This is a genomic window from Xinfangfangia pollutisoli (assembly GCF_020179405.1).
Taxonomy (GTDB): Bacteria; Pseudomonadota; Alphaproteobacteria; order Rhodobacterales; family Rhodobacteraceae; genus Pseudogemmobacter; species Pseudogemmobacter pollutisoli.
In genome coordinates this window covers 1-42,132 of the sequence record NZ_JAICBZ010000030.1, presented here as the reverse complement: position 1 = coordinate 42,132, position 42,132 = coordinate 1, and the positions used below count along the sequence as shown (strand labels likewise).

Annotated in this window: 42 protein-coding genes, 2 tRNA genes, 1 pseudogene and 1 riboswitch; of the genes and pseudogenes, 27 read left to right on the top strand and 18 right to left on the bottom strand. The window is 65.6% G+C overall.

Annotated elements, in window-relative coordinates; all coding sequences use genetic code 11:
• The coding region (locus K1Y73_RS10900) for a hypothetical protein (RefSeq protein WP_225028325.1) at positions 1–272 on the bottom strand (272 nt) is incomplete at its 3' end.
• A gap of 179 nt (positions 273–451) precedes the next feature.
• A tRNA-Lys gene (locus tag K1Y73_RS10895) sits at positions 452–527 on the bottom strand.
• A gap of 96 nt (positions 528–623) precedes the next feature.
• Here K1Y73_RS10895 and dapF point away from each other — a divergent pair.
• A complete protein-coding gene (dapF, locus tag K1Y73_RS10890) occupies positions 624–1,466 on the top strand; it encodes a diaminopimelate epimerase (RefSeq protein WP_225028324.1) in 843 nt (280 codons plus the stop codon).
• The gene (gene mtaB, locus K1Y73_RS10885) at positions 1,463–2,734 is read left to right on the top strand and encodes a tRNA (N(6)-L-threonylcarbamoyladenosine(37)-C(2))-methylthiotransferase MtaB (RefSeq protein ID WP_225028323.1); all 1,272 of its coding nucleotides are present in this window, start codon (positions 1,463–1,465) and stop codon (positions 2,732–2,734) included. The genes dapF and mtaB overlap by 4 nt, the downstream gene beginning before the upstream one ends.
• 24 nt (positions 2,735–2,758) lie before the next feature.
• Here mtaB and K1Y73_RS10880 read toward each other — a convergent pair whose 3' ends face one another.
• Positions 2,759–3,784 (bottom strand): LacI family DNA-binding transcriptional regulator, encoded by a 1,026-nt coding sequence (locus tag K1Y73_RS10880; protein WP_225028326.1) that lies wholly within the window; start codon positions 3,782–3,784, stop codon positions 2,759–2,761.
• Between the two features lie 336 nt (positions 3,785–4,120).
• Between K1Y73_RS10880 and K1Y73_RS10875 the strand changes: the two genes are divergently transcribed.
• Positions 4,121–4,196: transfer RNA gene (locus K1Y73_RS10875), tRNA-Arg, on the top strand.
• A 179-nt stretch (positions 4,197–4,375) separates the two neighbouring features.
• Positions 4,376–5,281, top strand: a complete 906-nt coding sequence (locus K1Y73_RS10870; protein WP_225028322.1) for a helix-turn-helix domain-containing protein — start codon at positions 4,376–4,378, stop codon at positions 5,279–5,281.
• A 666-nt stretch (positions 5,282–5,947) separates the two neighbouring features.
• Here the strand turns inward: K1Y73_RS10870 and K1Y73_RS10865 are convergent.
• The 3 genes from K1Y73_RS10865 to K1Y73_RS10855 all read right to left on the bottom strand — a co-directional run bounded on the left by K1Y73_RS10865 (position 5,948) and on the right by K1Y73_RS10855 (position 7,508).
• The gene (locus K1Y73_RS10865) at positions 5,948–6,487 is read right to left on the bottom strand and encodes an ImmA/IrrE family metallo-endopeptidase (protein ID WP_225028321.1); all 540 of its coding nucleotides are present in this window, start codon (positions 6,485–6,487) and stop codon (positions 5,948–5,950) included.
• Positions 6,471–6,845 (bottom strand): helix-turn-helix domain-containing protein, encoded by a 375-nt coding sequence (locus K1Y73_RS10860; protein ID WP_225028320.1) that lies wholly within the window; start codon positions 6,843–6,845, stop codon positions 6,471–6,473. The genes K1Y73_RS10865 and K1Y73_RS10860 overlap by 17 nt, the downstream gene beginning before the upstream one ends.
• Before the next feature lie 204 nt (positions 6,846–7,049).
• The gene (locus tag K1Y73_RS10855) at positions 7,050–7,508 is read right to left on the bottom strand and encodes an Arc family DNA-binding protein (protein WP_225028319.1); all 459 of its coding nucleotides are present in this window, start codon (positions 7,506–7,508) and stop codon (positions 7,050–7,052) included.
• Between the two features lie 31 nt (positions 7,509–7,539).
• On the opposite strand from K1Y73_RS10855, the gene K1Y73_RS10850 reads away from it, so the two are divergent.
• From K1Y73_RS10850 to K1Y73_RS10815, 8 genes are all read left to right on the top strand, one after another.
• Positions 7,540–7,695: an Arc family DNA-binding protein gene (locus K1Y73_RS10850; RefSeq protein WP_225028318.1), complete on the top strand. Its 156-nt coding sequence runs from the start codon at positions 7,540–7,542 to the stop codon at positions 7,693–7,695.
• Between the two features lie 68 nt (positions 7,696–7,763).
• Positions 7,764–7,973 (top strand): hypothetical protein, encoded by a 210-nt coding sequence (locus K1Y73_RS10845; protein WP_225028317.1) that lies wholly within the window; start codon positions 7,764–7,766, stop codon positions 7,971–7,973.
• Complete coding sequence (locus K1Y73_RS10840) at positions 7,960–8,310, top strand: hypothetical protein (protein ID WP_225028316.1); 351 nt, start codon at positions 7,960–7,962, stop codon at positions 8,308–8,310. Before K1Y73_RS10845 ends, K1Y73_RS10840 begins: the two co-directional genes overlap by 14 nt.
• A gap of 181 nt (positions 8,311–8,491) precedes the next feature.
• The gene (locus K1Y73_RS10835; RefSeq protein ID WP_225028315.1) at positions 8,492–9,079 is read left to right on the top strand and encodes a hypothetical protein; all 588 of its coding nucleotides are present in this window, start codon (positions 8,492–8,494) and stop codon (positions 9,077–9,079) included.
• 4 nt (positions 9,080–9,083) lie between these two features.
• The gene (locus K1Y73_RS10830) at positions 9,084–9,305 is read left to right on the top strand and encodes a hypothetical protein (RefSeq protein WP_225028314.1); all 222 of its coding nucleotides are present in this window, start codon (positions 9,084–9,086) and stop codon (positions 9,303–9,305) included.
• Between the two features lies 1 nt (position 9,306).
• Positions 9,307–9,924, top strand: coding sequence for a head maturation protease, ClpP-related (locus K1Y73_RS10825; RefSeq protein ID WP_225028313.1), 618 nt, complete (start codon positions 9,307–9,309; stop codon positions 9,922–9,924).
• The gene (locus tag K1Y73_RS10820; RefSeq protein WP_225028312.1) at positions 9,914–11,386 is read left to right on the top strand and encodes a phage major capsid protein; all 1,473 of its coding nucleotides are present in this window, start codon (positions 9,914–9,916) and stop codon (positions 11,384–11,386) included. The genes K1Y73_RS10825 and K1Y73_RS10820 overlap by 11 nt, the downstream gene beginning before the upstream one ends.
• Before the next feature lie 423 nt (positions 11,387–11,809).
• Positions 11,810–12,910 carry a tyrosine-type recombinase/integrase gene (locus K1Y73_RS10815; protein ID WP_225028311.1) on the top strand — a complete coding sequence of 367 codons (1,101 nt, stop codon included), beginning with the start codon at positions 11,810–11,812 and terminating at the stop codon, positions 12,908–12,910.
• Between the two features lie 312 nt (positions 12,911–13,222).
• Here the strand turns inward: K1Y73_RS10815 and K1Y73_RS10810 are convergent, their stop codons facing one another.
• Positions 13,223–13,498, bottom strand: coding sequence for a hypothetical protein (locus K1Y73_RS10810; protein WP_225028310.1), 276 nt, complete (start codon positions 13,496–13,498; stop codon positions 13,223–13,225).
• Positions 13,499–14,409: 911 nt separating this feature from the next.
• Between K1Y73_RS10810 and K1Y73_RS10805 the strand changes: the two genes are divergently transcribed.
• Positions 14,410–16,230 (top strand): adenine nucleotide alpha hydrolase family protein, encoded by a 1,821-nt coding sequence (locus K1Y73_RS10805; RefSeq protein WP_225028309.1) that lies wholly within the window; start codon positions 14,410–14,412, stop codon positions 16,228–16,230.
• Positions 16,231–16,302: 72 nt separating this feature from the next.
• On the opposite strand, the gene gyrB is transcribed toward K1Y73_RS10805, so the two are convergent.
• The 6 genes from gyrB to K1Y73_RS10775 form a co-directional block, all read right to left on the bottom strand.
• On the bottom strand, positions 16,303–18,753 hold the full coding sequence (gene gyrB / locus K1Y73_RS10800) for a DNA topoisomerase (ATP-hydrolyzing) subunit B (protein WP_225028308.1): 2,451 nt from the start codon (positions 18,751–18,753) through the stop codon (positions 16,303–16,305).
• 81 nt (positions 18,754–18,834) lie between these two features.
• Complete coding sequence (locus K1Y73_RS10795; protein WP_225028307.1) at positions 18,835–19,455, bottom strand: LysE family translocator; 621 nt, start codon at positions 19,453–19,455, stop codon at positions 18,835–18,837.
• Positions 19,452–19,880 carry a VOC family protein gene (locus K1Y73_RS10790; protein WP_225028306.1) on the bottom strand — a complete coding sequence of 143 codons (429 nt, stop codon included), beginning with the start codon at positions 19,878–19,880 and terminating at the stop codon, positions 19,452–19,454. Before K1Y73_RS10790 ends, K1Y73_RS10795 begins: the two co-directional genes overlap by 4 nt.
• Positions 19,877–20,980, bottom strand: a complete 1,104-nt coding sequence (gene recF / locus K1Y73_RS10785; RefSeq protein ID WP_404819082.1) for a DNA replication/repair protein RecF — start codon at positions 20,978–20,980, stop codon at positions 19,877–19,879. The genes K1Y73_RS10790 and recF overlap by 4 nt, the downstream gene beginning before the upstream one ends.
• Before the next feature lie 49 nt (positions 20,981–21,029).
• Positions 21,030–22,148, bottom strand: a complete 1,119-nt coding sequence (gene dnaN, locus K1Y73_RS10780; RefSeq protein ID WP_225028304.1) for a DNA polymerase III subunit beta — start codon at positions 22,146–22,148, stop codon at positions 21,030–21,032.
• Positions 22,149–22,299: 151 nt separating this feature from the next.
• A complete protein-coding gene (locus K1Y73_RS10775; protein WP_225028303.1) occupies positions 22,300–23,058 on the bottom strand; it encodes an IclR family transcriptional regulator domain-containing protein in 759 nt (252 codons plus the stop codon).
• A 121-nt stretch (positions 23,059–23,179) separates the two neighbouring features.
• Between K1Y73_RS10775 and K1Y73_RS10770 the strand changes: the two genes are divergently transcribed.
• The 3 genes from K1Y73_RS10770 to pcaF are packed head-to-tail and all read left to right on the top strand — an operon-like array spanning position 23,180 to position 25,797.
• Positions 23,180–23,914, top strand: a complete 735-nt coding sequence (locus K1Y73_RS10770; RefSeq protein ID WP_225028302.1) for a 3-oxoacid CoA-transferase subunit A — start codon at positions 23,180–23,182, stop codon at positions 23,912–23,914.
• Positions 23,911–24,582: a 3-oxoacid CoA-transferase subunit B gene (locus tag K1Y73_RS10765; RefSeq protein ID WP_225028301.1), complete on the top strand. Its 672-nt coding sequence runs from the start codon at positions 23,911–23,913 to the stop codon at positions 24,580–24,582. The genes K1Y73_RS10770 and K1Y73_RS10765 overlap by 4 nt, the downstream gene beginning before the upstream one ends.
• 15 nt (positions 24,583–24,597) lie before the next feature.
• Positions 24,598–25,797 carry a 3-oxoadipyl-CoA thiolase gene (pcaF, locus tag K1Y73_RS10760; protein WP_225028300.1) on the top strand — a complete coding sequence of 400 codons (1,200 nt, stop codon included), beginning with the start codon at positions 24,598–24,600 and terminating at the stop codon, positions 25,795–25,797.
• A gap of 68 nt (positions 25,798–25,865) precedes the next feature.
• On the opposite strand, the gene aroC is transcribed toward pcaF, so the two are convergent.
• Positions 25,866–26,966, bottom strand: a complete 1,101-nt coding sequence (gene aroC / locus K1Y73_RS10755; RefSeq protein ID WP_225028299.1) for a chorismate synthase — start codon at positions 26,964–26,966, stop codon at positions 25,866–25,868.
• A 153-nt stretch (positions 26,967–27,119) separates the two neighbouring features.
• Here aroC and K1Y73_RS10750 point away from each other — a divergent pair, with 153 nt between their 5' ends.
• From K1Y73_RS10750 to K1Y73_RS10720, 7 genes are read left to right on the top strand one after another with little or no spacing between them, the layout of a single operon-like run.
• Positions 27,120–28,238: a M14 family metallopeptidase gene (locus K1Y73_RS10750; protein ID WP_225028298.1), complete on the top strand. Its 1,119-nt coding sequence runs from the start codon at positions 27,120–27,122 to the stop codon at positions 28,236–28,238.
• A 49-nt stretch (positions 28,239–28,287) separates the two neighbouring features.
• A complete protein-coding gene (locus tag K1Y73_RS10745; protein WP_225028297.1) occupies positions 28,288–29,898 on the top strand; it encodes a peptide ABC transporter substrate-binding protein in 1,611 nt (536 codons plus the stop codon).
• 9 nt (positions 29,899–29,907) lie between these two features.
• On the top strand, positions 29,908–30,831 hold the full coding sequence (locus K1Y73_RS10740; RefSeq protein ID WP_225028296.1) for an ABC transporter permease: 924 nt from the start codon (positions 29,908–29,910) through the stop codon (positions 30,829–30,831).
• Complete coding sequence (locus tag K1Y73_RS10735; RefSeq protein ID WP_225028295.1) at positions 30,824–31,696, top strand: ABC transporter permease; 873 nt, start codon at positions 30,824–30,826, stop codon at positions 31,694–31,696. The genes K1Y73_RS10740 and K1Y73_RS10735 overlap by 8 nt, the downstream gene beginning before the upstream one ends.
• Entirely contained in the window at positions 31,686–32,660 is a 975-nt protein-coding gene (locus K1Y73_RS10730) for an ABC transporter ATP-binding protein (protein WP_225028294.1), read from the top strand. Before K1Y73_RS10735 ends, K1Y73_RS10730 begins: the two co-directional genes overlap by 11 nt.
• A complete protein-coding gene (locus K1Y73_RS10725) occupies positions 32,657–33,628 on the top strand; it encodes an ABC transporter ATP-binding protein (RefSeq protein ID WP_225028293.1) in 972 nt (323 codons plus the stop codon). The genes K1Y73_RS10730 and K1Y73_RS10725 overlap by 4 nt, the downstream gene beginning before the upstream one ends.
• Before the next feature lies 1 nt (position 33,629).
• Positions 33,630–35,450, top strand: a complete 1,821-nt coding sequence (locus tag K1Y73_RS10720) for a S9 family peptidase (RefSeq protein WP_225028292.1) — start codon at positions 33,630–33,632, stop codon at positions 35,448–35,450.
• A gap of 35 nt (positions 35,451–35,485) precedes the next feature.
• On the opposite strand, the gene K1Y73_RS10715 is transcribed toward K1Y73_RS10720, so the two are convergent.
• From K1Y73_RS10715 to K1Y73_RS10700, 4 genes are read right to left on the bottom strand one after another with little or no spacing between them, the layout of a single operon-like run.
• On the bottom strand, positions 35,486–36,502 hold the full coding sequence (locus tag K1Y73_RS10715; RefSeq protein ID WP_225028291.1) for a histone deacetylase family protein: 1,017 nt from the start codon (positions 36,500–36,502) through the stop codon (positions 35,486–35,488).
• Positions 36,499–36,972 (bottom strand): GNAT family N-acetyltransferase, encoded by a 474-nt coding sequence (locus K1Y73_RS10710; RefSeq protein WP_225028290.1) that lies wholly within the window; start codon positions 36,970–36,972, stop codon positions 36,499–36,501. Before K1Y73_RS10710 ends, K1Y73_RS10715 begins: the two co-directional genes overlap by 4 nt.
• Positions 36,969–37,895 carry a BKACE family enzyme gene (locus tag K1Y73_RS10705; protein WP_225028289.1) on the bottom strand — a complete coding sequence of 309 codons (927 nt, stop codon included), beginning with the start codon at positions 37,893–37,895 and terminating at the stop codon, positions 36,969–36,971. Before K1Y73_RS10705 ends, K1Y73_RS10710 begins: the two co-directional genes overlap by 4 nt.
• 5 nt (positions 37,896–37,900) lie before the next feature.
• On the bottom strand, positions 37,901–39,250 hold the full coding sequence (locus K1Y73_RS10700; RefSeq protein WP_225028288.1) for an aminotransferase family protein: 1,350 nt from the start codon (positions 39,248–39,250) through the stop codon (positions 37,901–37,903).
• Between the two features lie 149 nt (positions 39,251–39,399).
• Here K1Y73_RS10700 and K1Y73_RS10695 point away from each other — a divergent pair, with 149 nt between their 5' ends.
• The 4 genes and pseudogenes from K1Y73_RS10695 to K1Y73_RS10680 form a co-directional block, all read left to right on the top strand.
• Positions 39,400–39,786: a MerR family transcriptional regulator gene (locus tag K1Y73_RS10695; protein WP_225028287.1), complete on the top strand. Its 387-nt coding sequence runs from the start codon at positions 39,400–39,402 to the stop codon at positions 39,784–39,786.
• Entirely contained in the window at positions 39,764–40,165 is a 402-nt protein-coding gene (locus tag K1Y73_RS10690; protein ID WP_225028286.1) for a carboxymuconolactone decarboxylase family protein, read from the top strand. Before K1Y73_RS10695 ends, K1Y73_RS10690 begins: the two co-directional genes overlap by 23 nt.
• 59 nt (positions 40,166–40,224) lie before the next feature.
• Positions 40,225–40,329, top strand: a riboswitch (TPP riboswitch).
• Positions 40,330–40,367: 38 nt separating this feature from the next.
• Positions 40,368–41,348: a thiamine ABC transporter substrate binding subunit gene (gene thiB, locus K1Y73_RS10685; protein WP_225028285.1), complete on the top strand. Its 981-nt coding sequence runs from the start codon at positions 40,368–40,370 to the stop codon at positions 41,346–41,348.
• Positions 41,324–42,132, top strand: a pseudogene (locus K1Y73_RS10680) (thiamine/thiamine pyrophosphate ABC transporter permease ThiP); the annotation flags it as partial. The gene thiB and the pseudogene K1Y73_RS10680, both read left to right, overlap by 25 nt.

Genomic DNA, 42,132 nt, shown 5'->3' with positions numbered 1-42,132 from the left:
GGCGCCGCCCCCGACTGCAACCCGCGCGGATGGCCCCAGGCCCAGACCCGTTCCATCCCGGCGCGGTCCAGCCGGGCGGCCAGGGCCGCGGTCAGCGCGCGGTCGCCCACCGGCAGGAAACAGCTTTCCAAGGAAACCGCCCGCACCCCCAACTCGACCGAAAGGTCGATGAAATCCCAGACCGTCATCGGCTGATCGGGGGCGGTTTCCAGGCCCGGATAAAGCTCGCCGAAATAGCGGTGGAAGCTGTAGGCGTCGATGCCAAGCTGCATTGGGGCGGTCCTGCGATACATGCGTCTGCGGCAGGCCCAAGACCATGCGCCACGGCCTGATAGCGGCTTTCGCGGTACCGGGCCAGAGCGGCGCTGGCAAGCTGCGTCAGATCGGCGGAGGGGATGGGGGACCAAGCAGTCTCCGGTCCGGCATGGCCGAGGCCACGGGCGGAGATGCTTGGTGAGCCGTGAAGGATTCGAACCTTCGACAAGCTGATTAAGAGTCAGCTGCTCTACCAACTGAGCTAACGGCCCATCCGGCCGCCCGCTTAATCCCCTAACGCGGCGGGTGCAAGCAGGAATCTGCACCGGGCACTGGATTGCCCCCTCATGCAGGCGTATATGCGCGCCATGAACAACGCATCGCGCCCAGAGGGCCTGGCCTTCCTGAAGATGCACGGGGCCGGCAACGACTTCGTGGTGATCGACTCGCGCAGCCGCGCGGGGGCGGTGGTGACGCCTGCGCTGGCGCGGGCCCTGGGCGACCGCAACCGGGGCGTGGGCTTTGACCAGCTGGCCGAGATCCGCCCCGCGACCGGCGCCGATTTCACCCTGGATTTCTGGAACAGCGATGGCAGCCGGGCCGGCGCCTGCGGCAATGCCACGCGCTGCGTGTCCGATTACGTCATGCGCGATCTGGGCAAGACGGCGGTGACGCTGGTCACCGCGCGCGGCGGCCTGTCGGCGCAGCGGCTGGAAGACGGGCGGGTCAGCGTGAACATGGGTCCGCCGCAGCTGGACTGGCGCGACCTGCCGCTCGCGCGCGAGGTCGACCTGCTGCATCTGCCGCTTGACGGCGATCCCGCGGCCGTGGGCATGGGCAATCCGCATTGCGTCTTCTTCGTCGCCGATGCCGGCACGACCGACCCGGCCCTGCGCGGCCCCGCGGTCGAGACCGACCCCTTGTTCCCACAGAAGACCAATGTGGAATTCGCCAGCCTGATCGGCCCCGACCGGCTGCGGATGCGGGTCTGGGAACGCGGCGCGGGGGTGACCCTGGCCTGCGGCTCGGGCGCCTGCGCCACCGCCGTTGCGGCGCATCTGCGCGGGCTCACGGGCCGCCAAGTCGCGCTGGAACTGGATGGCGGCGTCCTGGAAATCGACTGGCGCGCGGATGGCGTCTGGATGACCGGGCCGGTGGCGCATGTGTTCGACGGCTGGCTGTCGCCCGACTTCCTGGCGGCAATGGCATGAACGCGACCCCACCGATCTTTGCGACCCTGGGCTGCCGGCTGAACGCCTATGAGACCGAGGCGATGAAGGAACTGGCCGCGTCGGCGGGGCTGGAGGGTGCCGTGGTGGTGAACACCTGCGCCGTGACGGCCGAGGCCGTGCGCAAGGCCAAGCAGGAAATCCGCCGGCTTGCCCGCGAAAACCCCGGCGCGCCGGTGATCGTGACGGGCTGTGCCGCCCAGACCGAACCCGAAACCTTCGCCGCCATGGCCGAGGTGACCCGCGTCGTCGGAAATCATGAAAAGATGCAGGCCGAAACCTGGTCGGGCTTGCGCGGCGATCTGGCGGTGCCCGACCTGATCGGCGCAACCGAGAAGGTGCAGGTCAATGACATCATGTCGGTCAAGGAAACCGCCGGTCACCTGATCGACGGTTTCGGCCGGGTGCGCGCCTATGTGCAGGTTCAGAACGGCTGCGACCACCGCTGCACCTTCTGCATCATCCCCTATGGTCGCGGCAATTCCCGGTCTGTCCCCGCCGGCGTGGTGGTGGAACAGATCAAGCGGCTGGTCGACAAGGGCTTTCAGGAAGTGGTGCTGACCGGGGTCGACCTGACCTCATGGGGCGCCGATCTGCCGGCCCAGCCGCGGCTGGGCGATCTGGTGATGCGGATCCTGAAACTGGTGCCCGATCTGGCGCGGCTGCGGATCTCGTCGATCGATTCAATCGAGGCGGACCCGATGCTGATGCAGGCGATTGCCACCGAGCCCCGGCTGATGCCGCATCTGCACCTGTCCCTGCAGGCGGGCGATGACATGATCCTGAAGCGGATGAAGCGGCGCCATCTGCGCGACGATGCGATCCGCTTCTGCGAGGAAGCCCGCCAGCTGCGCCCTGACATGGTCTTCGGCGCCGATCTGATCGCCGGTTTCCCCACCGAAACCGACGAGATGTTCGCCAATTCGCTGAAGTTGGTCGAAGACTGCGGCCTGACCTTCCTGCATGTCTTCCCCTTCAGCCCGCGCAAGGGCACCCCCGCCGCCCGCATGCCGCAGGTCAGGGGCCCGACAATCAAGGACCGTGCCGCACGGCTGCGGGCGGCCGGAGAGGCGGCGCTGGCCCGGCATCTGGCGGCGCAGCAGGGCCGCGTCCATCGGGTGCTGACCGAAACCCCGCGCCTGGGCCGCACCGAGCAATTCACCGAAGTGCAATTCGCCGCGGATCAGCCCGAAGGGGTGATCCTGACCGCCGCGATCACCGGCCAGGCCGGCGGCCGGCTGACCGCCTAGGTTCTGCGGCCCAGGCTTTGCGACCTAGACTTTGCGAATCGTGTCGCCCGGCTGCAGCGTCGGCGACAGCTCGATCACCTCGCCGCCGATCACCCCCGCCGGCCGCTTGCCCGCGATGATCTCGGCCGCGCAGCGGCCGATTTCCAGCCGGCAGGCATCCATCGTCGCCAGACGCCGCGGCAGGCCTTCCAGCAGCTCGACGCCGTTGAACCCGGCAAGCCCGATCTTGCCCGGCACGTCCAGCCCCTTGTCCAGACAGTACAGAAGCCCACCCGCCCCGATCATGTCGTTGGAATAATACAGGAAATCCACATCGGGGCTGCGCGTCAGCACCGCTTCGGTCATCTCGCGCCCCTTCAGCAGCGCCGACCCGCCCGAGTAATATTCCCGTTCGACCAGCGCCAGCCCGGCCCGCGCCAGACCTTCCTCAAAGCCTTCCATCCGCTTGCGGGCGCGGTGGTCATTCGTGGGCATATGCGTGCCCAGAAAGGCGATGCGCCGATAACCCGCCGCCACGATCGCCGCCGCCATCTGCAGCCCGGCCCGGCGATGCGAGATGCCCACCGCCGAATCCACCGGCTCGCCGTCGATATCCATGATCTCGACGATCGGAATGCCCGCCTGGGCCAGCATCGCGCGCGAGGCATCGGAATGTTCCAGCCCCGCCACGATCATCCCCGAGGGCCGCCAGGACAGCATCTCGTAGATCACCTGCTCTTCCCGCTCGGGCTGGTAATTCGACACGCCCACCACGGGTTGCAGCCCGGTGTCTTCCAGCACTTCGGAAATGCCGGTCATCACTTCGGGAAAGACCATGTTCGACAGCGAGGGGATGATCACCCCCACCAGGTTCACCCGCTGGCTGGCCAGGGCGCCGGCGATCTTGTTCGGCACATAGCCCAGCCGCCGCGCGGCTTCGAGAACGCGTTCGCGCGTCGAGTCGGACACGTCGCCGCGGTTGCGCAACACGCGGCTGACGGTCATTTCAGACACGCCCGACGCCTCCGAGACATCGCGAAGCGTCAGGGTCCGGCGCGGATCAGGGGGCATCTTGGTCACATCTCGCGCTCCGTTGAGCAACTTTCTTTCTTGTTAGCGCCAAAGGTGGTTCTTGTCCAAGGCCGTTTCGCATGCTACCGCTAGCGCTAACGGCCGCAAAGCCTACGGCCCTTCGGCCGATGGCAAGCGTCGACGGAACGCCCTGTGCATCTGCAAGCTCTCACTTCGGGCGCCGGGGATATCGGGGGGGAGTGGTGGGCCAAAAACACTCCCCCCTTCCTTCGCCGCCCGGTCCTTCCGCATCCCGCACGCCCCGCCGGCACACAGACCCGGCCGCTGCAGCAAATGGTTGCCTTGCGCCCGCATTAAGTGCAGGAAAGGCGCCGTGGCCTCGTAGCTCAACGGATAGAGCGTCCCCCTCCTAAGGGGAAGGTTGCAGGTTCAAGTCCTGCCGGGGTCACCAAAAAACCCTTATTTGGCAATGTGTTGCGAGGAAGAAGCAGATCCACTCAGGCTCCGCTTGAAGCTTTTTGCAGCCGATTTCAGCGAACAGGACGGGAACGCTCGTACAAATCCCGTACAGCCGGACCCGGCGAATTCACAGTTTGTTCCCGGCAGCACCTTGAATGATCGGGTGCCAGCATGAGCCATGCTGCCACCAACTGGGCCTTCTCGCAGCGCGGCCTGAAGCCTTCCGCGAAGATCGTCCTGCTGATCCTGGCCGATTGCCACAACCCGGCGCACGGTTGCTTCCCGACGCAGGCTTTCTTGGCCGATGCCTGCGAGATGAACCGCGACACGGTGAATGTGCAGCTTGCGCACCTTGAGGAACGCGGGCTGATCCGGCGTGTCCGGTCGATCGATCCGGCCACGAAACGGCAGCGGCCGACACGCTATAAGCTGTCCTTCGAGGCCGATTTCGACGGGCAAGGCTGCAGCGAAGAAACGCCGCAGTCACCGGCCGCTCCGGTCGCGAAGTCAGCCCAAAAACCCGTGTCGGAAATCCCGACACAGACCCCCAAAGCCGTGTCGGAATTTCCGGCAGAGCCGTGTCGGAAAAACGGGCAAAGCCGTGTCGGAAATCCCGACACTAACCTTGTAAAGGAACCAGTAATGGAACCTTGTGTTGGCGGCGCTGCCGCACACACGTCTAAAGCCTTTGAAGAATTCTGGAAGGTCTATCCTAGGCCCAGAGACAGGCAACGTGCAGAGAGGCTGTTTGTGGAGGCCTTGGAGGCCGGTGTCGGCGCCGAGGTCATTCTTGGTGCAGCCAGGCACTACAGGGCAGAGAACGCCGGAAACAAGCCGCAGTATCTCGCCTATGCCGATAACTGGCTCGATCAGCGCCGGTGGGAGGACTGTCAGGCTGCCGCTCCGGTGGTCGCTCGCACTGATGCCGTGCGTGATCTAGCGACCTTCTGGGCCAAGAAGGTGAAGTGCGGCGCCTACATCCCGCCTTCTGGCATCAGCGCCGAAGTCGCACATTGCATGATCCAAGGCGGGTTGGTGCGGGAACAAGATCTGCTCAGGGTCGGGGTGCGCCTGTGAGCGGTCCGGGTCCTTCCATAACGGGTCTGTACGCGGGTAATTCGCACCCCGGGGGTGCCGCTGAACTTAACAAAATCGAAAGCCTAAACGATCCTAAACATAACGCGGCACACAAAGGGATGAACACGGCGGGCCCTTTTGGAGCCCGCCGGTCCCGTCACTTCTTGATCGTCTCAACCACGTGGGTGGCTTTTTTCGTCGTAGCAGTTTTGACCGTGGTGAAACGGCCATTCCCGGCATTGCGGCCGATTTTGAAGGTACCTTTTGCCATGATGGATCTCCTTTGAATGGCAAGTTGACCGAGGTGCGGGCGGAAAATTCACCGCCCACGCCGATCTCAGGATCTGACCTCACTCAGGGACGAGGAGAGGCCATGCACGCTTCCCGAACGCGCGAGCGAGCAGGAGGCGGCCAGTCATCGGGCATGTTCGCCAGGGGCGAAAAATGTACCGATAACCAGGCGGAGCCGGGGGCAAAGAATGCTTATCCACGGTTCCGTTCCTTCGGCGGGGCGTATCTTGCCAAATCAGTCGAGGAGAACTATATGATCAGCCTTGTTCTAGGAGACTGACAGTTCGTCGCCTGATCGGCTCGGCATCGTCGAGCCCCTCATGCACGATGCAGATTTTCGGAAAGGGCTCGGGCGCCAACCTGAGCCTTTTTTCTTTAGAGCTTCCCTTTCGTTTTCAGATCGGACAGCCGGTTGCACGCTGCGTCCCATGAGACACCGAACCGCTCCGTTAGATGCCGCGCCTCATCTTCCCTCGAGATGTGCATTCGCGGCATCAGCAGAGTCGCCGCGAATCGATTGGCTTGAGGTTCTGCTAGTCTGAAGGCTTTGGTCCCGTCCCGCTTGGACGCACGCGCCATCGGAGCGTTCCTGTGTAGTATGAGATGCCCGAGTTCATGCGCAAATGTGAAGCGCGATCGAGGATCTCCTTCACACGCACGCCTGTACACATCTTCACGGAACCGGATGAAAGACCCTCGCGGGCAGGTAAGCCCCTCATCGCGCCCCATCTCGACCTTTGTCCCAATCTGAAACTCGGAAAGCTCCATGATGTTGCAGACAACGTTCTCGACCACCCGCACGATGTCGATATACGGATGGTCGGTCATTCTCAGCATTTCGCGGATCCGATCCGCTTCGCTATCGATCTGGTCCCAGCTTCTCGGAGGGACCAGGTAATCATCGGGTTCCGCCATCTTTGGCTCCTCCGCCTTTCAGCAGTTGGAAAATCTGATTCAGTTCGTCATCAGACAGGGTGTGCATCTTGCGCGCCATAAGCCCGAAAGTGTCACGCTGGAGATCTGTGTCTCCTTGGAGCGTGAAGGTTTTGCGCGAACGATCCGCCGCTTGCCGGATCCGATTGGCCGCGTCACCGATCAGACGATATGCGCGGATAACCAGCTCCTCGAAGTCTGAGGGCGGGCTCTTCTTCCCAGTCTCAACTGCCGAGATGAAGGCCGAAGACTTCTCGAGGCGGTCCGCCATGTCGAGCAATCGTTCATCCTTGTCTATTCTGAGCCGGCGGAGTTCCTTTCCGAGTTCTGTGGTTGCCATGGTCGCTCTCCCGTAGGGTTCAAGTTAAAACTTAGGCATGCATGCGAACTTTGTCAACCATGATGGTTAAGATCTAGATGGCATAGGTTAACACGTCGCGCTCGAGCCGTTAGATCAGCCGCCTGCGCTCAGGCTACCGAGCGAATCTGATACGTACCTCTGGTCTGGTCGGGTGCTTAACGTTGGCCCCAACGATGGTCAGCCTCAGTCCTGCAGCCGTGCCAGCATCTCGTTCTGCCATTCGACAAATCGATTGATGCTGACATCCGAAATGTCGATCGATGCCGCCTCGATCTCATCGAGAAGATGGCCCGGGTTCTTCTCACCCAGGATCTTCTCGATGACCAGAAGAGCAAAGGCCTCGTTCTTCGCCGCGGTGCCTTCACGCAGACCGGCCTTATCGTCGGCAAACATTATCAGGGAGGCCTTGATCATCCTCATGGTCTCCTGGCGCGAAAACGGCGGCGGGAACTTCTCGTCCAGGGCGGCGAGGATCTCGGAGTTCATCGACCTGTTGTTGGCCTCGGCCGCAGCCTTGATCCGGTCGCGCATCCCATCGGGAAGGCGAAGGATGAACTTGTCTTGTGTCTGTGGTTTGCGCTCCGAGGTCATGATGGCATAGAGCCATAATTTGCGCTTGACGCAATCATGGCTATGAGCCATCTGTGATGGCACTGAGCCATGAGGGGCACGCATGACCGACAGAAAGCCACTACAGCTCCGCTTGCCTTCCGATGTGAAGGCGTGGATCGAGCTTCAAGCGGAGAAGAACATGAGCAGCCAAAACTCCGAGATCGTCCGGGCGGTTCGCCTGGCGATGTCGCGGGATGAGCTCGCGCTGCAAAAGTAAAGGCCGGGCGGGGCGGCAACCCCAACCGGCCTTCGAACAAACCCAACTCTCTAGGAAAGGTTCTGAGCATGAACATGCCAGTTCTCGATGACGCGCGCAAGGCAGGCGCGCAAGCTTCCGCCCGGCTGGCGGAAATCCATGATTGTCTGACGCTCGCCTTGGATGCCTCCCAGCGCCCGCAGGGCTACAGCCAGGGCGAGCGCGAGGCGCGGTCCTACGTCCGCTCGGCCCTGCGCCGCACCGAACAGTTGATGAGGGTGCGCCATGCAACGGCGTGATTTCCTGACCACTGCACCCGTTCTCACCGTGATGCCGGGCACACTTCTGGCCTTTGCGGCATCCGAAGAAACCCCGATTTCGCGGCTATTCGCCGAATGGTGCCGCCTGCACGATCACTCCAACGAACCCGGCATTTCCGAAGATGAGTGCAACCGACGCGTTGATGTTGAGGTCGCCGTTGAGAAGGAAATGCAGCGCCTCCCACCTCTGACTGCTCAGGATTTTGCCCGGAAGCTTCTCATTGAGGTCGGTTTTGGCGTCTTCAATCCTACCCGGGAATTCTGGGGGGAGGTATGCGCGTTGGCCGGTGTGCCGCCCGCCCGGATGCTGATCTAGCGCATTGCGGCGGAGCGTCACCGCATCCCGAAAGCACCCTCCCGCCGTCCGTCAAAGGCCGGCGGGGTTCCCGCACCGGGATGATCTCCAAAAGACCACACATTATGTGTGTACATGGATTGAAAATTTGGCGCTATTGGTTCATTACTTGAAGCGAACTGCACAAATCATGAGTGGTCAAATGAAACGAAAAGCTCTACTCGCCATCACCGGCTGCTCGGCCAAGGCATTCGAAACCTTCACCGCCCGCAACATCAACCCGGTTCTTGTCAGGGAAGACCGCTGGTCGGACTACGGGTTGGAAGATGCCTTTACGCTCCAACTTATGCTCGACGCTTCGAAGGACACCGATCAAGGCAGCGCCTACTTCCTCGCCCGCCAGGCCTTGGACAAGCTGCAGCCCATCGATCCATTCGCCTACACCGGGGGGGAAGAGATGTGGGTGGCGTTGGTGCGCTATGACTGGCCGGATGCTCCCGAGGGGTGGGACTGCCGTACCGTGGTTGCCGGCCGCTGGTCCGATCTGCGCGATCAAACCAAGAACTTTATCCGCGACCTGGGCAGCAGTGCGAGGGCCTCCATCGTCATGGCGATTTCGGCCACCGAGATCGCGCAACGCGTGTTTCGTGAAGCCCGCGACCTTGGGCTGCCCGAAGGGGATGAAGCCCATTCGGTTCCGGAGGATCTCAGCTCGTATCCCGAGTGGTTCAAGGAAGATGAGTTGCGCCGTCGTGAACTGCTGCGCAACTGGCGCGCGGCCAGGGACTGATCCGATGTTCTGGACACAGACATTCTCGGTTCCGGCCCCGTTTTACAAGATCGTGCTGTTCTCGATCATTGAACCGGCGGCAGAAAGCGAGAGCGAAATCTCCTTCGCGAACTGCCTCTACATGGTCAGCCCCCATGCGGAGAGCGGCCGGGTGCTGCTGCGGCGGACGCCGGCTTACACCTTGCAGAAGGTGCTGGCTCCGGCCGGTTCCGTGGAGGCGGCCTGATATGTCCGCCCGCTTCGAACTGAACGGCGATATCGAAACCGGCGCAGCCAGCCGCCTTGCGGGGGTCCTTTCGGCCAACCCGGGCGCGGTGACGATGTTCATCAACTCGCCCGGTGGCGATGCGCTCGAGGGTGCGGCGCTCATGGCAGAGGTCGAGCGGCACGGTGCAGTGACGGTGCATGTCCAGGGGGTCGCGGCCTCTGCCGCCACCCTGCCGATGGTTGCAGCGAAAGAGGTCATCCTGCATCCCGCTGCCATGGTGATGATCCACGAGCCCTCCGCCTGGGGCGGCGGCACGGCGGACGAGCTGCGCGACACCGCGGCCGCGCTGGACAAGATGAGCGCGACCTATGCCGCGGCCTATGCCCGCCACACCGGGCATCCGGTCGCCAGAATTGCCGCATGGATGAAGGCGGAAACCTGGCTGACGGCTGAAGAAGCCGTGGAACTGCGCTTCGCCGATCGGATCGAGGCGGCCAAGGCTCCCCAAATGGTCGCGGCCTACGACTACACGAAGTTCCACCAGCCGCCCGAAGATCTTGTCCGGCTGACGAAGAAAAACGGTTGGGCGACCGGATCGCCCATTCCCAAGACACAGGAGAAGAAAGATGCCGCTTGATTTCCGGATGAAACATGATGGCGAGCCGCCCGCCCGCTTGGTTGCGCAACTCCGCATGCGTCTGAAGGAGGCAAATCATCCGCCGATGCTCGCGGAGATCTTCGCGCCCTTGATGGAATCCGAGGATGAACTCGACGAGGAGGTGATGATCCAGATCGCCGCGTTGGTAGACCTGCTTGAGCGCAACAAAGTGCCAGGGGCCGAGGCGATGGCCGCAATCCGCGAAGTGGTCGACGAGTTGATTGCCGCCTCGGATACTGAAGGGGAGGGCGACGAAGGTTTCGCGGCGTTCTACAAGAACAAACCCGCGGCAAAGAAGCCGAACCTGACTGCGCTTGTGTATAGCAAGATCAAGGGGAGCCGCCCGAAAGTCCGCATCGACGGTCGCGGTCCTGGCTCCGGCACGGCGCAGAATACGAGCCGCGCGGCCTTGTCGGACGCTTTGCTTGCGCGCATGGACCGGCGCCACACTCCGACGATCGGGCGTGAGTTCGCTGGCCTGACGCTGGGCGATATGGCGATGCACGTGGTGCGTAGCGCCGGCCATCGGCCGATGAACATGCAGGAAGCGATCCGTATGGCGACCCACACCACCAGCGACTTCCCGTTGGTGCTCGAGGACGCCCTGAACAAGTCGATCGCCCGCCAGATGGAACAGATCACCCCGGCGCTGGCCCGGGCGGCGCATGAGATCCCGGCCGTGGACTATCGGGGCGGCAACCTGCTTTCCCTGTCTGCGTCCGGGATGCCGGACGAGATCGCCGAGGGCGGCGAAGTCAAGCACGTGACGATCCACGAGGGCGGTGAGCGTAAGCCGGCGCCGCGCGACTTCGGCGCGCTGTTCGCTTTGTCGAATAAGGCCATCTACAACGACGACCTCGGCATGTTCGAAGAGATCGGCCGGAAGATGGTTGCCGGCGCTACCGAGCGCTTCCGGCGCGTGCTTCTGGAGCCGGTGCTTGCCAATGCCGGACTTGGGCATGCGATGCGGGATGGTAAGACGGTTTTCCATACCGATCACGGAAACTTGGCAGCTGCGGGCGCATCCCTCAACGTGACCAGCCTGTCGGAGGCGCGGCTTGCGCTGCGCAGCCAGCGGGGCGCATCCGGCGAATACTACGCCATCGAGCCTTGGGCGTTGGTTGTCCCGCCGCAGCTGGAAACCGTGGCCCAACAGGTCCTGGCCGAGATCAACGCGACCAAGACAGCTGACGTGAACCCCTTCTCCGGCGCGCTGGAACTGATCGTGGAAGTCGGCCTGACCAGCCCCATGGCCTGGTATCTGATCGGCAATCCGGCCAGCGCGGATGGCCTTGCCTATTCGTTCCTCGACGGTCAGGCCGGCCCGCGTGTCGAGTCCAAGCCGGGCTGGGAAACTCTCGGGACCGAGTTCCGCCTGGTCTGGGCGCTGGATGCCCGTTTCGTTTCCTACGCCTCCTGGTTCCGCAACCCGGGCGCGTAATGATCGGGGGTGGGGTGGCTTCCTCCTTCCCTGCCCCTGCTTTGAGGGATCTGGTGGCGCGTCTTTCGCCCGCGTCACCACCCCTCCGGGCCACGGGAGGCCCGAAAGTTCTGGTCTGCTGCTTGGCGGAGCAGACCAGAACATCCCGCAAAGTTAGCCGTCGATCGCCCGCTATGCCGTTCGTAAACCCAAACACTGAACCAGAGGCGAACCGATGTCTGCCCTCCCCGCAACCGGATCTAAGATCCTCGATACCGGCAAGACGCCGGTCGATTGGGTTGATGTGATGGCTGCGCGCGGCCTGGTGATATCGGAACGCAAGCTGCGGGAGATCGCAAACCGGATCAGCGCGTGCTGCCGCATTGGCAACGCGATGCTCATCACGCCGGAGCAACTGGACCTGATTCTAATGGAGGAACGGAAATGCCGCTCGAAACCTATCGCCGTGGTGTCGTCTTCTGGGTCCGAGGCCGCGTCGAATTCGACGGCAGGCCGATCACCGGATACTACCGCCAGAGCACTGGCGCTTCTGACGAAGCGGGCGCAAGGGCATGGATCGCAGCGGAAACCGACCGGCAAAGACGCCGTCACCTCCTTGGAGACGAGGCGGCGCTAACCTTCGCTGATGCGGTGTTGCTTTACAGCGAAACCCACACGAACCCCTATATCGCCCGTCAGTTGCTGCCGATCACAGCGGAGATCGGCAATATGATGCTGGGCTCCATTACTGGAAAGCTGCTCAAGGAACTTGGCCCCAAGCTGAAACCTGATGCTGCCGTGGATACCTGGTGGCGGGATATCGTCACGCCCGCCCGGGCAGTGATCAACCACTCGCATGAGATCAAGGGCACTCCGATGATCCGGGTTAAGCGCTACGACCAGTTCGAGCGTATCGCCCAGGATCAGAGGCGCGGAAAACAGAGCCGAGTCGAGAGGGTGCCTTCGGACAGAGCCTGGATCGAGGCCTTCTGCGCGGCCGCTGATCCCTACAACGCAGCACTCGCACGGTTCATGTTCGAAACAGCCGCCCGTGTGGGTCAGGCGGTGGCGCTAGAACCCACACACCTCGACCTTACGAACCGGCGGGTATGGCTGGGGGCGCAGAAAGGCCATTCCGCGGGCTGGGTGGAGATCTCGCATGAGATGATGGTGGAGCTGGCAAACCTACCACCGAAACGGCCTGTGAACTTGAAGACCGGCGAGGTGAAGGCGGCACGAGTCTTCGGCTATTCCGACCCAAGCAGCTACGGAAAGCGCTGGCGAACGATCTGCAAGAACGCGGGTATTTCCTTCATCTCTGCGCACCCTGCGGGCCGCCATGGCTTCTACACCGAACTGACAGTGCGGCAGGGTGTCGACCCTGTCACAGCGGCCAAGGCCGGGCGGTGGGCAGACGCCACCTTGCCTATGCGGACCTATGCCCACGCCGAACTCGACGAGGCTTCGATCAGGGCGCGCTTCCGTACAAAGCCCGTACAGAGCAGAAGCGGAAAAGTCGTTAAACTACTGAAAGACAAGAGGTAATCAGAATATGACGGTGCCGCTCCTAAGGGGAAGGTTGCAGGTTCAAGTCCTGCCGGGGTCACCAGAACCCATCGCATTCTTCAGGATCGGTCTCCGCCCGGCATCGCGCGCGGTATCAGCGCAGCCCCGGGGCGTCGCGGCACGCCCGAGCAGCCTTTGACGACAGGCCCCCTTCGGCCTGGCGCCAGCAGTCTTGAAGGGGGCAATCCGGGGCGGGCTAGGCGCGGCAGGCGGTGGGCCTTGCGGGAAGGCGGCCGCGTCAGACGCAGGCGCCTGCCGGGGTCAGGCCACGGAAAACGGCCGGCCGCGGCGTCAGTGCCGCTGCGTGCTGGGCCATTGGTCCATCCCGGCCCAATAGCGCCGCAGATCGGCCGCGCATTGATCGTTGTCGGACAGCGCATCGATTGCGCCGTCAATCGCCTCGCCGCCGCCGATGCGGGCGATGACCATGCCCGAGCGGTGAAGACGATGATAATCCGGGTCACGCGCCAGGGCCGCATCGGTCGACCAGGCCCGCGGGCGAAGCGCATCCAGCGCGCTGCGCGCCTCGCGGAATGCGTAGAAAAGCTGGTTGTAAGCCGTTGTCATCTCGTGTCGCCTGGTTTGGAAACCCGGTTGAAGTAATCAAAGATTGGGGCCGAAATTTGGCGCCCGCCTTGCGCAAGCCCTGCATGCGGAAACCAGGGCGCGGTGGCGGCCCTGCAAGGAACCTGACGGGCAAACATGAAAAAGACCTGAGGATCGAGTGGATGGAAGATATGCGTCTCCTTCGCCGGATCCTATAGCAGGCCGGGCCAGCCCCCGCTTCGCCCCCTCGACGACGAGCCGCCCGCCTCACCGCGCCTGCACCCCGGCACAAACACCCTTCGGCAAGACTCTCGGACACATCGCCAAATACCACGACGGCTTTGGCCTCCTTCTGACAGATGGCCGGATCGAGATCGTCAACAAGACCGTCGACTACACCATCCGATACATCGCGCAGAACAGCAAGAGCGCCCAGTTTGAAACCATGGCAACGGCACCGAAAACCGGTTCGCCATCTTCCCGCCCCACGACGCCTGCACGTTGAACTGCGCCGATCCACGCTCAGCGCCGGGACGGATGCTTGCCGCCAACGTCCAAAGCGTCACGATAAGCCGGATCGATGACCTGCTTCGCCGGAAACACGCGGCCAGCGTGTAGTCGCCGCAGCGCCTACAGATGCTCCAACACCGGAAGCGCAATCCTGTGAGGAACTGGTGCGACCGCCCGCCGCGCCCGTGTCGCAGTGGCTGATAAGACGCGACGTCATCCAAGAAACTCCCGGATATTACGACGCCACAGGTGGCGATTCTGAACAGCTAGTCAGCCGAAGCAAGGTCGAATTCATCAACGAAAGTCCAAGAATTTCTCAGCTGAGCCTTGTCGGGGCAATTTCCCGCACCCGCGTCACTCTGTCGCACCCCCTATCGACAGGAAAACCTGATGTGTAATCGTCGGTATTGGGGGGAGACCTAGTGAATAAATTCGCCTTTGTTGCCGTCGGTCGCAGTGCAGTTTCAGACGAACAGATGCAGGCCATTGCAGCCTCGACGTTCGCCGCTGCGCCATTTCACATCGGGAAGAAGCTGATCCTGCGCACAAGCGCCGGGATTCTTGTCTCGGCCTCGGCCCAGAAGACCCCGCTGCCCGATATGGATTATACCCATGTCGATGGCGATGATTTCCTGGTGTTCGATGGCATTCCTGTCTTCAAGGGCCAGAATCTTCAGATTCCATGGGCGAAGCGGCTTTTTGTGAAGCTGAAATCCGAAGGGATCGGTGAGTTCTTCAAGACAACGATGGGTGATTTCTGCCTCTGCGCCAAGATCGGCGGCAAGGTCTTTGCTTTTGGCGATTTCTCTGGCCTCTGTCCGATCTTCTTCAGTAAGTCCGGCGAAAGGCCGGTGATCTCGAACCGGCAACGCCTGACCCAGCAACTGGCGACCGGCCAAAAGCGCGCCTCGCTGGATGCGGAAACCTGCGCCATGCTGACCGGGCAGGCGAATCTCTTCGGGCAGAAGTCCATCTATTCCGGGGTCGAGATCATCGGGCCCAGCCGGTTTGTGACCATCACCGATGGCACATTGACCCAAGGTGGCTTCCGCCGCTTCTATGGCCAGGCTCAACGTGAATTGACAGTCGAAGACGGGCGCGAAGCAGCCCGCGCGATCATCGCCCAGGCGCAACTGTTCAACGACTTGCCCTTCACCGATTTGGAAGCCGACCTCACTGGCGGCATGGACAGCCGCGCCGTGCTTGGCCTTGCGGTGAAATCCGGACTGGCAGACCGGATCAAGGCCTTCCGCACCTATGGCAGCAAGGATCTGCCCGATCTGGAAGTGGCCAGCGCTTTGGCCCGGCATATGGGCTTGCCGCATATGCATATGGCCCCTCCGCCCGCACCACCGCCAACACCCGAGCGGCGCAACGATTCCGCAGAGTCGTTCTGGAAGCGGCTGCGCTACAGCGCAACGGTTTTTGACGGGGCAGTTTCTGCCGATATCGGTATTGGTTCGCCGCCGCATGATGTGCGCCTTTGCCTTTCCGGCAGCGGCGGCGAAATGTTCCGCCCGCATATAAAGCAACGCCGGCTGGACAATATCACCACTCTGGAAGATCTGCTTCAGATGGTGGCCCGTTACCAGCGGCCGATGGATCCGCTTTCGACCCATAAAGATTCGGTGAATGCCGATCTGGTCGCGCAGATGCAGCGCCTGGCGCGATGGTATGTCAATCAGAACGTTCCGTTCGAAGATGTGAATTATCTGTTTTATCTGGAGCATCGGCTGCCCTGGTGGGCCGGTTATTCTCTGGCAAATATCGGCGGGCGCCGGCGGTTGTTCCCGCTGGTGTCACTGCGTGCGGCCGAAATCATGTATCAGGGCTCGCCCGAACTGAAGAAGATCGACTGGCTGCATTTCGTACTGATGAAGGAATGCGATCCGCGACTGGTCTGCTTCCCATTTCTGGACAACCAATGGGACGAACGCCTGCGCCCCTTTGCCGAGGGTCTGCCGATCGCGACGGCGCCCTACCCCCTGATCGATCGCAAGGATGTGGTCGGCGAGAACTGGATGCTGGATTTCGCCGAGCAGGATTGGGAAAATCTGTTCGCCTATGTGCTGGATGCGCCGCAGTCGATGATCTTTGATTTCGTTGATCGGCAGAAACTGGAGGCCCGGCGCAATGCGAAAAACCCCTGGGGCCGCAGGATTGCTTCGATCAGCGCGCTTCTGTCGCTGATCACCTTCCGCATGATCGAAACTGATGACACGCTGCCCGCGCTGCAGCTCTGACGAAAAGCGCATAGGGCGCCTCGGACATCCACGAAGCGCCCTGTGCGGCGAAGGCTGCAGCCCGAAAGCCGGTTAGAAATCCAGATGCTCGACGTTCAGCGCGTTCTGCTGAATGAACTCGCGCCGCGGTTCGACCACATCGCCCATCAGCTTGGTGAAAATGTCATCGGCCTCGGCCAGATCGTCAACCTTCACCTGCAGCAGGGTGCGCGCATGCGGGTCCAGCGTGGTTTCCCACAGCTGTTCGGGGTTCATCTCGCCCAAGCCCTTGTAGCGCTGCAGGGTCAGGCCCTTCTCGCCCTCGGCCAGAACCGATTTCAACAGGTCGATCGGCCCGTGGATCAGCTGTTCGCGGTCGCGCCGCACCAGACGCGAGGTGTTGCGATAGGTGTCGCGATGCGGACCGGCGATCTGCGCCAGCCGGCGCCCCTCGCCCGAGCGCAGCACCGCGCCATCCAGCGTGCGCAGCTCTTCCACGCCGCGCAGCACGCGGCTCAGGCGGATGCCGTGATCCTGGGTGATCCGGCCCTGCCAGCCGCGTTCATATTCGACCGCGACCAGATCCAGCCGCCGCGCCACCTGATCGGCCAGGCCCTGCAGATCGGCATCGGCCTTGCCCGGATCGAAGGCGCCGGCCAGCGCCGCCTGTTCCAGGATCGGGCGCGGATAATGGGTCGGGAAGGCATCCAGCACCCGGCGGAACTGCCGCGCGCCCTCGATCAGCCGGGCCAGATCCAGCCCGGCGATCTCTTGCCCGTCGGCCAGGCGCAGCACCGCGCCGTCGATGCCCTGCTCGACCAGATAATCGTCCAGCGCCGCCTGGTCCTTCAGATAGACCTCGGATTTGCCGCGGCTGACTTTGTACAAGGGCGGCTGGGCGATATACAGATAGCCGCCCTCGATCAGTTCCGGCATCTGGCGGAAGAAGAAGGTCAGCAGAAGCGTGCGGATATGCGCGCCGTCCACGTCGGCATCGGTCATGATGACGACCTTGTGGTAGCGCAGCTTGCTGATGTTGAACTCGTCACGGCCGATGCCGGTGCCCAGCGCCATCACCAGATTGCCGATCTCCTGGCTGCCCAGCATCTTGTCGAAGCGCGCACGTTCCACGTTCAGGATCTTGCCGCGCAGGGGCAGGATGGCCTGGTTCTTGCGGTCACGCCCGGTCTGCGCCGAGCCGCCGGCCGAGTCGCCCTCGACCAGGAACAGTTCCGACTTGGACGGATCCTTTTCCGAACAGTCCTTCAGTTTGCCGGCCAGGAAGTTCACGTCCAGCGCGGTCTTGCGCCGCGTCAGCTCGCGCGCCTTGCGCGCCGCCTCGCGGGCCAGCGCCGCTTCAACGATCTTGCCGACGATGATCTTGGCCGGGCCGGGGTTTTCCTCGAACCATTCGGCCAGCTTCTCGTTCACCAGATTCTCGACCGCCGGCCGCACTTCGGAAGACACCAGCTTGTCCTTGGTCTGGCTGGAGAATTTCGGGTCCGGCACCTTGACCGACAACACGCAGGTCAGCCCTTCGCGCGCGTCGTCGCCGGTGAAATCCACCTTCTCGCGCTTCGCGATGCCCGAGGATTGCGCATAGCCGGTGATCGTGCGCGTCAGCGCGCCGCGCAGGCCGGCCAGATGCGTGCCGCCATCGCGCTGCGGAATGTTGTTTGTGAACGGCAGTACGGTTTCGTGGTAGCTGTCATTCCACCACATGGCGACTTCCACGCCAATCCCGTTGCGCTCGCCCACCATATAGATCGGCTCGGCCATGACGGCGCTTTTCGACCGGTCCAGGTATTTCACGAATTCCCGCACGCCGCCGTCATAGTACAGCTCAATCTTCTGCGGCTCGGCGTGGCGTTCGTCTTCCAGCACGATCTTCACGCCGGAATTCAGGAAGGCCAGTTCGCGCAGCCGGGTTTCCAGCACCTTGTAGCTGTATTCCAGGTTCGAGAACGTGCCTTCCGGGTGGTTGGTCTTGGCCGAGGCCAGAAACCGAACGCGCGTTCCGCGCTTGCCCGGGGCGGGCCCGACCTCATGCACATGCACGGTGCATTCGCCATGCTCGAAGCGGGCGTGATATTCAATCTCGTTGCGCCAGACCGTCAGTTCCAGCCATTCCGACAGCGCATTGACGACCGAGACGCCCACGCCATGCAACCCGCCCGACACTTTGTAGGCATTGCCGCCTTCGTCGGTGTTGTTGAATTTCCCGCCGGCATGCAGCTGGGTCATGATCACTTCGGCCGCCGAGACGCCCTCTTCCTCATGCATGTCGACGGGGATGCCGCGGCCATTGTCGAAGACGGAAACCGAGTCATCGGCATGGATCGTCACCACGACTTCGCTGGCATGGCCGGCCAGTGCCTCGTCGATGCCGTTGTCGACGACTTCATACACCATGTGATGCAGGCCCGAGCCGTCATCCGTGTCGCCAATATACATGCCGGGCCGTTTGCGAACGGCCTCCAACCCCTTGAGAACCTTGATGGAATTGGCGCCGTATTCGGCGGGCTTGCGGGCAGCTTCGGCCATGCGTCTAGAACCCTTCACTTTGCCCGCGATTTATAGCGGCTGGGGGCGCCAATGTCACGCGCACGACACAAGATTTTGTGGTCACAGGAAGGGGATGACCAGCCCGACGCAGATCAGCAGGATGCCCGAGCCGATGTTCATCCGCCGCATCGCCTGCGGGCTGGACAGAAGCCGCCGGGCCCGGTCCAGGAACAGCGCCAGACCCAGATTGCCCAGCATCGGCACCAAAGCGGAAATCGCGATGATCGCCAGGATGTCGGGGGTGGTCAGCCGCTCCAGCGCGAAGAAGCCGGGCAGCGCGCCCATGTAGAACAGGATCGCCTTCGGATTGCCGATCACTGCCGCGACGCCCACTGAAAAGCCCGCCCAAAGCCCGGGCTTGGTCAGCCGGCTGTCGGCCTGCAGGTTGGCCGCCGGCTTGCGGATCAGCAGCACCCCCATGACCAGAAAGATCCCGGCCGCGACCCAGCGCAGGATCGACAGGAAATCGCCATAGCTGCTTTCGATCCAGCTCAGCCCCAGGATCGCCGCCAGCGGCCAGACCAGATCGCCCAGCGCCACGCCCACGGCCAGGGGCCAGGCGGCGGCGAACCCGCCCGACAGGGCCCGCGCGATCAGCGCCACCCAGACCGGGCCGGGCACCGCCCAAAGCCCCGCCATGCCCAGCGCGTAGATCGCCAGCTGATACAGCGAGACGCTCATCCCGGCAGGCGCAGGCTGCCATCGGCGGCCAGCGTCCAGAACGGGTTCATCGCCACTTCCCAGACATGGCCGTCCAGATCGGCCCAATAGCCGGAATAGCCGCCCCAGAACACTTTCTCGGGCGCCTTCAACGGTTTGGCCCCGGCGGCCAGTGCCGCGGCATAGGCCTGATCCACCTCGGCCTCGGTGGCGAAATTCTGCGCCAGGGTGACGGCGCCGGTGCCCAGCTTCGCCTCTGGCCGGCCCTGATCGGCGGCCAGATCCGCGGCACCGAACAGCGCCAGCGCGGCGCCATGCATCTGGAAGAAGGCCACCCCGGTCTGGCTTTCGGCATGTTCGACCCAGCCCAGCCGGCCATAGAAGGCCCGCGCCGCCGGCAGATCGGCCACGCCCAAAGTGATCAGGGTTACGCGCTGAGGGGTCATTCTTGCACCACGGAAAGGCCGCCTTGCTCGACGACGGCAAAGCTTTGCGCCCGCGCGCCCAAAGAGTCAAACAGCCCCGCCTCGGTCCCGGTCATCCAGGCCTGCGCGCCCAGGGCAACGATCTCGTCATACAGCGCCGCGCGCCGCGCGGCATCCAGATGCGCCGCCACTTCGTCCAGCAGCAACAGCGGCGCCGCGCCCAGATCGGCCTTCAGCGCCCGGGCATTGGCCAGAACCAGCGACAGCAGCAGCGCCTTCTGCTCGCCGGTCGAGGATTGGTCGGCCGGCACGCCCTTGGCCGCATAGACGCCCGCCAGATCGGCGCGATGCGGGCCCAGAAGCGTGCGCCCCGCCGCCAGATCGCGCCGCCGCCCCTCGGCCAGGGCCTGGGCCAGATCCGCCCCCCAGTCGTCCGGATGGGTCAGCGTCAGATCGGCGCGCGGAAAGGCGGTTTCCGCGCCCTCTTGCGCCGCCGCCAGCCGCGCCAGCGCCGCCCGGCGATTGGCGTCAAGCTGCGCCCCGGCCTCGGCCATCTGCGCCTCAAGCGCGCCATACCAGCGCGCATCGGTGATCTCTTCCTTCAGCAGCCGGTTGCGTTCGCGCATCGCCTTGTCATAGGCCAGTGCCGCCTCGGCATGGTCGGGGAAAAAGCTGAGCACCATCCGGTCCAGAAACCGCCTCCGCCCCTCGGCCGGCTCGATCCACAGCCGGTCCATCGCCGGCACCAGCCACAGCACCCGCAACAGCCGGCCCAGCGCCAGCTGCGGCGCGGCCTTGCCGTCGATGCGCACCTGCCGCGCCTCGCCGCCCTCGGAGAAGGTTTCCACCTCATGCCCGGCGCCGGGCCCGACCAGCGCGGCCGAGATCTTCCAGCCGATCGCCTCGGGCCGCCGCACCAGATCGTCCATCGCCGCCCGGCGCAGCCCGCGCCCCGGCGACAAAAGCGACACCGCTTCCAGAATATTGGTCTTGCCCGCCCCGTTCGGGCCGACAATCGCCACCGGCCGCCCGTCCAGCACCAGCCGCGTCGCCCGATGGCTGCGGAAATGCGACAGGCTGAGCGACTGGATCGAAAGCCCGCCCAAGCCCGTCCCCTTCATCTTTGTCTAACGATGTCGCGCGTCCGAGAGATGCCCCCCCGGGCGTTCGTCACACGCGCATCGGCATGACCACATAGACCGCCGAGGTATCATTGCCCTCGCGCATCAGCGTCGGATCGCCCGAGGAATTGAACAGGAAAACCGCATTCTCGCGATCCACCTGGCTGGCGATTTCCAGCAGATATTTCGCGTTGAACCCGATCTCCAGCCGCTCGTCGCCATAGGCCACGGCCAACTCTTCCTCGGCCGCGCCGCTGTCGGGCGCGTTCACCGACAGGATCAGCCGGTCCTCGTCCAGCGCCAGCTTCACCGCGCGCGACCGTTCCGAGGACACGGTCGCCACCCGGTCCACCGCCTTGGCGAATTCCGATGCGTCCACTTCCAGCTTGCGGGTGTTGTTCATCGGAATCACCCGGCTGTAATCGGGGAAGGTGCCGTCGATCACCTTCGAGGTCAGCGTGACCCCCGGCGTCGCGAAGCGCACCTTGGTTTCCGACACCGAGACCGCGATCACCGCGTCGTCATCGTCCAACAGCTTGCGCAATTCGGCCACGGTCTTGCGCGGCACGATCACCCCGGCCATGCCCTCGGCCCCCGCCGGCAGCTCGGCGTCGATCCGCGCCAGCCGGTGGCCGTCGGTCGCCACGCAGCGCAGCACCTGGCCGTTTTCCGACTGCGCCACATGCATGTAGACGCCGTTCAGGTAATAGCGCGTCTCCTCGGTCGAGATCGCGAATTTCGACTTGTCGAACAGCCGGCGCAGCACCGGCGCCTTGGCCGAGAAATTCGTCGTGTATTCCGAGGTGGCCATCACCGGAAAATCTTCGCGCGGCAGCGTGGCCAGGCTGAAGGTCGACCGCCCCGCCTGCACCGTCAGCCGCCCCGTCGCCGCGTCTTCGGTCAGGCTGACCAGCGCGCCATCGGGCAGCTTGCGGACGATTTCATGCAGCATCACCGCCGAAACCGTGGTGGCGCCCGGACGTTCCACCATGGCGGGGGCCCGGTCGACCACTTCAATGTCCAGATCGGTGGCGCGGAAGGAAACCGTATTCCCCTCGGCCTCGATCAGCACATTGGCGAGGATCGGAATGGTGTTGCGCCGCTCGACCACCGACTGGGCCTGAGCCAGGGCTTTCAACAGCGTGCCGCGTTCGATCGAGAGTTTCATCGTCTTTCCCCCTGCCGGCCCCCTGACAGGGGGACACCGACATTTACCCGGCTTTTGCCGGTGCGCAAGCGTTTGCGTGACATTGTGAGGCTTTGGCTGGCCCGTCAAGGCCGGCCGCGGGGCCGCGAAGGGGCTGCGAAGCCGCGTCCCCCTAGCGCAACAGCCCGCGCAACTCTTGCGCCTGCGCCTGCAGCGGGCCCAGGAAACGCGGCAGGATTTCGTCCAGCGGCACGGCCGTCGACAGGCCCACATTCAGCGCCGCCACCACCCGGCCGCGCGCATTCATCAGCGGCACCGCCAAGGACCGCAGCCCGATCTCGACCTCTTCGTCGATCACCGCATGGCTCTGCGCCCGCACCTCGGCCAGGCGCGACAGAATCGCCTCGATCCCGGTCAGGGTTTTCGGCGTGCGCGCCGGCCGGGGCGCCGCCTCCAGAATCGCCTGCGCCTCGGCCTCGGGCAGGCTGGCCAGCAGAACCCGCCCCATGCTGGTGCAATAGGCCGGCAGGCGCGAGCCCGGCATCAGCCCGATCGACATCACCTTGGTCTGCGCCGCCCGCGCGACATAGACGATCTCGGCCCCGTCCAGGATCGAGACCGAGGTGCTTTGCCCGATCCGCTCGGACAGCCGGTCCAGCGCCGGCTGCACGATCTGCGGCAGCGGCATGGCGGCCAGGCAGGCCGTGCCCAGCCGCAGCACGCGCGGGGTCAGGGTAAAGAACTTGCCGTCCCAATCGGCATAGCCGTGATGCGCCAGCGTCAGCAGACAGCGCCGCGCCGTTGCCCGGTCAAGACCCGAGGCCGCGGCAACCTCGGCAATCGACTGGCGCGGACGCTCGGCCCCGAAGGTTTCGATCACCGCCAGGCCCTTGGCCAGCCCGCCCATGATGTCGCGCTCGCTGATCGTCATCGGGCCGGCCTTTCGTGCGGTATGTGAACAAATACAGCATATCGCACAAATCGGGTGGACGGAAGCACCCTTGCACCGCTAAATCGGTCTGCCGGGCAGGGGCCTGGCCAGGAGGTTCCCGATGGACAAGACGATTCCCGATCTCGCCACGGCCGTGGCGGGGATCGAAGACGGCATGGTGGTGATGATCGGCGGCTTCGGCGGCTCGGGCGCGCCGATCGAGCTGATCCACGCGCTGATCGACCGCTTCCGCGCCACAGGCCACCCGAAGGATCTGACGGTGGTGAACAACAATGCCGGCAATGGCCATGTGGGCCTGGCCGCGCTGATCGAACAGGGCATGGTGAAGAAGCTGATCTGCTCCTTCCCGCGCTCGGCCGATCCGGTGGTGTTCACCGAACTGTATCAGGCCGGCAAGATCGAGCTGGAACTGGTGCCGCAAGGCACGCTGGCCGAACGCATCCGCGCCGGCGGGGCGGGGATTCCGGCCTTCTACACCCCCACCAGCTTTGGCACCGATCTGGCCAAGGGCAAGCCGGTCGAGGAATTCGAGGGCCGGTCCTATGTGCGGGAACGCTGGCTGAAGGCCGATGTCGCGCTGGTCAAGGCGCATCTGGGCGACCGGCTGGGCAATCTGACCTACCGGATGGCGGCGCGGAACTTCAACCCGCTGATGTGCATGGCGGCCGCGAAGACCATCGTGCAGGTCAGCCAGATCGTCGAGCCGGGCGCCATCGACCCCGAAACCGTCGTCACCCCCGGCATCTTCGTGCAGGGCGTGGTGCAGGTGGCCAACCCGGCCCAGGAAGAAGATCTGAACCGCGCCAAGGCGGTTTACCCCGAGGTGGCCCAATGACCGCGAAGCTTTCCCCCACGCAAATGGCCTGGCGCGCGGCGCAGGACATCGAAGATGGCGCCTATGTCAATCTGGGCATCGGCTTCCCCGAGATGGTGGCAAAGTTCCAGCCTCCGGGCAAACAGGCGATCTTCCACACCGAGAACGGCATTCTGGGCTTTGGCGAGGCACCTAAGCCCGGCGAGGAAGACTGGGATCTGATCAATGCCGGCAAGAAGGCCGTGACGATCAAGCCGGGCACCGCCTTCTTCCACCATGCCGACAGTTTCGCCATGGTGCGCGGCGGCCATCTGGATGTGGCGATCCTGGGCGCCTATGAGGTCGCCGAAACCGGCGATCTGGCGAATTGGTCCACCGGCCCGAAGGGCGTCCCCGCCGTGGGCGGGGCGATGGATCTGGTCCATGGCGCCAAGCGCGTGGCGGTGATCACCGATCACGTCACCAAGGACGGCAAGCCCAAGCTTCTGCAGCGCTGCAGCCTGCCCCTGACCGGCGTGGGTTGCGTGACCCGCGTCTATTCCTCGCTGGCGGTGATCGACATTCAGGACGGCCATTTCGTCCTGCGTGAAAAACTGCCGGGGCTTGGCCTGGACGACCTGCAGGCGCTGACCGGCGCCACGCTGCATGTCGAAGGCGACATCGGCGATCTGAACGTGCCCGAGCTGTGATCGGCGGAGAATGATATGAAAGACGTTTTCATCTGCGACTATATCCGCACGGCGATTGGCCGCTATGGCGGGTCCTTGTCCTCGGTCCGGCCCGACGATCTGGGCGCGGTGCCGCTGCGCGCGCTGATGGCGCGCAATGCGGGCGTGGACTGGGAAGCGGTCGATGACGTGATCTTCGGCTGCGCCAATCAGGCCGGCGAAGACAACCGCAACGTGGCCCGCATGTCGGTGCTGCTGGCCGGGCTGCCGGTCGGCGTGACCGGCACCACGATCAACCGGCTGTGCGGCTCGGGCATGGATGCTGTGCTGACCGCGGCCCGCGCGATTGCGGCCGGCGAGGCCGGGCTGATGATCGCGGGCGGCGTGGAATCGATGAGCCGCGCGCCCTTCGTGATGCCCAAGGCCACCAGCGCCTTCTCGCGCGACAATGCGGTGTATGACACCACCATCGGCTGGCGCTTCATCAACCCGGCGATGGACAAGGCCTATGGCACCGAGTCGATGCCGCAAACCGGCCAGAACGTCGCCGACGATTACGGCATCAGCCGCGAGGCGCAGGATGCCATGGCGCTGGCCAGCCAGGCCAAAGCCTCGGCCGCGCAGGAAAACGGCCGGCTGGCGCTGGAGATCACGCCCGTCACCGTACCGCAGCGCAAGGGCGAGGCGCTGGTGGTGGATCGCGACGAACACCCCCGCGCCACCACGCCCGAGGCGCTGGCCAAGCTGAAACCGCTGTTCCCGAATGGCTCGGTCACCGCCGGCAATGCCTCGGGCGTCAACGACGGGGCGGCGGCGCTGATCCTGGCCGATGCCGCAACGGCGGCGAAATACGGGCTGACGCCGATCGTCCGGGTGCTGGGCGGGGCCACGGCGGGCGTGCCGCCGCGGATCATGGGCATCGGCCCGGCGCCGGCCAGCCAGAAGCTGATGGACCGGCTGGGCCTGACCCAGGCCGATTTCGACGTGATCGAGCTGAACGAGGCCTTTGCCGCCCAGGGCATCGCCACCCTGCGCCAGCTGGGCATTGCCGATGACGACCCGCGGGTGAACCGCAATGGCGGCGCCATCGCCCTGGGTCACCCCTTGGGCATGTCGGGCGCCCGCATCACCGGCACCGCCGCGCGCGAATTGCACCACATCGGCGGCAAGCGGTCGCTGTCGACCATGTGCATCGGCGTGGGCCAGGGCATCGCCGTGGCGCTGGAACGGGTCTGACCCGAAAGGCGCGGCCCCCCCGGGCCGCGCTTCGCCGATCTGGCCGCGCCCAGCCGATCTGGCCGCGCTTAGCCGATCTGGCCGCGCGCGCCGCCGGTTTGCGCGCGATCCAGCAGCAGATGGTCCAGAAGCACGCAGGCCATCATCGCCTCGCCCACCGGCACGGCGCGGATGCCGACACAGGGGTCGTGCCGGCCCTTGGTCACCACCTCGACCGCCTGCCCCGCCACATCGACCGAGGCGCGCGGCGTCAGGATCGACGAGGTGGGCTTCACCGCAAACCGGCAGACGACCGGCTGGCCGGTGGAAATCCCGCCCAGGATGCCGCCGGCATGGTTCGACCCGAAGGCCAGCCCCTGATTGCCCATCGCCATCTCATCGGCATTTTCCGTGCCGCGCAGCCGGGCCGCGCCCATGCCCTCGCCGATCTCCACGCCTTTCACGGCGTTGATCGACATCATTGCGCCCGCCAGATCCTGATCCAGCTTGCCGTAAAGCGGCGCGCCCAGGCCCGGCGGCACGCCCTCGGCCACCACCTCGATCACCGCGCCGACCGAGTCATGCGCCTTGCGGATCTCGTCCAGATAGCTTTCCCAGGTCGCGGCCATCACCGGATCGGGGCACCAGAACGGATTGCGCTCGATTTCCGCGACATCGAACCGGCTGCGGTCGATTTCATGTTCGCCCACCTGCACCAGATAGCCAGTGATCTTCAGCCCCGGCACCAAAGCCGCCAGCACCGACCGCGCGACGCCCCCCGCCGCCACACGCGACGCGGTTTCCCGCGCGCTGGACCGCCCGCCGCCGCGCGGATCGCGGATGCCGTATTTCAGGTGATAGCTTACATCGGCATGGCCGGGCCGGAACTGCCGGGCGATATCGCCGTAATCCTTCGACCGCTGGTCGGTATTCTCGATCATCAGCGCAATCGGCGTGCCGGTCGTGGCGCCCTCATAGACACCCGACAGGATGCGCACCTCATCGGCCTCGCGCCGCTGGGTCACGAATTTCGACTGGCCGGGCTTGCGCCGGTCAAGCCAGGGCTGGATATCCGCCTCGGTCAGGGCTACGCCGGGCGGGCAACCATCGACCACGCAGCCGATCGCCGGCCCGTGGCTTTCGCCCCAGGTCGTCACGCGGAACAGATGGCCGAATGTGTTCAGGCTCATGGCGGTCTCCTCGGCATCCTTCGAATTGCCTGCGGCAATAGGCCCGGCCCGGCGCTGCATCAAGCCCTTTCCCCGCCCGCAAGAAATCCGTTGCGCGGCGGGCGCGGCTCGTTGCATGGTCATTCAACAAGAAGCCATACCCCGGGGTCTGCCGTGATCGAGGAACGCCGCGCTCTGCAAAGCCCAGCCGCCGGAACGCAGCGCCATCTGACCGCGTTCCTGTTTGCCGGTCCGGCAGAAGGCCCGTCGGTCTATCTGCAGGCGGGGCTGCATGCCGATGAAATGCCGGGCATCCTGGTCCTGCAGCATCTCTTGCCGCTGCTGGAACGGGCCGAGGCCGCAGGCCAGTTGCGGGGCCCGGTGCGGGTGGTGCCGGTCGCCAATCCGATCGGGCTGACGCAATGGGCGCATAACAAGCCGCTGGGCCGGCATGACGGCGATTCGCTGCGCAACTTCAACCGCTACTATCCCGAACTGGCCGCCCTGGCCGGCGACCGGCTGGAGGCGCGGCTGGGCCCCGATCCCGCGGCCAACGCCGCCACGATCCGGGCAGCCTTTGCCGAAGCGCTGGACGAGATGCCGCCGGGAACCGAGGCGGAAGAGCTGCGCATCGCGCTGCTGCAATGGTCCAGCCAGGCCGATATGGTGCTGGATCTGCATTGCGACCATTGGGCGATGATGCATCTTTACGCCTCGCCCGCCCGGCCCGAAGTGACCCGTCTTCTGGCGCGCTCGATCGGCGCGGGCCTGGCGCTGATCGAGGCGGTGTCGGGCGGCAATGCCTTTGACGAGGCGCATACCGTGCCCTGGCTGCAGCTGCGCAACCGCTATGGCGACCGCTTTCCGATCCCGGTCGGGCCGTTTTCGGCGACGCTGGAATATCGCGGGCAGTTTGATGTCGATGACGCGACCGCGGCGCAGGATGCCGCGCATCTGATGACCTTCCTGGCCGCCATCGGCACGCTGGCGGGCGACGTTCCGCCCCCGTCCTTCCCCGAGCCCGAGATCCTGCCGCTGTCGGGCACGGTCGAGTTGCATGCCCCCGCGGGGGGCGTCGTGACCTGGGCCCTGCCGCCCGGCAGCCGCGTCACCGCCGGCCAGACCCTGGGCCATGTGACCGAACCGATGACCCGCCAGCGCCACCCAGTGATCAGCCCGATCGACGGCATCCTGTACCGGCAAGAGCTGTGGCGGGGCTGCCTGCGCGGGCAGGTGCTGGGCGATGTGGCCGGCAAAGACCCCGGCCGCAGCGGAAATCTCTTGTCAGACTGAGAAAGCCGACCAAAGAATTACACAAACGAACAAGAACGGGGAGTGACCGATGAGACGCCTGCTTGCCAAGACGATCGCTGCGCTTGCCCTGACGACGGCACTGGCCGCCGCCCCGGCCCTGGCCCCCTCGGCGGCGTGGGCCGATGACACGCTGGATCGCGGCGTCGGGTCGGAGTGGTCCTCGCTGGATCCGCAGGTGAATTTCGACGCCGCCGCCGGGCTGATCCTGATGGATGCCTATGAGGGGCTGGTCACCTTCGGCCCCGGCGGCAAGATCCTGCCCGGCGCCGCCGAAAGCTGGGAGATCTCGGAAGACGGGCTGACCTATACCTTCCATCTGCGCGACGGGCTGAAATGGTCGAATGGCGACCCGCTGGTGGCGCAGGATTTCGTGGCCTCGGTGCTGCGCACGCTGAACCCCGAGACGCTGTCGGACAAGGGCTATTACTTCTATTCGGTCGTGCAGATCGCAGGCGCCGCGGCGCTTGCCAATCGCGAGACCAGCGATGCCGCGACCCTTGGCGTGACCGCGCCCGATGACCGCAGCGTGGTGATCCGACTGGCCGCCCCCGCGCCGCATCTGCTGAACATCCTGGGCGCCTTCCAGATCCCGCCGCTGCACGGGCCCTCGTTCCAGGCGAACGGCGCCGCGGGATTCACCGACCCGGGCAAGACCGTGTCGAACGGCGCCTATATGTTCAAGGAAATCGTGCCGCAAAGCCATGTGCTGCTGGTGCGGAATCCGAACTACTGGGATGCGGACAACGTCAAGATTCCGCAGGTGAAATACCATGTCACCGAAGATGTCACGACCGAGTTGAAGCGGTTCGAGGCCGGCGAGATCGACGTGACCTATGACGTGCCCGCCGCGATGCTGGACAAGCTGGCCCAGACGCGACCGGACGAGTTGATCCTCTCGCCCGCGACCGAGGTGCTGTATTTCGACTTCAACCTGACGCATGAGCCTCTGAAGGACATCAACCTGCGCACCGCCCTGTCCTGGGCGATCGACCGCGAGACCTTGATGAGCAAGATCGTCAAGACCGGCGCGGTGCCGACCTATTCCTATGCCGGCGGCTTCGACCCCGACTATCACGGGCCGCAGATGCCGGGCGCCGAGCTGACCCAGGCGGAACGCGAGGCCAAGGCACAAGAGCTGTATGCCGCGGCCGGCTATGGGCCCGGCAATCCGCTGAAGCTGACCATCGTCACCACCGTCGCCGAAGACCGGGTGAAGACGGCACAGGGCATTGCGCTGATGTGGAAGAAGGTTCTGGGCGTCGAGGCGCGGGTGAACCCGGTCGAACGCAAGGCCTGGCTGGATTCCTTCTATGCCGGCGACTGGGACGTCTTCGCCGACGATCTGATCGGCGATTTCCCCGGCGCCGAGACCTTCCTCGCCTATATGCGCCCCTCGACCGAACCGGGCTACAACTGGGTGAAGCCGGAATTCGACGCCGCGATGGACAAGGCCGCCACGCTGACCGAGAAGGCCGCCCGCAATGCCGCCCTGGCCGAGGCCGAGAAGCTGCTGCTGGATGACATGATCTTCGCGCCGGTGGCCATCGAATCCTCGCGCATGCTGGTGTCGAGCCATGTGCATGGCTGGGTCCCCTCGGCGCTGGGCTATTACAACAGCCAGTTCCTGACCCTGGATTAAGGGCAGATCATGCTGCGCTTCGTGGCCAGACGGTTGTGGGGGGGCGGGCTGACCCTGGCGGCGCTGGTGACGCTGACCTTCTTCATCATGCGCCTGGCGCCGGGCGGGCCCTTCTCGCGCAATCGCAAGGTCAGCCCGGAAGTGCTTGAAAACATCAAGCGCGCCTTCCATCTGGACGAGCCGATCTGGCAGCAATATGCCCGCTGGGTCTGGGGCCTGCTGCATCTGGACCTTGGCCCCTCGACCCGGTTCCGCGACTATTCGGTGGGCGATCTGATCGCCTCGGGCCTGCCCTATTCGCTGACCATCGGCTTCTGGGCCATCGTCGTGGCCGGGCTGGTCGGCGTGGCGCTGGGCATTGCAGGCGCGCTGCGCCGCAACGGGGCGACGGATTATGCCGCCGGCATCGTCGGGGTGATCGGCATCGCCATTCCGATCTTCGTCCTGGGCCCCCTGGCGCAGGTTCTGTTCGCGCTGAAGCTGAACTGGCTGCCGGTGGGCGGGATCGCGGCGGGCTGGCGCTCGCTGATCCTGCCGATCCTGATCCTGGCCCTGCCGAACATCGCCTATATCTCGCGCCTGACCCGGTCTTCGATGATCGAGGTGATGCGCGAGAATTACGTCCGCACCGCCCGCGCCAAGGGGATCGGACCGCGCCGGGTGCTGACCGGCCATATCCTGACCGGCGCGCTTCTGCCGGTGATCGCCTATCTGGGCCCCGCCACGGCGGCGATCATCACCGGCTCGATCCTGATCGAGACGGTCTTCGCCGTGCCGGGCGTCGGCCGGCATTTCGTCGATGCCGCGCTGAACCGCGACTATCCGCTGGTGATGGGGATCACCATTCTCTACGGCGGGCTGGTGATCCTGTTCAACATCGCGACCGACCTGCTGCGCGGCTGGATCGACCCGCGGGTGCGCAGCCATGGCTGACATCGCCACGCCCCCGCGCCATCTGTCGACCTTCCAGCTGCAGCTGCGCCGCTTTGCCGGGAACCATCTGGCCATGGCCTCGGTCGTGGTGCTGGCGCTGATCGTCGCGCTGTGTTTCCTGGGCCCCCACGCCTTTCCCTTCACCGGGGAAGACGCGGATTTCGACTATATCTCGGCGCCGATCGACTTCACCTCGCCGCATCTGTTCGGCACCGACGATTTCGGCCGCGACCTCTTGGTGCGGGTGATGGAGGGCGGCCAGGTCTCTCTGACCATCGGCTTTCTGGGCGCGCTGACCGCCGGGGTGATCGGCGTCGTCTATGGCGCGGTTGCGGGCTATCTGGGCGGCCGCGCCGACCGGCTGATGATGGCCGGGGTCGAGGTTCTGTATGGCTTCCCCTATGTGATCCTGGTGATCCTGCTGGGGCTTCTGTTCGGCGGCGGCACCGTGGCGCTGTTCGCGGCCATCGTTTTCACCCTGTGGCTGACGCCCGCCGTCATCGTCCGCGCCCAGGCGCAAAGCCTGGCCCGCCGCGAATTCGTCGAGGCCGCGCGCGCCGGCGGCATGACCCGGGCGCAGATCCTGCTGGAACATATCGTGCCGAACTGCATCTCGGTCGTCATCGTCTATGGCAGCCTGCTGGTGCCCGAGGTGATCCTGTCCGAAAGCTTCCTGTCCTTCCTGGGCATCGGCATCAAGGAACCCCAGGCCAGCTGGGGCAACCTGATCCAGGCCGGCACCTCGGCGATGGACACCGACCTGCGGCTGTTGCTGCTGCCCGGCGGGCTTCTGGCCGCGGTGCTGTTCTGCCTGAATTTCATCGCCGACGGGCTGCGCGATGCCTTCGATCCCAATGAGCGGTAACCTTCTGTCCCTGCGCGACCTTGCGGTCGATTTCCGCCTGCCGGGCGGGCTGATGCGCGCGGTGGACCGCGTCAGCCTTGATGTGGCCCCGGGCGAGATCCTGGGCATCGTGGGCGAATCGGGCTCGGGCAAGTCGCAGATCCTGTTCGCGCTGATGGGGCTTTTGGCCAGCAATGGCCGGGTCTCGGGCCAGGCGCTGTTCCAGGGCCAGGACCTGCTGGCCCTGCCCCCCGCCGCGCTGGACCGGGTGCGGGGCGTCAGCCTGTCGATGATCTTCCAGGATCCGATGACCTCGCTGAACCCCTATATGCGCATCGGCGACCAATTGGCCGAGGGGCTGCGCGTCCACAAGGGTCTGGGCCGGGCCGAGGCCGCGAAAGCCGCCGTGGCCATGCTGGACCGGGTGCGCATCCCCGATGCGGCGCGGCGGGCGCGGCAATATCCGCATGAGTTTTCGGGCGGCATGCGCCAGCGGGTGATGATCGCCATGGCGCTACTGGTGCGGCCGGCGCTGCTGCTGGCGGACGAGCCCACCACCGCGCTGGACGTGACGATCCAGGCCCAGGTGCTGGACCTGATCGCCGAGCTTGCGCGCGAGGCCGGAACCTCGGTGATCCTGGTCACCCATGATCTGGGCGTGGTGGCGCGGCTTTGCGACCGGGTGCTGGTTCTGTATGGCGGGCGGGTGATGGAAGAGGGCCCCTGCGAGACGGTCTTTGCCGCCCCTGCGCATCCCTATGCCCGGGGCCTTCTGGCGGCGACGCCGCGGCTGACCGATGCGCTGACGCCGCGGCTGGGCACCATTCCGGGCACGCCGCGCTCGGGCGGGGCGATGTTGCCCGGCTGCCCCTTCGCCCCGCGCTGCACGGTGAAACTGCCCGAATGCGACCTGACCCAGCCGCCCTTGACCGCCCGCGGCCCCGCCCGCCGTGCCGCCTGCCATCTGGGGGGGGCCCAGCCATGAGCCTGCTGGAGGCCCGGGCCCTGTCGGTCGGCTATCGCATCCTGGGTGCTGGGCTTTTCGCCCGCCCGCGGCTTCTGCCCATCGTGCATGACGTCTCGTTCCGGCTGGAGCCCGGCCAGACCCTTGGCATCGTGGGCGAATCCGGTTGCGGCAAGTCCACGCTGGGCCGGGCGCTGATCCGGCTGATCGAGCCGACCGGCGGCAGCGTGCTGTGGCAGGGCGAGGATATGGGGGCCATGCCGGCCGAAACCCTGCGCAAGCGTCGCGCCGAATTCCAGATCATCTTCCAGGATCCGGTCGCCGCACTGGACCCGCGCATGGTGCTGGGCCGCATCGTCTCGCGCCCCCTGGCCACGTTCGAACCCGGGCTCAGCCGCGCGCAGCTGCGCGACCGCGCGGTCGAGGCGCTGGAACTGGTCGGCCTGTCCTCGGATTTCGCGCAGCGCTATCCGCATGAACTGTCGGGCGGTCAGGCCCAGCGCGTCGGCATTGCCCGCGCGATCATCGCCCGCCCGAAGCTGATCATCTGCGACGAGCCGGTCTCGGCGCTGGATGTCTCGATCCAGGCCCAGGTCGTCAACCTGCTGATGGATCTGCAGCGCGATCTGGGGCTGGCGCTGGTCTTCATCTCGCACAACCTGTCGGTGGTGCGCCATATCAGCCATGATGTCATGGTCATGTGTCTGGGCCGGGTCATGGAACAGGCGCCGCGCGACGCCTTCTATGCCAGCCCCCGCCACCCCTATTCCCGCGCGCTGATGCAGGCCGTGCCCGAGCCCGATCCGGTGCTGGAACGCGGCCGCGCCGGTCAGGCCTTGCAGGGCGAACTGCCCTCGGTCGCCAATCCGCCGCCCGGCTGCGTCTTCGCCAGCCGCTGCCCGAAGGCGCGGGATCTGTGCCGCCGCGAAAGGCCCGAATTGCGCCGCGAAGGCCCCCGCGCCACCGCCTGCCATTTCCCCGAGGTGTAAGATGTCCGATCTGGCGAAAGCCTGGGCCGCCCTGCCGCAAATCAGCAATGTCCATGCCTCGGCCGATGGCAAATGGGCCTTCTGGTGCTGGGCCGGCCCCACCGAGACCGAAGAGGTCTGGTGCGCCCCCACCGATGGCTCGGCCCCGCCGGAACGGCTGACCCATGGCACCGACCATTTCCTGATCCGCGACGTGTCACGCGACGGGCAGCGCCTGATCCTGGCCCAGTCGCAGAATGCATCTGAGCGCGACCACCTGCTGCTGCTGGATCGCGGCGCCGGAAACAGCCTGCGGGTTCTGACCCCGCCGCAACAGACGCATTACGTCTATGGCGGCGTGTTCTCGGCCGATGAAGCGGCGGTCTTCTTCATCGCGAATTTCGACTATGCGATGGGCGCGGTCACCCGGGGCGGCTGGCTCTGGCGGCTGGATCTGGCCTCGGGCGCCTTCACCTGCCTGGCCAGATGCGACGCCCCCTTCACCCAAGGCGTGACGCTGTCGCCCGATGGCAGCACGCTTTTGTGGCCGCGCAACCTGCGGGCGCCCGGCGGCACGCAATTCTGGCTGATCGGGGTGGATGGCAGCGCCTTGCGCGAGGTGCTGGCCTATGGCGAGGCCGGGGCGCTGGTGGGCGACTGGCTGTCGGACGGCCGGATCGCCTTTGTCGCCGATACCGGGGATCGTGACATCGCGGGCGTGCTGGACCCCGAGACCCTGCAAGTGACAGAGCTTGCCGCAGAGCCCGAGATCCTGCCCTTCGACATCATTCCCGGCGCCGATGGCAGCTTCGCGCTGATCCACCATGCCCGCCCCGCCACCATCGCCTCGGTCTGGCGCGACGGCACCCTGACGCCCCTGCCGAACGCCTCGGGCCGCCACACCCTGCTGCCCCATGCCGGTCTGCCCGATGGCGGCTTTCTGGCCGAGGCCTATGACGCCTCGGCCCCGCATCAACTGGTCCGCATCCTGCCCGATGGCAGCTGCCTGACCCTGGCCGAAGCCGCGCCCAACGTCACCCGCCGCTACAGCGCCCCGCAGGATTTCCGCTGGACCGCCCCCGATGGCGAAGCGGTGCAGGGCTGGCTTTACCGGCCCGAGGGCAGCCCGAAAGGCCTGATCGCCTATATCCATGGCGGCCCAACCTGGCATTCCGAGGATTGGGTGAATCCCAAGATCGGCTTCTGGGTGCAATCCGGCTATGCCGTCCTTGACCCGAATTATCGCGGCTCCACCGGCTATGGCCGGCGCTGGCGCGAGAAGGTCAAGGAAGATGGCTGGGGCGGGCGCGAGCAGGCCGATATCCGTGCCGGGATCGAGGCGGCCCTGACCGCCGGCATCCCCGGCCCGGTCGCGGTGGCGGGCAATTCCTATGGTGGGTTTTCCTCCTGGTTCCAGGCGATCCGCCATGCCGATCTGGTCACCGCCGCCATCCCGATGTGCGGCATGTACAAGCTGGACATCGACTATGAGGCGACCGGCATGCCCTGGGGCCAAAGCTATTCCGAGGAAATGATGGGCGGCTCGCCGCAGGATTTCCCCGAAAAATACGCCAATGCCAGCCCTGGGACTTTCCTGTCCAACCTGCGCGGCCATATTCTGGTGGTGCATGGGCTGGCCGATACCAATGTCGGCCCGGAAAACACCCATGTCGCGATCCGCGAGATGGAAGACCGCCAGATCCCGCATCGCGTGCTGCTGTTTGCCGATGAAGGCCATGGCGTCTTTCGCCGCGGCAATGTGGAAACCTATCTGGCGGCCAGCGCGGAATTCCTGGCCGACAGCTTCGCGAAAGGGCCGCGTCGCGCCCCGCCGGCCGGCTGAGCGGGGCGCAAATCTCTTTCAGGAAATCTGGCGCCCTACAGAAAGGCGCCCAGCACCGCTTCCAGATTCTCGCCCAGTTCGGGGCACAGATAGCCGCCTTCCTGCACGATCAGCGTGGGCAGGCCCAGGCCGCGGATCGCCCTTCCGATCTGCGCGAAACCCGGCGTGGTCACGCCAAGCCCGGCAAAGGGATCGCCGACAAAGGCATCCAGCCCCAGCGCAAGCACCAGCGTATCCGCCCCCCAGGCGCCGATCCAATCCAGCGCCTGATCCAGCGCCGCCAGAAAGACCGGATCCTCTGCGCCGCGCGCAAGACACAGGTTCAGGTTCGTGCCCTCGCCTTCGCCGGCGCCGATTTCCTCGGGATAGCCCCAGAAGAACGGATAGAACCGCTCGGGGTGGCAATGCAGCGATATGGTCAGCACGCTTGGATCTTCCCAGAACACGCCTTGCGTGCCGTTGCCATGGTGCAGGTCCACATCCAGCACCGCCACCCGGCGCCCGGCCTGCTGCAGCATCCGCGCCGCGATGGCGGTATTGGCCAGATAGCAGAAGCCGCCGGCCAGTTCGGGGAAACAGTGATGCCCCGGCGGGCGGCACAGCGCATAGGCCACGCTCTCGCCCGCCAACATCAGCTGCGCGCCGGCAATGGCCGTCTGGGCCGAGGCATAGGCCGAGCCCCAGGTCGGGCCCGAGATCGGGCAGGAGGTGTCGGTCATGTGGAACCCCGCCTGACCCACCGCCGATTTCGGATAGCCATCCTTGCGGCTGCCAGGATGGATGTTCGGGATCACCTCGTCCGAGGCGCCGTCGATCTGGCGCCAGCGGGTGTGGATGTTTTGCAGGAAGGTCAGATAGCGCTCGGGATGCACCGCCGCGATCGGGCCCATCCCGGCATCACCGGGCGCGATCACCGGCAGGCCCAGCCGCCGCACCCCGCCCAGCAGCGCCTCGATCCGGGCGGGCTTTTCCGGGCAGGGCCTCGGCGCGCCCGAGGACAGGAACATCTGCGGGTCATGCGCACGCTGCGCCTCGCTGAAAATGACTTTCATTGCTTCAGCGCCTCCAGCGCAGCCCCTTCCAGGATCAGATAGTGGCAATCTTCGCGCAGGGCAAAGCCCAGCCGGTCATAAAAGCCCCGCCCCGCCGCATTGCCGCTATGAACGTTCAGCGACACGAACACCGCCCCCCAGCGCGCCCGCGCCTCGGCCTCGGACGCGCGGATCAGCCCCCTTCCCAGGTTCAGCCCCCGCGCCTCGGGGCGCAGATAGAGATCGGCGATATAGGTGCCGACGGCGCCGCGATAGTTGGAATAATCGGGGGTGAAGGTGGAAATCCCCAGCACCTCATCGCCGCGCACCGCCAGGATCACCGCCAGCCAGCCCTTCGGATCGCTGCCCAGATCGCGCAGCAGCGCCTCGTTGCGGGGCGAGGCGAGCCCGCCATCATCCGCCGCCAATGCACAAAGCAGATCCTGCGCGATGCCCCATTCCTCGGGCCGGGGCGGCCTGTAGTCGATCATATCGCCGTCTCCTTCCGGCCCTTCAGACCCAGCATCTCCCGCGCCTCGTCCGGCGTGGCGACCACGCGCCCCAGCGCCTCGACGATGCCGCGGATCAGCCGCACCTGCTGGGCATTCGACTCTGCCAGAACGCCCTTGGACAGATACAGATTGTCCTCAAGCCCCACCCGCACATGCCCGCCCATCGCCGCCGCCATGCTGGCCATCGGCACCTGCGCCCGCCCGGCCGCCAGGACCGAGAACTGATAGTCGGCGCCGAACATCCGGTCCGCCGTGCGTTTCAGATGTGTCAGCGTGTCTGGCTCGGCCGCCATGCCGCCCAGGACGCCAAAGACGAATTGCAGGAAGAAGGGCGGCTGCACCGCGCCGCGCTGGACGAAATGCTGCAGCATGGTCAGATGGCCGATGTCGTAGCATTCGAATTCGAACCGCGCGCCGCGCTCTTCTCCCATCACGTGCAGCACATGGGCAATGTCGCGCGGCGTGTTCTTGAAGATCAGGTCATCCGTGCCCTCAAGGAACGGCCTCTCCCAATCGTGCTTCCAGTCCTTGATCCGCTGCACCATCGGATACAGCGCGAAATTCATGCTGCCCATGTTCAGGCTGCACATCTCGGGCCGGAATTCCATCGGCGCCGCCAGCCGCTGCTCCAGCGTCATGATCGCCGATCCGCCGGTGGTCATGTTGATCACCGCATCCGTCGCGCCCGCGATCCGGGGCAGAAAGCCCCGCCAATGCGCCGGATCGGCCGAGGGCCGGCCGTTGCCCGGGTCGCGGGCATGCAGATGCAGGATGGCCGCCCCCGCCTCGGCCGCGCCGATGGCCTGGGTCGCGATCTGATCCGCCGTCACCGGCAGATGGGGCGACATGGACGGCGTGTGGATCGAGCCCGTCACCGCGCAGGAGATGATGATCTTGGACATGGCACCTAGCCGGTCATCCGCGCCAGGGCCTGCGGTGCGAAGGCCTGCAGCGCGGCGGTCAGCTTTTCCATGATCTCATCCACCTGCGCCGGCGTGGTGATCATCGGCGGCGCGACCAGATAGTGATCGCCCGCATACCCCCCGCGCGAGCGGCGCGGATAGATGATCAGTCCCCGCGCATAGGCCTCTTCGGTCAGAAGGTCATAGGCCTTGAACGCCGGATCGAAGGGTGCCTTGGTCTTGCGGTCGGCCACCACTTCAAAGGCCAGCAGCATCCCGATCCCGCGCACCTCGCCGATGAAGGGGAATTCCGCCATCAGCCCCTCCAGCCGCGCCTTCAGCAAATCGCCGGTCGAAACCGCGTTCTGCATCATCCCCTGCCGCTCGATCTCGTCCAGGACGGCCAGGCCGGCCGCACAGGCCAGCGGGTTGCCCGCATAGGTAAAGCCATGCGCGAAAGGCCCGTGGCGCAGCACCGCATCCACGATCTCGCCCCGCGCGATCATCGCGCCCAGGGGCACATAGCCTGCGCCAAACCCCTTTGAAATCGCGATGATATCGGGCGCGCCGCCCCAGTTCTGACCGGCAAACATATGCCCCGTGCGCCCGCCGCCCGACAGAACCTCGTCATGGATCAACAGGATGCCATGCCGGGTGCAGACCTCGCGCACCGCCTCCATATAGCCTTTCGGCGGCACCAGCGCCCCGGTCGAGGCGCCGCCCACCGGTTCAAGGATGAAGGCCAGCACGGTATCGGCGCCCTCTTCCAGGATCTTCGCCTCCAGCTGGGCCGCGTAATGCGCGCCCGTGGCCGGATCGTCCGGATCCAGCCCGTCCAGCCACCAGCGCGGGGCGGGCACCTTGGGCATGGCGACCATCATCGGCAGATAGGGGTCGGTCAGCGCGTCATAGCCCGAAACCGACAGCGCCCCCAGCGTGCAGCCGTGATAGGACGGATAGCGCGAGATCACCTTCCAGCGCCCGCCCTGCCCCGTGGCCACAGCCCATTCCCGCGCCAGCTTGATCGCCGATTCCACCGCCTCGGACCCGCCCGAGACGAAGAACACCCGGTCCATTCCCGGCCAGGCCAGATCCGCCACCTTCGCCGCCAGCGCCTCGGACGCTTCGGTGACGAAATGCAGCCGGTAGCCGAAGGTGGATTTCTCCATCTGCCGGCGCATCGCCTCCAGCACATGCGGGTTGGAATGGCCGATATTGCACACCATCGCCCCCGAGGATCCGTCGATGAAGCGGTTGCCCTGGGTATCCCACATGTAGATCCCCTCGGCACGGTCCAGAACCGGACGGGGATGGTCGGTCTGGTAGAACAGGTGCGAGCGGCTGTTTTGCAGCATGACGGGTCTCCGGCTGACAGCGCCATAGAAGCGCGCGGCCGGCAATTGATCAATCGGATTATTCCCGCAGGCCCCCGCCGCAATCGGGCCCTTGACTTGAAGTCCACTCAAAGCCGTAGCCTTGGCCCTGTTTTCGGAAAGGTGGGGCGATGAAGATCGGCGAACTGGCGCGACGCTCGGGTCTGACGGCGCATACGCTGCGCTATTACGAACGGATCGGGCTGCTGCCCCGGGCCGGGCGCGATGGGTCGGGCCAACGCGATTATGATGGCGCGGCGCTGGTCTGGATCGCGTTCCTGCGCCGGCTGAAGACCACCGGCATGCCCCTGCGCGAGATGCTGCGCTATGCGCGGCTCAGGGCGCAGGGCGCGGGCACGACGGCGCAGCGCCGCGACCTGCTGATCGCGCATCGCGCGGCCGTGCAGGCGCATCTGGCCGAGCTTCAGGCCTGCCTTGCCAGTCTGGACAGCAAGATCGACGGCTATGAAGCCGCCCTTGAAAGGAGCGAAACGGATGACGGATCCCATCAGCGGTGAAAGCCGGCTTGATCGCGGGCGGCGGGCGCTGGCCCGGATTGACGGCGAGGGCGGCGAGAAGGTGGTGCAGGCGCTGGCCGGCATCGCGCCCGACTTTGCGACCTATCTGCTGGAATTTCCCTTTGGCGACATCTACGCCCGCCCGGGCCTGTCGCTGCGCGACCGCGAAATCGCGACGATCGCGGCGCTGGCGGCGATGGGCACCGCCCAGCCGCAGTTGAAAGTGCATCTGCAGGCCGGGCTGAATGTCGGCCTCAGCCGCGACGAGATCACCGAGATCCTGATGCAGATGGCGGTCTATGCCGGGTTTCCCGCCGCGCTGAACGGGCTTTTCGCCGCGAAAGAGGTGTTCGATGCCGCCCCCGCGCCGGCGGGCTAGGGCGGCCGGGACTGCCGGGGCTGCGGCCCTTGCACCCTGCCGGCAATCTGCCTAGTCTCGGCTTCACCTCGGGGTGCCCTGCACAGGGCTGAGATGCGCGCAAGCGTGAACCCGTCGAACCTGAACCGGATCATACCGGCGGAGGGAAGGTGCATCGGTTTCCCCATGCCCGACCATCCGTCGCATCACTGGAGGAAAGCTGATGAAATCCCCGCTGATCGCGACCGGAGTTCTTGCCCTGACGGCCTTTGCCGCGCAGGCCGAAACCCCTGTCCTGACCGTGCTGACCTATGACAGTTTCATTTCCGAATGGGGACCGGGCCCCGTGGTGGAAAAGGCCTTCGAAGAGGTCTGCGGCTGCGATCTGCGCTTCGTCTCGGGCGGTGATGGCGCGGCGCTGCTGGCGCGGGTGCAGCTGGAAGGCGCGGCGATCGACGCCGATATCGTCCTGGGCCTGGACACCAGCCTGACCGCCCGGGCCGGCGCGACCGGGCTTTTCGCCCCGCATGGCCAGCCCGCCGCCACTGCCCTGCCGGTGGCCTTCGACGACCCCTTGTTCCTGCCCTATGACTGGAGCTGGCTGGCCTTCATCTATGACAAGGCCAGGATGCCCACGCCCCCCGGCTCGTTCGAGGCGCTGGCGGCAAGCGATGCCAAGATCCTGATCCAGGATCCGCGCTCGTCCAGCCCGGGGCTGGGGCTGCTGCTTTGGGTGCAGGCCGCCTATGGCGACCGCGCGGCCGAGATCTGGACCGGGCTGGCCGACAATATCGTCACCGTCACCCCGGGCTGGTCGGAAGCCTATGGCATGTTCCTGGCCGGCGAGGCCGACATGGTCCTGTCCTATACCACCTCGGCCGCCTATCACCGGATCGCCGAGAAGGATGACAGCAAGGATTGGGCGGAATTCTCGGAAGGCCATTACCTGCAGGTCGAGGTGACGGGCATTCTGGCCTCGACCGACCAGATGGATCTAGCCCGGCAGTTCCTGGCCTTCAGCCAGAGCCCGGCCTTCCAGTCGGCGCTGCCCGAAACCAACTGGATGTACCCGGCCACCGCAATTCCGCTGCCCGAAGGCTATGAGGACCGCCGCCCCGCGACCTCGATCCTGGTGGCGCCGGACGAGGCCGAGGCGCTGCGTGCCCCGGCGCTGGACACATGGCAAGCGGCGCTCGCGCAGTAGGCGCGGCGGTCGCGCTGGCGGTGGCGGCGCCCCTGGGTGCCGTCGCCTGGTTTGCCGGCGGGCCGGCGCTGGGGCCGGCGGATCTGGCGGCGCTGCGCTTCACCCTGCTGCAGGCGGGCCTGTCGGCGCTGATCTCTTGCGCGCTGGCGGTGCCCTTGGCGCGCGCGCTGGCGCGGCGGCGCTTTGCCGGCCGCGGTGCGCTGATCACACTGCTGGGCGCGCCCTTCCTTCTGCCGGTGATCGTCGCCGTCATGGGCATTCTGGCGGTCTTCGGCCGCTCGGGCCTGCTGAATGACGGGCTGCAGGCGCTGGGCCTGCCCGGGGTCTCGATCTACGGGCTGCAAGGCGTGCTGGTCGCGCATCTGTTCCTGAACCTGCCCTTGGCGACGCGGATGATCCTGCAGGGCTGGCTGGCGATCCCGGCCGAGCGGCTGCGGCTGGCGGCCTCGCTGGGCTTTGCCCCGGCCGATCTGGCCCGGCATCTGGAACGCCCGATGCTGCGCGACACGCTGCCGGGCGCGCTGGCCACGGTTTTCGCGATCTGCCTGACCTCGTTCGCCGTGTCGCTGATCCTGGGGGGCGGGCCGCGGGCCACCACGCTGGAACTGGCGATCTATCAGGCGGTGCGCTTTGAATTCGATCTGGGCCATGCGGCCGGGCTGGCGCTGCTGCAGGTGATGCTGGGCGCGGCCTCGGCCCTGGCCGCCTGGCATCTGGCGCGCGGGGCGGGCTTCGGCGCCGGGCTGGACCGGGCCTGGCCGATCTTGGCGCCGGGCGGCTGGCG

Excerpts from the sequence above, each read along its gene's own strand:
- K1Y73_RS10695 (WP_225028287.1), top strand. The coding sequence starts at position 39,400 with ATGAAGATCGGCGAACTGGCGCGACGCTCGGGTCTGACGGCGCATACG.
- K1Y73_RS10735 (WP_225028295.1), top strand. The coding sequence starts at position 30,824 with ATGGCTGACATCGCCACGCCCCCGCGCCATCTGTCGACCTTCCAGCTG.
- K1Y73_RS10830 (WP_225028314.1), top strand. The coding sequence starts at position 9,084 with ATGTTCTGGACACAGACATTCTCGGTTCCGGCCCCGTTTTACAAGATC.
- gyrB (WP_225028308.1), bottom strand. The coding sequence starts at position 18,753 with ATGGCCGAAGCTGCCCGCAAGCCCGCCGAATACGGCGCCAATTCCATC.
- K1Y73_RS10745 (WP_225028297.1), top strand. The coding sequence starts at position 28,288 with ATGAGACGCCTGCTTGCCAAGACGATCGCTGCGCTTGCCCTGACGACG.
- K1Y73_RS10790 (WP_225028306.1), bottom strand. The coding sequence starts at position 19,880 with ATGACCCCTCAGCGCGTAACCCTGATCACTTTGGGCGTGGCCGATCTG.
- K1Y73_RS10825 (WP_225028313.1), top strand. The coding sequence starts at position 9,307 with ATGTCCGCCCGCTTCGAACTGAACGGCGATATCGAAACCGGCGCAGCC.
- K1Y73_RS10725 (WP_225028293.1), top strand. The coding sequence starts at position 32,657 with ATGAGCCTGCTGGAGGCCCGGGCCCTGTCGGTCGGCTATCGCATCCTG.
- K1Y73_RS10815 (WP_225028311.1), top strand. The coding sequence starts at position 11,810 with ATGCCGCTCGAAACCTATCGCCGTGGTGTCGTCTTCTGGGTCCGAGGC.
- K1Y73_RS10850 (WP_225028318.1), top strand. The coding sequence starts at position 7,540 with ATGACCGACAGAAAGCCACTACAGCTCCGCTTGCCTTCCGATGTGAAG.
- K1Y73_RS10715 (WP_225028291.1), bottom strand. The coding sequence starts at position 36,502 with ATGAAAGTCATTTTCAGCGAGGCGCAGCGTGCGCATGACCCGCAGATG.
- K1Y73_RS10720 (WP_225028292.1), top strand. The coding sequence starts at position 33,630 with ATGTCCGATCTGGCGAAAGCCTGGGCCGCCCTGCCGCAAATCAGCAAT.
- K1Y73_RS10845 (WP_225028317.1), top strand. The coding sequence starts at position 7,764 with ATGAACATGCCAGTTCTCGATGACGCGCGCAAGGCAGGCGCGCAAGCT.
- K1Y73_RS10705 (WP_225028289.1), bottom strand. The coding sequence starts at position 37,895 with ATGTCCAAGATCATCATCTCCTGCGCGGTGACGGGCTCGATCCACACG.
- K1Y73_RS10880 (WP_225028326.1), bottom strand. The coding sequence starts at position 3,784 with ATGCCCCCTGATCCGCGCCGGACCCTGACGCTTCGCGATGTCTCGGAG.
- K1Y73_RS10820 (WP_225028312.1), top strand. The coding sequence starts at position 9,914 with ATGCCGCTTGATTTCCGGATGAAACATGATGGCGAGCCGCCCGCCCGC.
- K1Y73_RS10835 (WP_225028315.1), top strand. The coding sequence starts at position 8,492 with ATGAAACGAAAAGCTCTACTCGCCATCACCGGCTGCTCGGCCAAGGCA.
- thiB (WP_225028285.1), top strand. The coding sequence starts at position 40,368 with ATGAAATCCCCGCTGATCGCGACCGGAGTTCTTGCCCTGACGGCCTTT.
- K1Y73_RS10840 (WP_225028316.1), top strand. The coding sequence starts at position 7,960 with ATGCAACGGCGTGATTTCCTGACCACTGCACCCGTTCTCACCGTGATG.
- dapF (WP_225028324.1), top strand. The coding sequence starts at position 624 with ATGAACAACGCATCGCGCCCAGAGGGCCTGGCCTTCCTGAAGATGCAC.
- dnaN (WP_225028304.1), bottom strand. The coding sequence starts at position 22,148 with ATGAAACTCTCGATCGAACGCGGCACGCTGTTGAAAGCCCTGGCTCAG.
- K1Y73_RS10690 (WP_225028286.1), top strand. The coding sequence starts at position 39,764 with ATGACGGATCCCATCAGCGGTGAAAGCCGGCTTGATCGCGGGCGGCGG.
- aroC (WP_225028299.1), bottom strand. The coding sequence starts at position 26,966 with ATGAGCCTGAACACATTCGGCCATCTGTTCCGCGTGACGACCTGGGGC.
- K1Y73_RS10770 (WP_225028302.1), top strand. The coding sequence starts at position 23,180 with ATGGACAAGACGATTCCCGATCTCGCCACGGCCGTGGCGGGGATCGAA.
- K1Y73_RS10710 (WP_225028290.1), bottom strand. The coding sequence starts at position 36,972 with ATGATCGACTACAGGCCGCCCCGGCCCGAGGAATGGGGCATCGCGCAG.
- K1Y73_RS10700 (WP_225028288.1), bottom strand. The coding sequence starts at position 39,250 with ATGCTGCAAAACAGCCGCTCGCACCTGTTCTACCAGACCGACCATCCC.
- mtaB (WP_225028323.1), top strand. The coding sequence starts at position 1,463 with ATGAACGCGACCCCACCGATCTTTGCGACCCTGGGCTGCCGGCTGAAC.
- K1Y73_RS10740 (WP_225028296.1), top strand. The coding sequence starts at position 29,908 with ATGCTGCGCTTCGTGGCCAGACGGTTGTGGGGGGGCGGGCTGACCCTG.
- K1Y73_RS10775 (WP_225028303.1), bottom strand. The coding sequence starts at position 23,058 with ATGACGATCAGCGAGCGCGACATCATGGGCGGGCTGGCCAAGGGCCTG.
- K1Y73_RS10865 (WP_225028321.1), bottom strand. The coding sequence starts at position 6,487 with ATGGCGGAACCCGATGATTACCTGGTCCCTCCGAGAAGCTGGGACCAG.
- K1Y73_RS10855 (WP_225028319.1), bottom strand. The coding sequence starts at position 7,508 with ATGGCTCATAGCCATGATTGCGTCAAGCGCAAATTATGGCTCTATGCC.
- K1Y73_RS10860 (WP_225028320.1), bottom strand. The coding sequence starts at position 6,845 with ATGGCAACCACAGAACTCGGAAAGGAACTCCGCCGGCTCAGAATAGAC.
- K1Y73_RS10795 (WP_225028307.1), bottom strand. The coding sequence starts at position 19,455 with ATGAGCGTCTCGCTGTATCAGCTGGCGATCTACGCGCTGGGCATGGCG.
- K1Y73_RS10870 (WP_225028322.1), top strand. The coding sequence starts at position 4,376 with ATGAGCCATGCTGCCACCAACTGGGCCTTCTCGCAGCGCGGCCTGAAG.
- pcaF (WP_225028300.1), top strand. The coding sequence starts at position 24,598 with ATGAAAGACGTTTTCATCTGCGACTATATCCGCACGGCGATTGGCCGC.
- recF (WP_404819082.1), bottom strand. The coding sequence starts at position 20,980 with ATGAAGGGGACGGGCTTGGGCGGGCTTTCGATCCAGTCGCTCAGCCTG.
- K1Y73_RS10765 (WP_225028301.1), top strand. The coding sequence starts at position 23,911 with ATGACCGCGAAGCTTTCCCCCACGCAAATGGCCTGGCGCGCGGCGCAG.
- K1Y73_RS10730 (WP_225028294.1), top strand. The coding sequence starts at position 31,686 with ATGAGCGGTAACCTTCTGTCCCTGCGCGACCTTGCGGTCGATTTCCGC.
- K1Y73_RS10810 (WP_225028310.1), bottom strand. The coding sequence starts at position 13,498 with ATGACAACGGCTTACAACCAGCTTTTCTACGCATTCCGCGAGGCGCGC.